Raw genomic sequence first — 56,195 nt, forward strand, 5'->3', positions numbered from 1 at the left:
CGTGCCCAAGGGCACCCTGGTCATCCGGGCCGCCGAGCAGCTCGGCATCGAGATCCCCCGCTTCTGCGACCACCCCCTCCTGGACCCGGCCGGTGCCTGCCGTCAGTGCATCGTCGAGGTCGAGGGCCAGCGCAAGCCGATGGCGTCCTGCACGATCACGTGCACGGACGGGATGGTGGTGAAGACCCACCTCACCTCCCCGGTCGCCGAGAAGGCCCAGCACGGGGTGATGGAGCTGCTGCTCATCAACCACCCTCTGGACTGCCCGGTCTGCGACAAGGGCGGCGAGTGCCCGCTGCAGAACCAGGCCATGTCGCACGGCAACGCGGAGTCCCGCTTCGAGGGCCGCAAGCGGACGTACGAGAAGCCCGTCCCGATCTCCACGCAAGTGCTGCTCGACCGCGAGCGGTGCGTGCTGTGCGCCCGCTGCACCCGCTTCTCCAACCAGATCGCCGGCGACCCGATGATCGAGCTGCTCGAACGCGGCGCGCTCCAGCAGGTCGGCACCGGCGAGGGCGACCCCTTCGAGTCGTACTTCTCCGGGAACACCATCCAGATCTGCCCGGTCGGCGCGCTCACCTCGGCGGCCTATCGTTTCCGCAGCCGCCCCTTCGACCTCGTCTCCTCGCCGTCGGTGTGCGAGCACTGCTCCGGCGGCTGCGCCACCCGTACCGACCACCGGCGCGGCAAGGTCATGCGGCGGCTCGCCGCCCACGACCCCGAGGTCAACGAGGAGTGGATCTGCGACAAGGGACGCTTCGCGTTCCGGTACGCGCAGCTCAGGGACCGCTTGGACACCCCGCTCGTGCGGGGCGCCGACGGCGTCCTGGAGCCCGCCTCCTGGCCGGAGGCGCTGGAGGCCGCCGCGCGCGGGCTCAGCGCGGCCCGCTCCCGGGCCGGCGTCCTCACCGGCGGCCGCCTGACCGTCGAGGACGCGTACGCGTACAGCAAGTTCGCGCGCGTGGCGCTCGACACGAACGACATCGACTTCCGCGCGCGCGTGCACAGCGGCGAGGAGGCCGACTTCCTGGCGGCCCGGGTGGCCGGCCGAGGCCGTGACCTCGACGGTACGGGCGTCACGTACACCTCGCTGGAGAAGGCGCCCGCCGTTCTGCTCGTCGGCTTCGAGTCGGAGGAGGAGGCGCCCGGCGTCTTCCTGCGGCTGCGCAAGGCCTGGCGGGGGCACAAGCAGCAGGTGTTCGCGCTGGCCACACACGCCACCCGCGGCCTGGAGAAGGCGGGCGGCACGCTGCTGCCGGCCGCTCCCGGCACCGAGACCGAGTGGCTGGACGCCCTCGCGAGCGGCTTCGGCCTGGAGGACCCCGGTGCCAAGGCCGCCGAGGCCCTGCGCACCGAGGGCGCGCTGATCGTCGTAGGAGAGCGGCTCGCCGCCGTGTCCGGCGGGCTCACGGCCGCCGTACGCGCGGCGGCCGCGACCGGCGCGCAGCTGGTGTGGATCCCGCGGCGGGCGGGGGAGCGCGGCGCCGTCGAGGCGGGCGCGCTGCCGTCGCTGCTGCCGGGCGGCCGCCCCGCGACCGACCCGCGGGCGCGGGAGGAGGTCGCCGCCGCCTGGGGGCTCGCCGAACTGCCGCTGCGCTACGGCCGCGACACCCACCAGATCATCGAGGCCGCCGCCACCGGCGAACTGTCCGCGCTCCTGATCGCCGGTGTGGAGGTCGCCGACCTGCCGGACCCGGCACGCGCGCGTGAGGCACTCGGCAGCGTCGGCTTCCTGGTGTCGCTGGAGCTGCGGCCCAGCGAGGTCACCGAGCACGCCGACGTCGTCCTGCCGGTCGCCGCGGTCGCCGAGAAGGCCGGCACCTTCCTCAACTGGGAGGGCCGCGTGCGCTTCTTCGAGGCCGCGCTCAAGCCCGACCAGATGACCCGCCCCCTCGCCCCGACCGACGGGCGCGTGCTGCAGATGCTGGCCGACGCCATGGACGTCCATCTGGGCCTGCCGGATCTGCGCACCGCACGCGCGGAGATCGACCGGCTCGGCGCCTGGGACGGCCTGCGGGCCACCGAGCCCAGGGAGTCCGCGGGTGTGCTGCCCCGCCCCGCCCTGGGGGAGGCCGTGCTCGCCGGGCACCGGCTGCTGCTGGACCAGGGCGTCCTGCAGAAGGGTGACGAGGCACTGGCCGGCACCCGGCACGCGGCACGCGCGCGCGTGTCGGCCGCGACGGCCGCCGAGGCGGGCGTCAAGGACGGCGACGTCCTCGCCGTCACCGGACCGGCCGGCACCACCGAACTCCCGCTCCAGATCACCGAGATGCCCGACCGGGTGGTCTGGCTCCCGCTGAACTCCGTCGGCGCGGGGGTCGCCTCCGACACCGGCGCACAGCCCGGCTCCCTCGTCCGCATCGGCCCGGCGGCACTCGCCGACAAGGCCCCCAAGGAGGTGGAGGCATGAGCCCGTACCTCGCCGCTGAAGACCTCTCGATGTTCGGCCGCGACCCCTGGTGGCTGGTCGTCGTCAAGGCGGTGTTCTGCTTCGCCTTCCTGATGGTGACCGTGCTGTTCTCCATCGTCTGGGAGCGCAAGGTCGTCGCCTGGATGCAGCTGCGCATCGGCCCCAACCGGCACGGCCCCTGGGGCATGCTCCAGTCGCTCGCCGACGGCGTGAAGCTGATGCTCAAGGAAGACCTCATCGTCAAGCGCGCGGACAAGGCGGTCTACGTCCTCGCGCCGATCGTCGCGGCCATCCCGGCCTTCATGGCGATCGCGGTGATCCCCTTCGGCCCGGCGGACAACGAGATCTCGATCTTCGGCCACCGCACCACGATGCAGCTCACCGACCTGCCGATCGCGATCCTCTACATCCTCGCGGTCGCCTCCGTCGGCATCTACGGCATCGTGCTGGCGGGTTGGAGTTCCGGATCCACCTACCCGCTGCTCGGCGGCCTCCGCTCCTGCGCGCAGATGATCTCCTACGAGATCGCGATGGGCGCCGCGTTCGCCTCCGTGTTCCTCTACTCGGGGTCGATGTCGACGTCCACGATCGTCGAGCAGCAGCACGACCGCTGGTACATCCTGCTGCTGCCGGTCTCCTTCATCCTCTACATCGCCACGATGGTCGGCGAGACCAACCGCGCCCCCTTCGACATGCCGGAGTCCGAGGGCGACCTGGTCGGCGGCTTCAACACCGAGTACTCCTCGATCAAGTTCGCGATGTTCATGCTCGCCGAGTACGTGAACATGGTGACGGTCTCGGCCGTGGCGACCACGCTGTTCCTGGGCGGCTGGCGCGCCCCGTGGCCGATCAGCGGCTTCTGGGAGGGCGCGAACCACGGCTGGTGGCCGCTGCTCTGGTTCGTCATCAAGGTCCAGCTGTTGCTGTTCTTCTTCATCTGGCTGCGCGGCACGCTCCCGCGGGTCCGCTACGACCAGCTGATGAAGCTCGGCTGGAAGGTCCTCATCCCGGTCTCCGTGACCTGGCTGATGCTCGTCGCGACCGTGCGAGCCCTGCGCAACGAGAACTACGACTTCGCCGACATCGCCCTCTACGTCGGCGGCGGTGTCCTCGCCCTGCTGCTGATCTCCTTCATCGCCGACATGTTCCGCGAGAAGGCGAAGGCGGTCGAGCAGCCCGCAGCCCGGCAATTCGACCCGATGGCGGGCGGATTCCCCGTACCGCCACTGCCCGGACAGGAGCCGTCGCCGGTGCCGAGGCGCCGACCGCGCCGCGATCGGGAGCTGATTGTCAGTGGCGGATCGGACACTGTCAGTGACGGATCTTCGGATGGAAAGGAGGCGTCCGATGGCTGAGGAACCCAAGGGGACCAAACCCGGTTTCCAGAATCCCGTGGCCGGCTTCGGCGTGACCTTCAAGGCCATGTTCAAGAAGCGGCTGACCGAGCAGTACCCGGAGCAGCAGAAGACCACGGCTCCGCGCTTCCACGGACGGCACCAGCTCAACCGCCATCCGGACGGCCTGGAGAAGTGCGTCGGCTGCGAGCTGTGCGCCTGGGCCTGCCCCGCCGACGCCATCTACGTGGAGGGCGCCGACAACACCGACGAGGAACGCTACTCCCCGGGCGAGCGCTACGGCCGCGTCTACCAGATCAACTACGCCCGCTGCATCCTGTGCGGGCTGTGCATCGAGGCGTGCCCCACGCGCGCGCTGACGATGACCAACGAGTTCGAACTGGCCGACTCCAGCCGCGCCAACCTCATCTACACCAAGGAACAGCTGCTCGCCGGCCTCGAAGAGGGCATGGTCGACACGCCCCACGCGATCTTCCCGGGGACGGACGAACAGGACTACTACCGGGGCCTGGTGACGGAGGCCGCGCCGGGGACCGTACAGCAGGTGGCCGTTTCCAAGGGCGAGAAGCCCCAGGAAGAGGAGGTGGACGCATGAGCGCGCAGCTCGCCGCCTACACCACCTCCACCGGCGAGGCCTTCCAGTTCTGGGTCCTCGGCACGATCGCGGTGATCGGCGCCCTGTGCACCGTCTTCATGAAGAAGGCCGTGCACAGCGCGCTCTGTCTCGCCGGGACCATGATCGTCCTGGCGATCTTCTACCTCGCCAACGGTGCCTACTTCCTCGGGATCGTGCAGATCGTCGTCTACACCGGCGCGATCATGATGCTGTTCCTCTTCGTGGTGATGCTCGTCGGCGTGACGGCCGCGGACTCGCTGAAGGAGACCATCAAGGGCCAGCGCTGGCTGGCCCTGCTGTGCGGGGTCGGCTTCGGCGTCCTGCTGTTCGCCGGCATCGGGAACGCCTCCCTGAAGGAGTTCGACGGCACGGGCCAGGCGAACGCGAACGGCAACGTGGAGGGCCTCGCGTCCCTCATCTTCACCAAGTACGTGTTCGCCTTCGAAATCACCGGCGCCCTGCTGATCACGGCCGCCGTCGGCGCCATGGTGCTCACCCACCGCGAGCGCACCGAGCGTGCCAAGACCCAGCGCGAGCTGTCCGAACAGCGCGTCCGCGAGGGCAAGCACCTGCCGCCGCTGCCCGCCCCCGGTGTCTACGCCCGGCACAACGCCGTGGACATCGCGGGCCTGCTGCCCGACGGCACGCCGTCCGAGCTGACCGTCAACAAGACGCTGCGCGAGCGCGGCCAGATCCGTGACGTGTCGGCGGAGGCACTCAACGACCTGCGGGCCCTGGAACAGCGTTCCGAGGAACGCCTGGAGCGGACCGCGATCGAGCCGACGACGTTCAAGCGGCCCGAGGAGGCGTCGAAGTGAACCCCGTCAACTACCTCTACCTCGCGGCCCTGTTGTTCACCATCGGCGCGACCGGAGTGCTGATCAGGCGCAACGCGATCGTCGTGTTCATGTGCATCGAGCTGATGCTCAACGCCTGCAACCTCGCGTTCGTCGTCTTCTCCCGGATGCACGGCAACCTCGACGGCCAGATCATCGCCTTCTTCACGATGGTCGTCGCCGCCGCGGAGGTCGTGGTGGGCCTCGCGATCATCGTGTCGCTGTTCCGCACCCGCCACTCGGCCTCGGTCGACGACGCCAGCCTGATGAAGCTGTAAGGGGTCGGAAGAATCGTGGAGAATCTGATCGCGCTGCTCATCGCGGCGCCCCTGCTCGGAGCGGCCGTCCTGCTGGTCGGCGGCCGGCGGCTGGACGCCGTCGGCCCCTGGATCGGCACGCTCCTGTCGGCCGTCTCCTTCGTGTTCGGCCTGATCCTCTTCGCCGACCTGCTCGGCCAGGACGCCGAGCACCGCACCCTGTTCCAGCACCTGTTCAGCTGGGTCCCGGTGGCCGGCTTCCAGGCGGACGTCACCTTCCGCCTGGACCAGCTGTCGATGACGTTCGTGCTGCTGATCACGGGCGTCGGCTCGGCGATCCACCTGTACTCGGTCGGGTACATGGAGCACGACGAGCGGCGCCGCCGCTTCTTCGGCTATCTGAACCTGTTCCTCGCGGCGATGCTGCTGCTCGTCCTCGCCGACAACTACCTGCTGCTGTACGTCGGCTGGGAGGGCGTCGGTCTCGCCTCCTACCTGCTGATCGGCTTCTGGCAGCACAAGCCCAGCGCGGCCACGGCGGCGAAGAAGGCCTTCCTCGTCAACCGTGTCGGCGACATGGGCCTGTCGATCGCGATCATGCTGATGTTCACGACCTTCGGGTCGTTCGCCTTCGGGCCGGTCTTCAGTCACGTCGGCGACGCCTCCGAGGGCAAGCTCACCGCCATCGCCCTGATGCTCCTGCTCGCGGCTTGCGGCAAGTCCGCCCAGGTTCCGCTGCAGTCCTGGCTCGGGGACGCGATGGAGGGCCCGACCCCGGTCTCGGCCCTCATCCACGCGGCGACGATGGTGACCGCGGGCGTGTACCTGATCGTCCGCTCGGGAGTGATCTTCAACGCGGCCCCGGACGCCCAGCTCGCCGTCACCGTGGTCGGCGCCGTCACGCTCCTCTTCGGTGCGATCGTCGGTTGCGCGAAGGACGACATCAAGAAGGCGCTGGCCGGCTCGACCATGTCGCAGATCGGCTACATGATCCTCGCCGCCGGCCTCGGCCCCATCGGCTACGTCTTCGCGATCATGCACCTGGTCACGCACGGCTTCTTCAAGGCCGGGCTGTTCCTCGGTGCGGGTTCCGTCATGCACGGCATGAACGACGAGGTCGACATGCGCAAGTACGGCGGCCTGCGCACGTACATGCCGGTCACGTTCATCACCTTCGGCCTCGGCTACCTCGCCATCATCGGCTTCCCGGGCCTGTCCGGCTTCTTCTCCAAGGACAAGATCATCGAGGCGGCCTTCGCCAAGGGCGGCACCGAGGGCTGGATCCTCGGCGGCGCGGCCCTCCTGGGCGCGGCCATCACCGCCTTCTACATGACGCGCGTGATGCTGATGACGTTCTTCGGCGAGAAGCGCTGGCAGCCCGACGAGAACGGCAACGAGCCGCACCCGCACGAGTCGCCCAGGGTCATGACGATCCCGATGATCGTGCTCGCGTTCGGGTCGGTCTTCGCCGGTGGCCTGTTCAGCATCGGCGACCGCTTCCTGAACTGGCTGGAGCCGATCACCGGCCACAGCGAGGGCAACTCGCCGCTCAGCGCGGCAGCGGTCACGGGCGCGACGATGGTGTGCCTGGCCATCGGCGTCGGCATCGCCTGGGCGCAGTACGGCCGCAGGCCCGTCCCGGTCGTCGCCCCGCGCGGTTCGCTGCTCACCCGGGCGGCCCGCCGCGACCTGCTCCAGGACGACTTCAACCACGTCGTGCTGGTACGTGGCGGAGAGCACCTCACACGCTCCCTGGTGTACGTCGACCACACCCTGGTCGACGGCGTCGTCAACGGCACGGCGGCCGGCTTCGGCGGCCTGTCCGGGCGGTTGCGCCGGATCCAGAACGGCTTCGCCCGCTCCTACGCGGTCTCGATGTTCGGCGGTGCGGCACTCCTGGTCGCCGCGACCCTGCTGATGAGGGCGGTCTGATACCGATGTCCTTTCCTCTGCTGACAGCGACGGCGGCGCTCCCGGCCCTCGGGGCGGTCGCCACGGCCGCCGTACCGGCCAAGCAGCGCACCGCCGCCAAGTGGCTGGCGCTGCTGGTCTCGCTCGCCACACTCGCCCTGGCGATCACCGTCCTGGTCCGCTTCGACCCGGACGGCGCCCGCTACCAGCTCACCGAATCCCACGCCTGGATCAAGAACTTCGGGGTCAGGTACGAGCTGGGCGTCGACGGCATCGCGGTCGCCCTCCTCGCGCTGACCGCCCTGCTGATCCCGTTCATCGTCCTCGCGGGCTGGCACGACGCCGACCCGCTGGAGACGGGCAGCAAGAGGTGGCGCCCGACCCAGGGCTTCTTCGGCCTGATCCTGGCCGTCGAGGCGATGGTGATCATCTCCTTCGAGGCCACCGACGTCTTCCTCTTCTACATCTTCTTCGAAGCCATGCTCATCCCGATGTACTTCCTCATCGGCGGCTTCGGGGACCGTGCCCACGAGCATGGCGAGAAGGCGGCCTCGACGCAGCGGTCGTACGCCGCGGTGAAGTTCCTGCTCTACAACCTCGTCGGCGGTCTGATCATGCTGGCCGCGGTGATCGGCCTCTACGTGGTCGCGGGGAACTTCTCGCTCACGGAGATCGCGCAGGCGCGCGTCAACGGCTCGCTGCACATGGCGACGAGCACCGAACGCTGGCTGTTCCTCGGCTTCTTCTTCGCCTTCGCGGTGAAGGCGCCGCTGTGGCCGCTGCACACCTGGCTGCCCAACGCCATGCAGGAGTCCACCGCTCCGGTCGCCGTCCTCATCACCGCGGTCGTCGACAAGGTGGGCACCTTCGCGATGCTCCGCTTCTGCCTCCAGCTGTTCCCGGAGGCCAGCAAGTGGGCGACGCCCGCCATCCTCGTACTGGCGCTCATCAGCATCGTCTACGGCGCGCTGCTCGCGGTCGGCCAGCGGGACATCAAGCGCCTGGTGGCCTACGCGTCGATCTCGCACTTCGGCTTCATCATCATGGGCATCTTCGCGATGACCAGCCAGGGGCAGTCCGGCGCCACGCTCTACATGGTCAACCACGGCATCTCCACGGCCGCGCTGATGCTGGTCGCCGGCTTCCTGATCTCCCGGCGCGGCTCGCGGCTCATCGCCGACTACGGCGGTGTGCAGAAGGTCGCGCCGGTGCTCGCCGGCACCTTCCTGATCGGCGGCCTGGCCACCCTCTCGCTGCCCGGACTCGCGCCGTTCGTGAGTGAGTTCCTGGTCCTGGTCGGCACGTTCGCGCGCTACCCGGCGATCGGCATCATCGCCACCTTCGGCATCGTCCTCGCCGCGCTCTACACCCTCGTGCTGTACCAGCGCACGATGACGGGCCCGGTGAAGCCCGAGGTCTCGGCGATGCCCGACCTCCGCGCGCGCGAGCTGGTGGTCGTCGCCCCGCTGATCGTGCTGCTGATCTTCCTGGGCGTCTACCCGAAGCCCGTCACGGACATCGTCAACCCGGCGGTCAAGCAGACCATGTCCGACGTACACAAGACCGACCCCAAGCCCTCGGTGGAGGCGGCCAAGTGAGTGCAACAGCCGTCCACAGCCTGTGGACAACCGCGGCCGAGCCGATCGCGAAGATCCCGGCACCGAAGATCGAATACGGGCAATTGTCGCCGACCTTGATCGTCGTCGGCGCGGCGGTGGTCGGGGTGCTGGTCGAGGCGTTCTTCCCGCGCCGGTCCCGCTACTACGCGCAGGTGTTCGTGTCCGGCGTAGCGCTGTGTGCCGCGTTCGCCGCGGTCGTCGCGCTGGCGGCGGACGGGTACGGCACCACGAAGGCGCACATCGCGGCCATGGGCGCGATCGCGGTCGACGGACCGTCCCTGTTCCTGCAGGGCACGATCCTGCTGGCCGGTCTGGTCGGCCTGTTCACCTTCGCCGAGCGGCGCCTGGACCCGGCGGCGCACGGCAACCGGGTCGACTCCTTCGCCGCGCAGGCCGCCTCCGTGCCGGGCAGCGACAGCGAAAAGGCCGCCGTGAAAGCCGGGTTCACCACCACCGAGGCCTTCCCGCTGCTGCTCTTCGCGATCGCCGGCATGCTGGTGTTCCCCTCGGCCAACGACCTGCTGACGCTGTTCGTGGCCCTGGAGGTCTTCTCCCTGCCGCTGTACCTGCTGTGCGCGCTGGCCCGCCGCAAGCGGCTGATGTCGCAGGAGGCCGCGGTCAAGTACTTCCTGCTCGGTGCGTTCGCCTCGGCGTTCACGCTGTTCGGCATCGCCCTGCTGTACGGCTACGCGGGCTCGGTGTCGTACGCGCGCATCGCGCAGGTCGTCGACGGCACGGTCACCAACGTCGACCCGGCGCTGGCCAACACCATGGGCAACGACGCACTGCTGCTGCTCGGCAGCGCCCTGATCGTGATGGGCCTGCTGTTCAAGGTGGGCGCGGTGCCGTTCCACATGTGGACGCCCGACGTCTACCAGGGCGCGCCCACCCCGGTGACCGGCTTCATGGCGGCGGCGACGAAGGTGGCGGCGTTCGGCGCGCTGCTGCGCCTGCTGTACGTCGTCCTGCCGGGCCTGCGCTGGGACTGGCGGCCGGTCATGTGGGCGGTTGCGATCATCACCATGCTGGGCGGTGCGATCATCGCGATCACGCAGACCGACATCAAGCGGCTGCTGGCGTACTCGTCCATCGCGCACGCCGGATTCATCCTCGCGGGTGTCATCGCGACGTCCCAGGACGGTGTGTCGTCCGTCCTGTTCTATCTGCTCGCGTACTCCTTCGTGACGATCGGCGCCTTCGCGGTGGTCACGCTGGTGCGCGACGCGGGCGGCGAGGCCACCCACCTGTCCCAGTGGGCCGGGCTCGGGCGCCGTTCACCGCTGGTGGCGGCCGTGTTCGCGGTGTTCCTGCTGGCCTTCGCCGGTATCCCGCTGACCTCCGGTTTCGCCGGGAAGTTCGCCGTCTTCAAGGCGGCGGCGGACGGTGGCGCGGCTCCGCTGGTCGTGGTCGGTGTGATCTCCTCGGCGATCGCCGCGTTCTTCTACATCCGCGTGATCGTGCTGATGTTCTTCAGCGAGCCGAATCCCGAGGGACCGACCGTGGCCGTGCCGTCGCCGCTGACCATGGCGGCGATCGGGATGGGCGTGGCGGTCACGCTGGTGCTCGGTGTGGCGCCGCAGTACTTCCTGGACCTGGCGAGCCAGGCGGGAGTATTTGTGCGCTGACGCACCGCCTTTGTACATGACGCTGCCCGGCACTCTCCTTCGTGAGGGTGCCGGGCAGCGGTGTGTTTCCGGGGTCACTGATTCTTGTCGCGGCGCGCCTTGATCTGCGTCAGGTCGAGATCCACCGGGAACGGCACGTCCACCTTCATGTGTTCGCGGAAGATGCCGGTGCTGGTGTAGGTGCCGGTCGTCGGTTCCAGCTCGAAGACGTGCACAGCGGCCCGGCCCTTCTCGTTCTCGACCCGCCAGTAGTGGGGGATCTTCGCGCGGGCGTACTTCAGGGGTTTGGTCTCGCGGTCACGGGAGACGGAGTCCTCGGAGACGACTTCGATGGCCAGGACGACGGATTCCACCGGGAAGCGGGTCTGGTAAGGGTCCTCCACCACGTCCGCCTGCACAACGACCACGTCTGGTTCGGGCCGGTTCTGGCGGTCGATGTCGATCGTGAACTCGCGGATGACCTCGAATTCCTCGGGCGCCAGCGACTGGAGCTGCCAGTTGAAGAAGTCGACAGCGCGTGCGTGAAAAAGAGTCTGCGGACTCACGAAGACCAGGCTCCCGTCGATCAATTCCGTGTGCGGAGGGAGATTCGGAAGCCGGTCCAGGTCGTCGGCGGTCCAGCCGCCCTTCGGCGGCGTCGGCCAGCTGGACGTGGACGCCTTCGGTGCGACGCTCATCAGTGCTCCCATGGGACGGAGTCTCGCCGGTGCATTCAGACTATCGGCCGGAAACGGGCGAGTCTCCCGCGAACGTGTGAACGAGGGTCGTGTCCTTGACGCGGACGCACGGCGGCCGGCCTGTGGATAACTCGGGGGGCTGTCGGCGGAGCCCCCTATCGTGGAAGCAGTGGTCGAGGGACGACGTAGGGGGGACACGACAATGCGCGGGACGGGCGTGATCAAGGAGATGCCAGAGGCGACCGCGAGCGAGGCGCTGGCCACACTGCACCGGGTCTTCGGGTACGAGGCCTTCCGCGGCGAGCAGGAAGAGATCATCGAGCATGTGGTGGCGGGCGGAGACGCCCTCGTCCTCATGCCGACCGGCGGCGGCAAGTCGCTGTGCTACCAGATCCCGGCCCTCGTCAGACCCGGTACCGGCGTGGTGATCTCGCCACTGATCGCGCTGATGCAGGACCAGGTGGACGCCCTGCGCGCCCTCGGCGTGCGGGCCGGCTTCATCAACTCCACGCAGGACTTCGACGAGCGGCGCGTGGTCGAGGCCGAGTTCCTCGCGGGCGAACTGGACCTGCTGTACCTCGCCCCGGAGCGGCTGCGGGTGGAGGCCACGCTCGACCTGCTCTCGCGCGGCAAGATCTCCGTCTTCGCGATCGACGAGGCGCACTGTGTGTCCCAGTGGGGCCACGACTTCCGCCCCGACTACCTGGCCCTCTCCCTGCTCGGCGAGCGCTGGCCGGACGTCCCGAGGATCGCCCTCACGGCCACGGCCACCCGCGCCACGCACCAGGAGATCACCCAGCGGCTGAACCTGCCGACGGCCCGCCACTTCGTCGCCAGCTTCGACCGGCCCAACATCCAGTACCGGATCGTGCCCAAGGCCGACCCCCGGAAGCAGCTGCTCGCCTTCCTGAGGGACGAGCACGCGGGTGATGCCGGCATCGTGTACTGCCTCTCCCGCAACTCGGTGGAGCGGACGGCCGAGTTCCTGACCGCCAACGGCATCGCGGCGGTGCCCTACCACGCGGGCCTGGACGCGGGCACGCGCGCGGCTCACCAGTCCCGGTTCCTGCGCGAGGACGGCCTGGTCGTGGTCGCGACCATCGCCTTCGGCATGGGCATCGACAAGCCGGACGTGCGGTTCGTCGCCCACCTGGACCTGCCCAAGTCGATCGAGGGCTACTACCAGGAGACGGGTCGCGCGGGCCGCGACGGCCTGCCCTCCACCGCCTGGATGGCCTACGGCCTCAACGACGTCATCCAGCAGCGCAAGCTGATCCAGTCCGGCGAGGGCGACGAGGCGTTCCGCCGCCGCACCGCCGCCCACCTGGACGCCATGCTCGCCCTGTGCGAGACCGCCCAGTGCCGGCGCGGCCAACTGCTCGCCTACTTCGGGCAGGATCCCTCCGCCGCGGGCTGCGGCAACTGCGACACCTGCCTCACCCCGCCGGAGACCTGGGACGGCACGATCGCCGCGCAGAAGGTCCTGTCGGCGGTGGTACGGCTGCAGCGGGAGCGCGGGCAGAAGTTCGGCGCCGTGCAGATCGTCGACATCCTGCTCGGCAAGCGCACCGGCAAGGTGATCCAGTTCGACCACGACCAGCTGTCCGTGTTCGGCATCGGCCAGGACCTCGCCGAGGGAGAGTGGCGGGGCGTCGTCCGGCAGCTGCTTGCCCAGGGTCTGCTCGCGGTCGAGGGCGAGTACGGCACGCTGGTGCTCACCGAGGCGAGCGGTGCGGTGCTGCGGAGCGAGCGTGAGGTGCCGCTGCGCAAGGAGCCGAGGAAGCCGGCCACCTCCCGGTCGGGTGCGAGCGGCTCAGGCCGAGGCGAGCGCAAGGCCAAGGCCGCCGTGGCCGAGCTGCCCGACGAGCTGCTCCCCGCCTTCGAGGCCCTGCGCGCCTGGCGCGCCGAACAGGCCCGCGAGCAGGGCGTCCCGGCGTACGTCATCTTCCACGACGCCACCCTGCGGGAGATCGTCACCCGTCGGCCCGGCTCGGTGCGGGAGCTGGGTACGGTGAGCGGGGTCGGCGAGAAGAAGCTGGCAACGTACGGGGAGGGCGTGCTCGAGGTACTCAACTCCCTGGACGGCCCTGGCGTGGCGGCCGGTGCCGCACCGGCGGGCGGGGCCGCCCCCGCCCCCGGCGAGTCCCCCGAGGATCTGTGGCCCGAGCCGGGGGAGGAGCCGGAGCCGGACGACTGGATGTAGCGAGCCGGAGCCTCAGGAACGTCGCCTGAGGCGAGGCGGAAGGGTGGGGTCGTCACAGTCCCCGTGCCGCATAGGCCCTGACGTCCGCGTCGGAGTCGGTCGTGGCCGTGGCCAGGGCCGCGCGGGCTTCCTCAGTGGCGTGGTGCCGGGTCAGGGCCAGGACCGCCGCCTTGCGCACATCGGCGTTCGGATCGGCGAGAGCCTTGGCGAGGGCGGGGACGGCCGTGCCGGGCGGTGCGACCGACAGCGCGGTGGCGGCACCGGAGCGAACCTGCCAGGCCGGGTCGGAAAGGGCGGCCACGGCACGGGCGGCGAGCGGCGCCGGGCAGCCGGCCGTTGCCAGCGCACCCAGTGCGGCCCCGCGCACCAGAGGGTCGATGTCCTCGGTGAGCCGGTCCAGGGTGTGGGTGAGCAGGTTGCGGGCCTGCGGCTGCAGAGGTGCCGGGCTGACGGTGGCCAGCGCCTTGGCCAGGGTGACGCGGACCTCCCGGGAGGGATCGTCCGCCGCGCCCGCCAGCAGCTGGGCCGCGTCGACCGAGACGAGGGCGCGTACCGCCTCGATGCGGACGGAGACATCGGGGTCGTCCAAGGCGGTGGCGAACACGGCGGCTTCGCCCAGTCCCAGGGCGCGCAGGACGTCGAGGGCGGCGGCGCGGACCACGGGGTCGGCCTCGGAGAGGGCGCCGGTGAGGGCGGTGCCCAGGGCGGGCTCGGGCGTCAGGGTCTCGACGAGTTCGCGCAGTGAGGCCGCGGCGGCCGCGCGGACCTCTGCGTCGGGGTCGGCGAGCGCACCGGCCAGGACCTGTCCGGTGCCGGGCGGCACGGTTTCGGTGAGGACCGAGACGGCGGTACGGCGGACCGCGGGATCGGGGTCCGACAAGTAGGGCCTCAGGGAGGCGAGTTCGGGCTCCTCCTCGGCCAGTTCCAGCAGTTCCAGAAGTCGGGGCGAGGCGGTACCGGCAGAGCCGCTCGGGTCCGGGGAACCGGTGGTCCGAGCGGACGTCGGTCCGGCCGCGTCCGGTGCCATGTCACGCGGGCCGGCTGTGGCGACGTCCTCGGGTCGGACCTCGCCCAGCCGCCGGGACGGACCGCCGGACGGGGCGAAGCCCTCGACCGGCACCAGATAGGGAGCCACGGGCCGGGCCGTGAACTCCATCGCACCAGAGGGGGACTTGTGCAGATCGAGGTGGTGGAACCAGGAGGCGTCGTCGCGCCGGGGGTGGTCGATGCGGTCGTGATAGAGCCCCCAGCGGGACTCGGTACGGGCGAGGGAGGCACGGGCGGCCATCTCCGCGCAGTCGCGGATGAAGGTGACCTCGGCGCAGCGCATCAGCTCGTGCGGGGTGCGGGCACCCATCGCGGCGATGTCGGCGCGCATCCGCTCGAAGGCCTCCAACGCGAGGGAGAGGCGGGCCCCGGACTTGGGGGGTGCCACGTAGTCGTTCACGAAGCGGCGCAGTTTGTACTCGACCTGGGTCTGCGGCGGGCCGTCCGGATTACGCAGCGGGCGGTAGATCAGTTCGTGCGCCTCGCGCACCTGGTCCGCGGGAAGCTCGCCCTCGTATGCCGTGTACTGGGCGGCGTCCGCGCCCGCGAGATCGCCGAAGACGAAGGCGCCGATCATGTAGTTGTGCGGAACGCAGGCCAGGTCGCCGGCGGCGTAGAGGCGGGGGACGGTCGTGCGGGCGCGCTCGTCGACGCGGACGCCGGAGGCGGAGTGGCCGCCGCACAGGCCGATCTCGGAGATGTGCATCTCGACGTCGTGGGTCCGGTAGTCGTGCCCGCGCCCGGCGTGGAAGGTGCCCCGGGTGGGCCGCTCGGTGGAGTGCAGGATGGACTCCAGGGCCGAGATCGACTCCTCGGGCAGGTGACTCAGCTTGAGGTAGACCGGGCCGCGGTCGCTGGCGACCTCCGCCGCGAACTCCGCCATCATCTGCCCGGACCAGTAGTCGGAGTCGACGAACCGCTCGCCGTGCCGGTTGACCTGGTAGCCGCCGAAGGGGTTGGCGACGTAGGCGCAGGCGGGGCCGTTGTAGTCCTTGATCAGCGGGTTGATCTGGAAGCACTCGATGCCGGTCAGCTCGGCGCCGGCATGGTAGGCCATGGCGTATCCGTCGCCGGCGTTGGTGGGGTTCTCGTAGGTGCCGTAGAGGTAGCCGGAGGCGGGCAGGCCGAGGCGGCCGCAGGCGCCGGTCGCGAGGATCACCGCGCCCGCCCGGACGGTGACGAAGGCGCCGGTGCGGGTGTGGAAGCCGACGGCGCCCACGGCCCGCCCGTCATCGGGCGCGGTCAGCACGCGGACCGGCATCACCCGGTTCTCGATGCGGATCCGCTCCCGCATCTCCCGCCGCCGCAACTGCCGGTACAGGACCTTCTTGACGTCCTTGCCCTCCGGCATCGGCAGCACGTACGAACCCGAGCGGTGCACCTGGCGGACCGCGTAGCCCCCGTGTTCGTCCTTCTCGAACTTGACGCCGTACGACTCCAGCCGCTGGACCATCGCGAAGCCGCGGGTGGCGGTCTGGCGGACGGTGGACTGGTCGACGATGCCGTCGTTGGCGCGGGTGATCTCGGCGACGTAGTCGTCGGGCTCGGCGCGGCCGGGGACGACCGCGTTGTTGACGCCGTCCATGCCCATGGCGAGCGCTCCGGAATGGCGGACGTGGGCTTTCTCCAGCAGCAGGACACGTGCGCCGCGTCCGGCGGCGGTCAGGGCGGCCATGGTGCCGGCGGTGCCGCCGCCGACGACGAGGACGTCGCAGGTCAGCTCCTCGGCATCGGTGACGGCGGGGAGCTCCAGGGGGGTCTGAGCGGGGGCGTTCGCGAGGGTGGTCACCAGGGTGCCTTTCAGGTGCCGAGCGAGGAGAGGACGGCGCGGCGCAGGGCCGCGCGGGCCGGAGCGTCGACGGCGCCGCGGTCACGCGGGCGCGGTACGTCGCGTACGGAGCCCACGCGGCCGGCGCCGAGGAGGGCGACACGGTCGCCGAGGAAGAGCGCCTCGTCCACGTCGTGCGTGACGAAGACGACGGTTGCGCCGGTGCCGCGCAACACCTCCACCAGTAGGTCCTGCATGCCGGAGCGCGTCTGGGCGTCGAGGGCGCCGAAGGGTTCGTCCATGAGGACCGCGCGGGGGCTGTCGGCCAACGCGCGGGCCAACTGGGCACGTTGGCGTTGCCCGCCGGACACGCCGTGCGGCAACTGCCCCGCCTGCGCGCTCAGGCCGACGCGGCCGAGCCAGGACTCGGCCCGGGCACGGCGTTCCGCGCGCGGTACGCCGCCGATGGCGAGGGGGAGTTCGACGTTTCCGCGCAGGGTGCGCCAGGGCAGCAGCGCGTCCTCCTGGAAGACCAGCGCGCGGTCAGCGGACGGTCCGGTCACCGGGCTGCCGTCCTGCTCCACCGCTCCGGCCAGCGTCGGCAGCAGCCCGGCGAGCGTGCGCAGCAGCGTCGACTTGCCGCAGCCGGAGGCGCCGACGACGGCGAGGATCTCACCGGGTGCGATGTCGAGGTCGACGTCGTGCAGGACCGGGGCGTCCGGACGGCCGAGGACGGCGGCCCGCAGGGTGAGCCGGGTGCCGTGTACGCCCGCCCGTGCCGGCGCGGCCGGAGCGGCGACGGTCCCGGCCGTCTCAGACGAGGTGCTCATCGCGCGCCTCCTGCTCGGTGTCGTCGTGGCCCTGGTGCTGGGCCTCGGACTGGTGCTCGGGGTCGTCGCCGGCCTGCACGCTGACCGGGACGGCGGCACGGGGCGCCGGGGTGCGGGGCCGGCCGTCGGGGACGTACGAGGTGCGGGGCAGCCAGCGGGTGAGGCGGCGGCCGAGGAGTTCCACGGCCGTGGAGGTGATCCAGCCGAGGACACCGATCGTGACCATGCCGACGAAGACACCCGGGTAGTTCACGATCGTGTAGTCCTGCCAGGTGCGGTAGCCGACGCCGTACTGACCGGAGATCATCTCGGCGGAGATCACGCAGATCCACGAGACGCCGATGCCGACGGACAGGCCGCCGAAGATGCCGGGCAGCGCACCCGGCAACACCACCGAGCCGAGGATCCGCAGCCGGCCGCCGCCCAGGGTGCGCACGGCCTCCTCCCAGACGGGGGTGAGCGCCCGGACCGCGTGCCGGGTGGAAACCAGCACGGGGAAGAAGGCGGCGGTGCAGGTGATGAAGACGATGCCCTGCTCGTTCGAGGGGAAGAGGAGGATCGCGACGGGGACGAGGGCGATGGCCGGGATCGGGCGGATGACCTCCAGGACCGGGCCGAGCAGGTCCTCGGCGAGGCGCGAGCGCGCCACGAGCACGCCGGTGGCCACGCCGAGGACGGCCGCGAGCGCGAAACCGGTGAGGATCCGGGTGAGGCTGTCGGTGAGGTCGGTCCAGTAGTCGGCTCCCGAGAGCCGGTCGGCGAAGGTCCGGGCCACATCGGTGACCGTGGGGAACTGCGAGAAGCGCAGCCACAGGTCGATGTCCAGGCTGGTCAGCAACTGCCAGAGCCCGAGGGCGGCGCCCAGCGACACCGTCCGCAGCGCATACCGGGCGAGCGGACGGCGGGTCATGAGGACCGTCCGAGCGCGTCGGCGTACGAGACCGTACGGGCGCCGCCGTGCGCGGCGATGTACGCCTGCGCGGTCGCCGGGGTCACGAAGGGCAGCAGCTGGTCGCTGTCGGCCACCCAGACCGCCTTGTCGGCGAACCAGAGGGTGCCGGTGGTGGCGTCGGGGACGTAGGCGGCGCGGATGCCGCGCCGGTGCCCGGACACGTAGGCCAGCAGCTCCTTCGGGGAATTGAAGGTGATGGTCTTATCGCTGCCCTGGGCCCACACCTCGCTCGCGGCCGGTGCGGGCATGGCGGCGAGCCTCTCGGCGTAGCCGGCGCCGAGTGCCTTCTTCACGTACTGGTCGTCGACGAAGGAGTCCACGTCGACGTCGCCGGTGAGCTTGGCGGCCTTGAGGACAGCGACGTCCTGCTTCAACGCGGAGACGAGCTGGGGTTTGACGGCCGGGTCGAAGGTCGCGATGCCGTGGGCACCGTTGTAGAGGTAGACGACCTCGGCGGGCAGGCCGGTGGCCTCGGCGACCTTCTCCGCGGCGGTCACCGGGTGGTCGTTGAGGTAGTCCGTGGCCTGCGCCTGTGCCTTGAGGAAGGCCTCCAGAACGGCTGGGTGCTGCTGGGCGAAGTCCTCGCGTGCGGTGACGCCGTGGAAGGTCGGGAGGTTCAGCTGGGCGCCGTCGTACAGGGCCTTCGCCTTGCCCTGGTAGGCGAGCAGGCCCGGCCAGGCGACGAACTGCGACAGTGCGTCCACGCTGCCCGCCGAGAGCGCGGAAGCCCCCACGGCGGGCTGCTGGTTGAGCTTCGCGATGCCGCTGCTCGGGTCGATGCCGGCGCGCTGCAGGGCCCGTACGAGAGTGCCGTCGGCGGCGGAGCCGACGCTCGTGGACACCTTCTTGCCCTTCAGGTCCTTCAGGGAGGAGAGCCCGGAGCCCGGGGCGGTGACGACGGTGTTGAGGCCGCCGCGCAGGTTGTAGCCGGTGACCGACACCAGGTGGGTGGGGCGGCCGAGTTGCTTGCCGCGGGCTGCGTTCAGCAGCAGCGGGAAGTCGCCCATCGAGCCGATGTCGATCTTCCCTGCGGTCATCTGCGCGGTGATCGGGGCGCCGGTGGCGTAGTCCTGCCAGTCGACCTTGTAGGTGTGGCCGTCGTGCAGTGCGTTCAGCCGCTTCTCGAAGTAGCCCAGTGAGCGGAGCAGGGTCCCCGCGGTGACCGTGTTGATGGTCTTGGACTGGTAGCCGACGGTCACGCTGACCGTGGAGCCGCTGCCCGCCTCGGCGCTGCCGCCGCAGGCGGTCAGGGGAAGGAGGAGCGCGGCGGCGGACAGGGTAACTGCCATGCGTTTCATGGTGGTTCGGCCTCTCGCCGGAGCAGTGGGACGGGTCAGCGGAGCAGGTAGGGCATGGTGACCGTGACCGCTCCGGTGGGGCAGCGAGCCGCGCACGGGCCGCAGTACCAGCACTCGTCGACGTGCATGTACGCCTTGCCGCTGCTCTCGTCGATGGCGAGTGAGTCCAGCGGGCACATGTCCACGCAGAGCGTGCAGCCGTCGATGCACTTCGACTCGTCGACGGTCACGGGCACGTCGGCCCGCTGGGGCGCCAAGGGCATGGCTGTCTCCAGGAAATGGGGCAGGGGCTACTGGCAGGGCGGGAGGGGGCTAAACCGCGCGGTGCAGGAGGCCGCTCATGCTGATGCGGTCGCCGCGGAAGCGGATGAACTCCAGGTCGACGGGGCGGCCGTCGGCGAGGTGGGTGAGGCGTTCCAGCATCAGTACGGCGGCGCCGCGCGGGGCCTGGAGAACGGCGGCGGAGTGAGTGTCCGCGTTCACCGCCTCCAGTGTGATCTCGGCATGGCCGAGACGCTGGCCGGTGATGGCTTCCAGCAGGCGGAAGACATCGGTGTTCTCCAGGTCGGCGCCGAGCAGGGCCGTGCCGATGTCGAGCGGGATGTAGGTGAGGTCGAGGGAGAGGGGAAGACCGTTCAGGCGGCGCAGGCGCTCGATGTAGAGGACGTCGGCGCCGGCCGGGACGCGGAGGCGTTCGGCCACCGGGGCGGGTGCGGGGGCGGGGCCCATGGTGCGGACCTCGTTGGTGACGCGGCCGTGTTCGCGGAGGGTTTCCGCGAGGCCCATCAGGCGGTCGAGCCCGTGCGGGTACTTCTGGGCGACGACGACGGTTCCGACTCCCGGCTGCCGCTCTACCAGCCCCTCTGCCCGGAGCAGGTCCAGGGCTTGGCGGACGGTGTTGCGAGAGGCGCGGTAGTCGCTGGCGAGGGTGGACTCGTGGGGGAGGGCGCCGTCCCCGAAGGCGCCGGTGAGGAGCTGGTGGCGCAGCAGGTCGGCGAGCTGCCTGGCCCGGTCCGCCCGCAGCCGGCGACGCGCACGGTGGGCGGCGACGGTGGTCGCGGCGCCCTGACCGGCGTGGTCGCGGGGGCGGTCGGCAGGTGGCATGGCTGGAACCATACCGAGCAGGTAGGGAATGGGGTGTTTCTGGAGTGTTGCGCCAGCTGGGGGAATGTGGAACAGGCCTCTGGGCTGGGCTCTTTCCGGCGGATCGAGTAGATCTGCCACTCGGCCGGCTTTTCCGTATGCGCGTCCGGAAGAGCCAGAAGTCGTCAGGACTGGGCCGTAGGTCTCAGGAACAGCAGGTCTCAGGGACCGCAGGCCTCACCCGAAGCGACGGGGCCCCGTGCTCGTCGTCACCTTGCGGCCCAGTCGTCGCTGGTGCCTCCGCGGTTTAAGCGGCGCCTGTCTTGTCGTCGATCTGGAAGGTGATTACGTCGACTTCGTCGGTTCCCGCCAGATCTGGGTAGTGGCCCTTGAGGCTTTCCCGGAGTTCGGTTGCGGTCGTCAGCCCCTCGGCTTGGGCGTCCTGGTTGGTGAGTTCGCTGACCAGGCAGTGCCTGATGCCGGTCACCTCTGCTGGCAGGACGACTTCGGGGTCGCTCTCGAACACCAGCCGTGCCGGCCCGAGCTGGGCCGGGTCCCGGAAGCGGGTGGTCTTGGTCTTGGCGCCGGAGCGGACGTCTTCGAGGTAGCGGGGGTTGAACCGGATGATCGGGGGACCGGCCGTCTCGGGGTCTTGGTAGAGCGATGGGTCGAGACCGCTCATGCCTTCCGGGGTCCATCGCTGAGTCAGCGGCATCAGGTCGGCGGCGAGAACGGACCTGGGCCCCGCGGGCGTGGGCACGATGACGCGCATGGTGGGGTAGTAGTCCACGAAGACCTGCCGATCGCGCCCGCACGGGCCGATGACCCCGCGCCCATGGTTTCCCACGGCAACGATGCAGCGCATCTGGCGGGCGCCCTGGGCTCGTGCGGCTCCCAGAGCCACGAGTTCGGCGCAGGGTCCGCCGGTGAAGTGGTAGAGGTTCACGCCGGCGAACATCCGGTAGTCGGCGGCCATGACCGCGGCGCCCATCGTGTGGATCCCGTCTTCGTCGGGCCCGGCGTCGGTATGCGCGTCTATGGTGCGGCGTGCCAGCTCCACGAGCTCACGCTCGTCATCATCGAGAGCTCGTGCAGATGACGGTACGTACACCTTTTCAGCCTTCCCTTCCCTCAGCAGTCGCCGAAGAGCATTCCACGCCACGCAGGTGGGCTCCACGGGATTTCGGCTTGCCTTGACTGGGCCCCATGGTGGTCCCGTGGGCAGGGATGGAGCGCCCTGGCTGAGGCTGGTGAAGGCGGCGGCGGTGTTCTGCACGCCGGTGTGCCGTTCGCGGCACTGGCGGCGGATGCGGCGGGCAGGCGCGAGGGCCCGGGCGGTGCAAGGTGCCAGGGCTGCCACCTGCCCGGAGTGTGGGGTGTCCTGGACCGTTGCCGTAGCGCCCAGTGGCGCCTCGGCCCGACTCCGGCCCGCCAGACCCCGAAGGGCGGTGCCCCGGAGAAGTGGCCCCGGCGCCGACCAGCTGCGCCGACGGCTGCGGCTGCGCTGCCGGCGCTGTGCCTGGCCAGTCCGAGTGATCGCGGACTCCCAGTCAGTCAAAGGCGCGGAGACCGTATCGAACGCGACGCGCGGATACGATGCGAACAAGCACATCAATGGCAGGAAGCGACATCTGCTGGTTGATCAGGACGGCCTGCTCGTCGACCTGCTGGTCATGCCCGCCGACGTTCAGGACCGCGACGCGGCCCGCATCCTGCTCACCCATCACGATCAAGGTTGTCCCTCGCCCCAAGGATGCCAGGGGCTTCATCCTGCTGCCCAAGAGGTGGGTGGTGGAACGAAGTAACTCGTGGACGATGCGGGCCCGGCGCAACGCAAGGGACTACGAACGCTTGATGACCCACGCGGAAGCCCACATCCAGTGGGCCTTCACCCTCATGTCCCGCCGACTGGCCCGCCCCCTCCGCCAGACCGAGGCCTTGCAGGCCACCCTCGCGGCGGCCTGAAGACCCACGGGCTGCCGTTGCCGTTCGGAACGGCGACCATGGACGCCCAACCGAACGGCAAGCGGGATCACCGCCCTTCTCTACGCCCCGTGACCTGCGAAAAGAGGATGTGACACGGCTTCTCAGGACAACGCCGACAGCCCCGGAGCGAATGTGATGAGCAGCGGGAGCAGGGGCACCAGTGCGGCCACCGTCGTCGTCAGGGCCCGGTGGCGGCGGAGCAGGCGCGGCGGGGGCTGCAGGAGGCGGTCCACGCGTTCGCCGAGGAGGCGGCGGCTGGAGGCGCAGGACAGGACCCCGCGGTGCTGGTTCAGCTCGATCAGGGCCAGGGCGGTGGTGAGGTGGCCGCAGCGGCGGGAGGCCGTGTCGTCGGCGGCCAGTTCGACCAGCCGGTGCGTCTGGTCGCAGAAGTGGGCGAAGAGCGGGACGCGCGGGAAGCCCGTGGCGAGCGCGGTGGACAGGTGGAGCAGCCAGTCGTGGTGGGCGCGGGCGTGGCCGCGCTCGTGGGTGAGGACGGCGTCCAGCTGATGGTCGGTCAGGCGGTGCAGGGCCCCCGTGGTCACGACCAGCTGGGGCGGGTGCCCCGGCATCCACCAGGCGTCCGGGTACTCGTCCTCCAGCACCAGCATCGGCCCACGCGCCGCCGGCAGCCCGGCGGGCAGGTCGGGCGCGCGTTCGCGCAGCTGTGCCCGGGTGTGGCCTCGGCGCCGGCGGGCCTCGACGAGTTCCCGGCCCAGCATCGCCGTCGTCCAGGCCGCCCCGCTCGCCAGCAGCACGGTGAGGACGGCGGCCCAGACCGGGGCGGTGGAGAGGTCGTACGCGGCGGTGACGGCGGGCGGCGCGGGGGCGAAGACATGGTCGCGGACGGTGTGGAAGACCGCCGCCGCGCCCAGGACCAGCGCGGTCAGACAGCACAGCAGGACCGTCGCGACCAGGCACTGCCACACCCACAGGGCGACCACGGGTTCCCGCTCGGGCCAGGCGGCACGGGTCAGCGCACGGGGCGCCGGTACGGCGGCCGTCAGGGCGACGACGCTCAGCAGGAGCAGGCAGACGGTCATGCCGGGGCTCCGGTTCCTGGTCGGAGAGGTGTACGGGTGCGGGTGGTGCGGGGCGATACGCCGGGGCGCATCGCGTACGTTTCCCCGCCAGTATGACGGCGAGACGCGGCATGAGGCAGGTGTCGACCGCGATCCGGCCGCCCTCCTTCGAGTCTTGCTCCGCTCGGCTCCGGGCTCGGCGGTCCTCCCTCTCCTTACGTCCGCAGTGCCCGCCGCACCGCCTCCAGCACCTCTTCCTCCCCGAACCCCAGGGCCCGCGTCCACGCCACGAAATCCCTGGTCACCTCGGCGAGTTCCGCCGTGTCGCGGGGGCGCGCCCCTGGCGGCAGCGGAGCCACCCGCGTCCCCGCGCCACGCCGGGTCAGGATCAGGGAAGCGGCCTCCAGCTCGCGGTAGGCGCGCGCAACCGTGCCGGCTGCCAGGCCCAGGTCGGCTGCCAGCTGCCGTACGGTCGGCAGGCGTTCGCCCTCTGGCAGGCGGCCGGTCGTGATCAGGGCGGCGAGTTGGGCGCGGATCTGTTCGTACGGCGGGACGGGGCTCGTCGTGTCGACCCGTACGGCCGCCCCGCTCATCCGCGCGCCCCCGGCGTCGTCCGGCCCGGCGCGGCTGCCCGAGCCGGGCGAGTCTCCCGGCCTGCCGGGCGCTGCCACGCCGCCCGGGGCGAGCAGATGGTGAAGAGCATCCACGGCCCGGTCACCAGCGAGACCAGGGCCAGTGGCAACAGCACCACGGCCCCCGCAGTCCCCACGGTGCCGTCGCACGACAAGCTCAGCAGCGAGGCCGACGCCGTGGTGGCCGCGCCCAGCAGGGAGAGGGCGACGACGAGCCCCCATGCCGCGACGATCGCCAGGGTGCGGTCGCGGCGGGACTGCTCGTCGCCGGGCCGGGTGGCGATCCGCCGTAGCGACCAGCCGCAGGCGCCCGTGGCGACAGCGAGGGCGGCCAGCATCGGCAGGCCGTAGTACAGCCCCGGCCAGGGGCTGTGTGACTGGGTCATGCCCCGGCAGCTCAGGGTGAGTGAACGGCCCGCCCGTCCCAGGTCGTCCGGTGAGGCCACCGCCCCCGCGACCGTCAGCAGCACCACCAGCGCGCCTGCGAGGACGACCAGCAGCCAGGTCGTCCGGGGCGGTACGTAGTCGCGCACCCGGCGCGGCGCGAGCCCGGCCGTGCGGACGGCACCCCGGGCCGGCGGGGTCAGCGCGTCGCCCACCAGTACGCCGGCCACCGCGCACAGGCCGAACGCCGGGATGGCGTACAGCACCCCTTCCCCGTGGTCGAGCGTGGAGAGCGGCCACGCCGCGAGTGCGCCCGCCGCCAGCCCCGTCCAGCGGGCACAGCGGTCGACCGGCGCCCGGGACGCGGTGGCTGGTGTGGTCGGGTCGAGATCAGTCATGGAAGTCCCCCGTGACAGCGTGACGTGCACTCACCGCTTGTATCAAGCGGTGAGTACAAGATGCTTGCCGCGAGGGGCTTGTGTCAACTCCTTGCTACAAGGGGTCGCTCAGCCCGACACAACGCGTCCGCTGACCTCCCCCAGCCCGACCCGGCTCCCGTCCGCCCCCGGTGCCCACGCCGACATCGTCACGACGTCCCCGTCCTCCAGGAACGTCCGCTTGCCGTCGGGGAGTTCGAGCGGGTCGCGGCCGCTCCAGGTCAGCTCCAGCAGCGAGCCGCGCTGGTTCTTCACCGGGCCGCTCACCGTGCCCGAGCCGTACAGGTCGCCGGTGCGCAGCGAAGCCCCGTTCACGGTCATGTGGGCCAGCTGCTGGGCCGCGGTCCAGTACATGGTGGAGAACGGCGGCTCGGACACCACATGGCCGTTGATGGCAATGGAGATCCGCAGGTCGTAGCCGCCGGGCTCGATCTCCGGCGCCGCGTCGTCCAGGTACGGCAGCAGCGGGTGCGTGCGCTCCGGTGGCGCCACGCGCGCGTGCTCCAGCGCCTCCAGCGGGGTGATCCACGCCGACACCGAGGTCGCGAAGGACTTGCCGAGGAACGGGCCGAGCGGGACGTACTCCCAGGCCTGGATGTCCCGTGCCGACCAGTCGTTCAGCAGGCACAGACCGAACACGTGCTCCCGGAAGTCGCCGAGCGCGACCGGCTTGCCCTGCTCGGAGGGCACGCCCACCACGAAGCCGACCTCGGCCTCGATGTCCAGCCGGATCGAGGGGCCGAAGACGGGCACCGGGTCGCCGGGGCCCTTGCGCTGCCCGGACGGCCGTACGACGTCCGTGTCCGACACCACCACCGTGCCGGCGCGGCCGTGGTAACCGACCGGCAGGTGCTTCCAGTTGGCGGGCAGCGAGTCCTCGGCGTCCGGGCGGAAGATCTGGCCGACGTTCCGGGTGTGGTTCTCGGAGGAGTAGAAGTCGACGTAGTCGGCGACCTCGAAGGGCAGGTGGAGGGTCACCGACGACAGGGGGTGGAACAGTGGTTCGATCGCCGAGCGGTGCGAGGGCACCGTCACCCAGGCCGTCAGTGCGCGCCGCACGTCGGACCAGGCCGTGCGCCCGGCCGCCAGCAGGGGGTTGAGGGTGGGCTGCGCGAGCAGGGAGACGTACGGCGAGCCCAGGGCGGCGGCCGCGGCGCCCGCGTCGAGGACGTGGTCGCCGAGCCGGACGCCGACCCTCCGCTCCGTGCTGCCGGAGGGCGAGAACACGCCATAGGGAAGGTTGTGCGGACCGAAGGGGTCGCCCTCGGGGACGTCGAAGGGGGGCATGGGGTACTGCCTCGCTCTCATCCGGGCCATGCATGGCGGTGCGTTCCATGTGGTCGCGCCACACGTTACGGGTGCGTTGCGCGTCTTGGGCAGTGCCCCGGGGCGTGCCGCACGGAGCGCTCGAATGGTTGCCCGAGTGGTGCCTAAAGAGTTCGCAATGTCCGAATAAGCCTTGTGGGAGGCGGCAATTCCGGCTTAGCGTCCTTTGGGGGACACGGACGGGGTGGGTCCGGTCCGTAGGGGGGACACGTGGGGGGACCCGTGGCCGGAAACACCTTTGGTGTGCCTTTCGAGGCGGACCGTGACGTGCCGGGGCTGATCGTCAAGTTCGGGGACTATCCGCTGCACCACGGTGGTGTGGGCGCGATCCGCAGCCTGGGCCGCCTGGGTGTGCCCATGTATGCCATCACCGAGGATCCCTACACACCCGCGGCCTCCTCCCGCTATCTCAAACGGGCGTTCGTCTGGCCGACGACAGGTGCGGAGGAGCCGGGCCGGCTGGTCGAGGGCCTGCTCCGCATCGGGCGCCGCATCGGCCGCCCGACCGTCCTGATCCCGACGGACGAAGAGGCCGCCGTCCTGATCGCCGAACACCAGGACGACCTGGCCGGTTCCTTTGTCTTCCCGCGCGTCGACCCCGCACTGCCGCGCCGGCTCGCCAGCAAGCAGAGCCTGCACGAGCTGTGCGTGGAGCACGGCATCGCGAGTCCGGCGGCCGCGTTCCCGGAGTCGTACGAGGAGATCGTCGCCTTCGCGGACGAGGCCCGCTTCCCGGTCGTGGCCAAGAACCGGGAGGCGTTCGTCCGGCGCAGTCGGCCCGCCGTCAACGGCACCACCAGGATCGCCACCCGGGAGGGCCTGCTCACCCTCGCCCGCGACTGGGGCGAGCGACCCGGTGTGATCCTCCAGGAGTATCTGCCGAGGGAGGAGGCCGAGGACTGGATCGTGCACGCCTGCTTCGGCGCCGACTCCAGCCCGCTCGCGCTCTTCACCGGCGTCAAGGTCCGCTCCTGGCCGCCGCACGCGGGCATGACGGCGAACGCGTACGTCGTCGACAACCCGGAACTCGCGGACCTCGCCGCACGTTTCGTCAAACAGATCGGCTTCAGCGGAATCATCGACCTCGACCTGCGCTTCGACCGGCGCGACGGACAGTACAAACTCCTCGACTTCAACCCGCGCATGGGCGCCCAGTTCCGGCTCTTCGAGAACGAGTCGGGTGTGGACGTCGTCCGCGCCATGCACCTGAACCTGACCGGCCGCCCTGTCCCGGAGGGGGAACAGCGGGCCGGACACCGCTTCATCGTGGAGAACATCGACCTGCCCGCCCTCCTTGCCTACCGAAGCAGTGGCTATACGACGCCGCACGCGCCGGCGAAGGCGAGCGGGACGGAGCTGGCCTGGCTCGCGGGTGACGACCCGATGCCGTTCCTCACGATGCTCGCCCGCTTCGTGCGCCCGGGCGCGAAGCACCTCTACCAGCTGTGGCGGACCAACCGCCGCGGCAGCACCACCACCGCCACGAAGTAGGCAAGGCCACCGAGGTGGCGCACCGTGTCTCTGGGGAGGGACTTCGTGATTCGACCGGTTGCAGTCATCGGGGCCGGGCCGTTCGGCCTGTCCACCGCCGCCCATCTGCGGGCGCGCGGCATCCCCGTCCGTGTCTTCGGCGACCCGATGGTCAGCTGGCGCGACCACATGCCCGAGGGCATGCTCCTGAAGTCGACCCCCGCCGCGTCCAACCTCGACTGCCCGCAGCCCGGCCACACCCTCGCCGACTACTGCGACGCGGCGGGCATCCGCCGGCTGGTGACGGACGAGGACATCATCCCGGTGGAGACGTTCGTCGCCTACGGCGAGTGGTTCCAGCACAAGCTGCTGCCCGACCTGGAGCAGGTCAGGGTCGTCTCCGTCGACCGCGACGAGAGCGGCGGGTTCGAACTCAAGCTGGACTCGGGGGAGCTGTTCACCGCTCGCGCGGTCGTGGTCGCCACCGGCCTGTCCGGGCTGGCCCACCTCCCCGCGGAGCTGGCGGCAGCGGCGGCCGACGGTCCGGCGCCCACGGGCCCGGTCTCCCACAGCTCCCAGCACCACGACCTCACCCGCTTCGCCGGCAGGGAGCTGATCGTCGTCGGCGCCGGCCAGTCCGCGCTGGAGACGGCGGCCCTCGCGGCCGAGGCCGGCGCCCGGGTGCGCGTGGTCTCGCGCGGCCGCGGCCGGGTCGCCTTCGGCGCCCCGCCCTGGAACCAGCCGAGGCTGCGCCCAGAGTCGCCCTTCGGCCGCGCCTGGTCCCTGTGGGCCCTCAGCTACTACCCCCATCCGTACCGCTTCCTGCCCGCCCGCACCCGCCACTACCTGGTCCGCCGGGTCCTCGGCCCGCTCGGCGCCTGGTGGCTGCGCGACCGCTTCGAGGGCATGGTCCAGGTCCAGGAGGTCGAGCGGGTGACGGGCGCCGAGGCGCCGGACGGCAGCCCGGTCCTCACCGTCCGCGGCCATGGCGGCCGCACCGAGCGGCTCGCCGCGGACCACGTCATCGCCGCCACCGGCTACCGCGTGAACATCGCGGCCATGGACTTCCTCGGCCACGAGCTGCGCACCCGGCTCGCGGTGAGCCGGGGCGCGCCCCGGCTCGGTGCCGGGTGCGTCTCCTCGGTCCCCGGCCTGTACTTCACCGGCCTCCCGGCGGCGTCCTCGTTCGGCCCGGTGATGCGTTTCGTCTGCGGCACGGAGTTCGCCTCGCCACGGCTGGCCAGGCACCTGGCGGCGGCCCACGGCTGAAAGATCGTCGCGCCGGTCTGTCACACCGTCCGCCTCCGCTCCGTCAGTGCGGTGAAAGCAACCCCGCGAGCAGCACTGACCCACAGGAGGCAGCACCATGCAGGCACGGACGGCCAATCCGGCGCAGGTCCTTCCGAGCGCGATGAAGGGGATCGGCAGCCTCTTCCAGGCAATCGGCGAGGGCGGTCTGCCGCCGGAGCTCTCGGAGATCGTCGGGCTGCGCGCCAGCCAGATCAACGGGTGCAGCGCGTGCGTGCACGCTCACACGGCGAACCTGCGCAAGGCCGGCGCGAGCGAGGAGCGGATCGCCACGGTCGCCGCCTGGCGCGAGGCGCCCTTCTTCACCGAGGCCGAGCGCGTGGCGCTGCGGCTGACCGAGCGCGTCACCCGGCTCGCGGACCGCTCCGAGGAGTCGGTGCCGGACGAGCTGTGGGACGAGGTGGCCGACCACTTCGACGACAAGCAGCTCTCCGCGCTGATCCTCACGATCTCGCTCACCAACCTGTTCAACCGCATCAACACCACCATCAAGGAGCCCGCGGGCACCACTTGGGGCTGAGGAGCACACAAGTCCGGGAAGATCAGGGCGAGTCGGCGGGGCGCGCGGTCCGTATTCTCTGATCATGGCCGCACCCCCCGCATATGCACTGATCGCCACCGACCTGGACGGGACGCTGCTGCGCGGCGACGACACCGTCTCCGACCGGTCGCTCGCCGCGCTCGAGCGGGTGGCGAGCGCCGGCGCACGGCACCTGGTGGTGACGGGCCGCCCGGCTCCCCGGGTGCGGCCCCTCCTGGACGGCCTCGGGTGTACGGGGCTCGCGGTGTGCGGGCAGGGCGCGCAGGTCTACGACGCCGGCGCCGACCGCCTGCTGTGGTCGGTGCGGCTGGACCGGGAACTGGCCGAGACCGCGCTCGGCAAGATCGAGGCCGAGGTGGGGCAGGTCTACGCGGCCGTGGACCAGGACGGCGTGGACGGGCTCACGCTGATCGAACCGGGATATCTGATGCCGCACCCCACCCTGCCCGCCGTGCGGGTCGGCCGGCGCGACGACCTGTGGTGCGCGCCCATCAGCAAGGTACTGCTGCGCCACCACACGCTGTCCGACGACGAGTTGGCGGCGATCGCCCGCTCGGCCGTGGGCTCGCTGGCGACGGTCACGATGTCCGGTCCGGGGACCGTGGAGCTCCAGCCGTGCGGCGTCACCAAGGCGACGGGGCTGGCGCTGGCGGCCGAGTACCTGGGGATCCCGGCCGAACGGGCCCTCGCCTTCGGGGACATGCCCAACGACATCCCCATGTTCGACTGGGCCGGACGCGGTGTGGCGATGGCCGGCGCCCACCCCGAACTCAAGGCCGTGGCCGATGAGATCACCCTGTCGAACGAGGACGACGGCATCGCCGTCGTCCTCGAAAGACTGTTCCCGACCGACTGACCGGGATATCAGTAGGGCCTGCCGTGGGCGCCGGTCAGTAGGCGCCGAAGACGTTGTCGATCGACCCGTAGCGCGCGGCCGCGTAGTTGCAGGCGGCCGTGATGTTCGCGACCGGGTCGTAGATGTCGAAGGACGTTCCGGCCACGTGGTAGGCGTTGAACGTCGGGTCGATGACCTGGAGGAGGCCCTTGGACGGGATGCCCTTGGCCGCGTTGGAGTCCCAGAGGTTGATGGCCTGCGGGTTGCCCGACGACTCGCGGATGATGTTGCGGTAGATGCCGTTGTACGACCCCGGGATCTTCTTCTCGGCCATGATCGCGAGCGACTCGCGGATCCAGCCGTCGAGGTTGTTCGGGTATCCGGCGAGCGTGGTGGACGGCGTGGTGGCCGTCGGGGTGGCCGCGGAGGCGCTCGTGGCGCCGACGAGCGGAAGGGCGAGTACGGCGGCGCCGGTGCCGATGACGGCGAGCTTGCGGACGAGGCGGGTGCGGCGGGGCTGAGCGGCAGCAGGCATGGGGACGTTCCTCTCCGTCGCCTGCGAGGTGAGCTGTCGGGTTCGGGCGGGGAGGTGCCCGGCCGTGCCTCCGGAAGGAGGCACGGCTTCACCCCTAGCCGTTCCGGTGCGACGCGTGCCGTCCGGTCCGGCGACTTACCTGGGTCCCCCGCTCCTGCCGTACGAATGAGTTCGTCGATGGGTTGGGTCAGGCGCGGCAGGATTCGGCGTTCGCCTGACTGGCCCGGAAGCTATGCGAGAGCACATGTCCGGAACAAGTATCTGATGCACATAAAGAGCCCGTTGACCTTGATCTGCGCCGAATGGGGTGCTTGATCCTTTGCGGTTGCCAACACTCAACTGGCCGATGCGGCAAGGGGAGACGGGTGGTGGCGCGATTGGCCGGATGCAGGGTGCGCGTGACCCAATTCACGAAATGTCAAAGCGTATCAAATCAGACATGAGGGATTAGGTGGATTCAGGGGGTTTTGCTGCTCGTGGCGCAAAAGGAGTACTCGACTCGCCCACCCAGTTCGCGACAAAACGGACGAGACCCTGTTAATGAATAGATGTCCGTCCTTATCAGATGATCAAAAACATACCGGCCGCGATCCGATACCGCCCGGGCTGGACCGGTGGGCGCTATCGGTGATCGAAACAGGACCGGATACGCTGACTTGAGTGATGGCAGCGACCTATCGACAAACCGTGTAATCGCCAACAGACACCAGCAGACAGGAGACCCCTCGTGACCGTCGTCGGGCCGTTCGGGCTGAGCGTGCGGGACCAGGCTCTGGAAGCCGATGTCCAGGCCGGATTGGCGGCTGTCGAGGAAGGCTTGCTCGAAGCCACCAAGAGCGAGGTCCCGTTCATCACGGAGGCCGCGCAGCACCTCGTACGGGCCGGCGGGAAGCGGTTCCGTCCGCTGCTCGTGATGCTCGCGGCGCAGTTCGGCGACCCGTACGCGCCGGGCGTCGTGCCGTCGGCCGTCGTCGTGGAGCTGACCCATCTGGCCACGTTGTACCACGACGACGTCATGGACGAGGCGTCCGTGCGGCGCGGCGTGGACAGCGCCAACACCCGCTGGGGCAACTCGGTCGCGGTCCTCACCGGCGACTTCCTCTTCGCCCGCGCCTCCCAGATCCTCGCCGACCTCGGCCCCGAGGCGGTCCGGGTGCAGGCCCTCGCGTTCGAGCGGCTGGTCACCGGGCAGATCCTGGAGACCGCGGGTCCCTCGGACGGCCGCGATCCGGTCGAGCACTACCTGGACGTGCTCGGCGGCAAGACGGGCTCCCTGGTGGCCGTCTCCTGCCGGTTCGGCGCGATGATGTCCGGCGCCGACGAGACGGTCGTCGACGTGCTCACCCAGTACGGCGAGCGGCTCGGGGTCGCCTTCCAGCTCGCGGACGACGTGCTGGACATCGCCTCCGACTCGCACGAGTCCGGCAAGACCCCGGGGACCGACCTGCGCGAGGGCATCCCGACGCTGCCCGTGCTCCGGCTGCGCGAGCGGGCCGCCCGCCTCGGCCTGGCGGAGGACCTCGCGCTGTGCGAGCTGCTGGACTCCGACCTCAGCGACGACACGCGGCACGCCGAGGCGCTGACCGCGCTGCGCGCGCACCCCGCGCTGGAGCAGGCCCGCCGGGACACCGTCCGGTACGCGGAGGAGGCACGGTCCGCGCTGGCCCCGCTGCCGGAGTGCGACGCCAAGGCGGCGCTGCTCGAACTGTGTGACGCAGTGGTGCACCGGGCCGGCTAGGACCGGCCCCGGTCATCTGTGCACCTGCCTTGAGGGCGGTGTCTCCCGCCCGACCCCTACGGGTCGGGGGAGGTACCGCCCTCTCGTGTCATACCCCAGGCGTACACGGAGTTGGCTCCGTGGGCTGACGCTTCCTCACGGCCGATTTGGTCAGATGGAGACCACGGAAATCACCACTCCTCACCGATTCGGGTGAGAATGGCGGCTCAGGTGGACCAGTGTGGGGGACAGCCGCCGCCGACGACGGAGGTAAGGCACAGATGGCACCGTACGAATCCGACGACGCAGCGGGCGCGGCACAGGGCGAGGACCTGCCCACCGGACGCCGCAAGGCCGCCCGGTACGTGGTCCCGGTTGCGGTGGTGGGGGTGGCGGCGGCCACGATCGGGCTGGTCCCGGCGCTCGCAAACTCCGGTGACCCCGACCTGCCGAAGATCACCGCACAGCAGCTCATCGAGAAGATCGCCAAGTCGGACGTGCAGCAGCTGTCCGGCACCGTGAAGGTCAGCACCGACCTCGGCCTGCCGGACCTCGGCGGCCTGGAGAGCAGCCTGGTGTCCGGGGCGGCCCAGGGCGGCGACGGCTCCTCCGCGGACCCGACGTCCAAGCTCACCGAGCTGGTCTCCGGCACGCACACCCTGCGCATGGCGACCGACGGCCCGGACCGGCAGAAGCTGTCGCTGCTGGAGAGCGGCGCCGAGTACAGCCTCATCCACAACGGCAAGGACGTCTGGGGCTACGACAGCAAGAGCAACGAGGTCTTCCACGGCACCGCCGCCGACTCCGGCAAGGAGCACCGGGCCGAGCCGCCGGCCACGCCGAAGGACTTCGCCGACGAGGCCCTGAAGTCGGTCGACGACACCACGTCCGTGACCGTCGACGGCACCGCGCAGGTCGCCGGCCGCGACGCCTACAAGCTGCTGATCAAGCCCAGGCAGTCCGGCACCACGGTCGGCGCGATCAGCATCGCCGTGGATGCCAGGACGGGCATGCCCCTCAAGTTCACGCTGACCCCGAAGAGCGGCGGCGCCGCCGTCCTCGACGCGGGCTTCACCCAGGTCTCCTTCGCCAAGCCGGCCGCCTCCACCTTCGACTTCACCCCGCCCAAGGGCGCGAAGGTCACCGAGGAGAACGAGGAGAAGGGGGCGAGGTGGGAGAAGCGGGAGCAGTGGGAGAAGCGGGAGTCCAAGGCGCCCGAGCACGCCCCGACGGCCGGCAAGGACTTCGCCCAGGGCATGGACGGGGCCACCGTCCTCGGCAAGGGCTGGACGTCCATCGCCACCTTCGACACCGGCGCCAAGGGCGGCCTGCCGTCCGGCTCCCAGGGCGGTGACCTCGGCGGCTTCCTCGGCTCGCTGGGCGACCAGGTCTCCGGGAAGTTCGGCAAGGGCACGGTCTTCTCCACCCGCCTGGTCAACGCCCTGATCACCGACGACGGCAAGGTGTACGCGGGAGCGGTCACCAAGGACGCGCTGGTGAAGGCGGCGAACGAAGGGAAGTGACCCCTCCGGGGCATCGACGAATCGAGGGAGCCGATGGACGAACCGTCCGCCACGGAGCGGGACTCGGGGGACGCGCCGGCGCACGTCATCGCCACGCGCGGTCTGACCAAGCGCTACCGCGGCGGACAGCTCGCCGTCGACGGTCTCGACCTGACCGTCCCGGCGGGCAGCGTCTTCGGCTTCCTCGGCCCGAACGGCTCCGGCAAGACCACGACCATCCGCATGCTGATGGGCCTGATCGAGCCGACCTCGGGCACGGCCCGCGTCCTGGGCCGCCCCATGCCCCGGGCCACCCGCGCCGTCCTCCCGCAGGTCGGCGCACTGATCGAGGGCCCCGCTCTGTACGGCTTCCTCTCCGGCCGGGACAACCTGCTGCGCTACGACGCCGCCGACCCGACCGCCGATCCGCGCACCCGGCGCGCCCGCGTCGCCGCCGCCCTGGACCGGGTGGGCCTCGCGGCCGCCGCGGGCAAGAAGGCGCGGGCGTACTCACTCGGCATGAAGCAGCGCCTGGGCCTGGCCGCGGCCCTGCTCCAGCCGCGCAGACTGCTCGTCCTGGACGAGCCGACCAACGGCCTCGACCCACAGGGCATGCGGGAAATCCGCGCCCTGATCCGGGAGTTGGCCTCCGACGGTACGACCGTGTTCCTCTCCTCCCACCTCCTCGACGAGATCGAGCAGGTGTGCACACACGCGGCGGTGATGGCCCAGGGCCGCCTGGTCACGCAGGGGGCGGTCGCCGACCTGGCGGCCGGGGCGCGCGGCCGGCTGGTGGTGACCACACCGGATGCGGGCGAGGCGGCCCGGGTGCTGAAGGAACAGGGCGTCGGGGACGTCACGGTGGACGGCGACCGTGTGACCGGCGAGCCGCCCGCGCAGGACCTCGCCGAGGTGAACGCGGCCCTGGTCACGGCCGGCGTCCGGGTCCGCGGCTTCGCGCTCGAACGGGCCTCCCTGGAGGACGCGTTCGTGGCACTGACGGGAGAGGGATTCGATGTCGCGGGCTGAGGCTGAGGCTGAGGCACTCCGGGCACCGGCCGTACCCGGCCCCGGCCGCCCGAACCCCCTGTGGACCTTCGGACTGCTGCGCAGCGAACTGGTCACCACCCTCCGCCGCTGGCGCACGCTCGCGCTGCTCGGGGTGCTGGCGGCGGTTCCGGTGCTGGTCGGGATCGCCGTGAAGATCGAGACGCGGGACGGCTCGACGGCGGGCCCGGGCGGCGGCGAGGGGCCGGCGTTCATCTCGCAGATCACCAACAACGGCCTGTTCCTGGTGTTCACGGCGCTGGCCGCGACCCTGCCGTTCTTCCTGCCGATGGCGGTCGGCGTCGTCGCGGGCGACGCGATCGCGGGCGAGGCGGGTGGCGGCACCCTGCGCTATCTGCTGGTCGCCCCGGCCGGCCGCACCCGCCTGCTGCTCACCAAGTACACGACGGTCATGGCCTTCTGTGTGCTGGCCACTCTGGTCGTGGCCGTCTCCGCGATGATCGTCGGTGCGCTGCTTTTCCCGCTCGGCGAGCTCACCACCATCTCCGGCACCCGGATCAGCTTCGCCGAAGGCCTCGGCCGGGCGCTGCTGATCGCCCTGGTCGTCGCCGCCTCACTCGTCGGCCTCGCGGCCCTCGGCCTGTTCGTGTCGACGCTGACCAACAGCGGCATCGCGGCGATGGCGACGACGGTGGGCCTGCTCATCACCGTCCAGATCCTCGACCAGATACCCCAACTGCACGCGCTGCAGCCGTACTTCTTCTCCCACTACTGGCTGTCCTTCGCCGACCTGATGCGGGACCCCGTCTACTGGGACGACTTGGTGAAGAACCTCGGCCTCCAGGCGCTGTACGCGGCCGTGTTCGGCTCGGCGGCATGGGCGCGGTTCACGACGAAGGACATCAGCGCGTAGGACGAGCGTCAGGACGTCTCAGGCGTCCTGGTACGGGAAGCGCGCGAGCGGCGCCTCCTGGGCGAAGAACGTCTTGGCGCGGGCCAGCGCGTCGGTGTCCTTCCGTACGTCCCCGGGTGCGCTGCCGTTGCCCAGCAGGACGCCGCCGAAGCGCATCCCCATGTAGGCGGCCGAGTTGTTGAGCGCGGCGACGAGGGGGTCGGCGACCGACTGCTCCCGGTCCGCGAGGGCGGCGATGCCCCACAGCGTGCGCCCGGCGAGGGTGGCCCTGAAGTCGAGGCCCGGGGTGCGCAGCCAGCCCGACCAGTAGTCCAGGTAGCGCTTGGTGAGGCCGGAGACCGAGTACCAGTACAGCGGCGAGGCGATCACGATGTCCGTGGCCGCGAGCGTGGCGTCCAGCAGCAGGCCGGTCTCGGTGTCCGAGGGCGGCCGTACGTAGTCGCTGTCGTGCCGCAGGTCCACGAAGTCGGGCAGCGGGTGCTCGGCGAGGCGGATCCACTGCTGCTCGACGTCACCGGGCAGCTGCTCGGCGGCCGCGCGGGCCAGCAGTTCGGTGTTGCCGTCGAGGCGGGCGCTGCCCAGCACGAAAAGGAAACGGCGGCTCATGGGTCTCCCAGGCGATCATTGTCGTACGCCGACTATCTGCATCTGCATCTTATGCACATGCAATCATCCCGTTCAAGGGGTGCGGCTGGTGCGAGGCTGTGACGTCGCGGTGACGCGGGAGCAGGGCTGAGCCGACAGACTGGTCGGCAGGGCGCGTACGACCGGATCGCGACGGCCGGGGGAGTGAGGGAACCGATGTCTCGACTCAGCTTCGAGAAGAAGCGGGCGCAGCAGCCTGCCGTACATCCGGCGGTGGTGCACGTCCGGGTGTCCGGCGCGGGCAGTGCGTCGGTGGGCGGGACGGCGGTCGTCGCGGCGCCGGGCGAGGAGATCCAGCACGCCGTACTGGACCACCTGCAGCGCCTGGCCATCAGCCTGGGTACCCCGATACGCGCCACGATCCACGACGACCGCGCCGGCTGCGTGGTCCCCCTCGAGGTCTCGGCGGACGGCTCCAGCAGGGTGGCCGGGGCCCCGATGCGGATCGCTCCGCGAGCTGCTGCAAGTGGGCCGGCCGTGCCGGCCGTCCCGGGCATGGTGCAGGCACCCACGGGCCGGTTCGGACCACCACCGGTCATGGACGCGCCCCCGCCTCGGCTCGTCGTACCGGACGCCATGAAGGCGCACCCCGCCGCCGTCTCCGCGGCCGCCCCTTCGCCCGCTCCCGTCCCCGCTGCACCCGTCCGGGAAGCCGGCCTCCCCTCAGCCCCGGAGCCTGTCCTGGCCCCTGGCCCCGTGGCGCCCGTCCGGGAAGCCGGCCTCCCCTCAGCCCCGGAGCCTGTCCTGGCCCCCGGCCCCGTGGCGCCCGTCCGGGACGCGGCCCTCCCGCCGGCCCCCAAGCCCGGCTCCGTCCCTGCGGCGCCCGCCCCCGCGCCCGTCCGGGACGCGGCCCCCGCCTCGGTCCCGGAGCCTGGACCGACCCCCGTCCCCGCCGCGCCGGCCCCCGCGCCCATCCCGGACGCGACCCCCTTGCCCGCCCCCGCCCCCGCCCTCGCCCCCGCCCCCATCCCCGACGCCGCCCTCCGCCCCGTGTCCGCGTCGGCGACGTCCTCCACCCCCACCCCCGCCCGTGGCTTCGATGCCGTGGCCGAAGAGGTGTTGGGCGATGAGCCCGTGACCGAGACCGCGGAGGGGGCCGAGTTGCTCACCGGGCCGATGGCGCGGATCAACGAAGCCGTTCGGGACGGACGGATCGATGACGCGGCGGAACTGGCCGAGCGCACGGTCGTCGAGGCCTCCGGTGTGCTGGGTCCCCGGCACCCCGAGGTCCTGCACCTGCGCGAACTGAGCGCCTACATCGCCTACTTGGCGGGCGACCCGATCCGTTCCTTCCGCCTCTCCCTGGACCTCGCCCGGCTGCGCCGGCAGGCCCGGGACGCGGAGGCGGCCTACGGCAACGTGCAGAGCGCGGCCACCGCCTGGCGGGCGGTGCGCGACCCGGAGGAGGGTCTGCGGATGGGGCGCGATCTCATCGATCTGTGGACGGACCTCACGGCGGAGCCGGGGCCCGCGGCCGACGACCCGCAGCCCCTGGAGTCCGCCCGCGCCCGCATGGTCCGCCTCACCGACCGCGCGGCCAGGGCGGCGCAGGCCTGACCGGCGCCCGCACCGCCGTCCCCGGTCACTGGACGCAGAACTCGTTGCCTTCCGGGTCCGCCATCACCACCCACTCGCCGCCGGCCTCCTTCACCTCGCGCAGGACCCGCGCGCCGAGGGCCTCCAGCCGGGCCACCTCGTCCGCGCGCCGCTCGGCGCCGGAGTGCAGGTCGAGGTGGAGCCGGTTCTTGACGGTCTTCGCTTCGGGGACGCGCTGGAACAGCAGCCGTCGGCCCAACCCGGTGCCGGTGTCCGGGTCGTAGGGGTCGTCGGGGTGCCGTACGGCGATCAGGTCACGGAAGGCGGGGCGGCCGCGGTGTTCGACGGTGGCCTCGCCGGGCAGCGCGCCGAGCGACAGCAGCCGTTCGACGAGCGCGCTGTTGTCCTCGGTCTCGTAGTGCAGCGCGGCGGCCCAGAAGTCGGCCTGCGCGTGCGGGTCGGCGGCGTCGATGACGAGCTTCCAGTGCAGTGGTGCGGGCGTCTGTGGCGACATGGGCACCACTTATAGCGCCCGCCACTGACACTCGGGCCCGTCAGACGTCCACCGGAGCGGAGTCGGGCGCCTCCACGCGGGGCGGCACGACCATCGCCCCCGCCCTCCTCGCGGTGCGCAGCGCGTCCGAGGTGAGCAGGACCAGCGCCAGCCAGACCAGCGAGAAGCCGGCCCAGCGCTCCGGCGGCATCGCCTCGTGGAAGTAGAGGGTGCCGAGCAGGAACTGGAACACCGGGGTCAGGTACTGCAGCAGGCCCAGCGTGGACAGGGGCACGCGGATCGCCGCCGCGCCGAAGCAGACCAGCGGCAGCGCGGTGACGACGCCGGTCGAGGCGAGCAGGGCCGCGTGCCCCGCCCCCTCACTCACGAAGCTGGAGCCGCCGTGCGCGGTCAGCCACAGCAGGAAGCCGAGCGCGGGCAGGAACTGGATCGCGGTCTCGGCGGCCAGCGACTCGATGCCGCCGAGCGCGACCTTCTTCTTGATCAGCCCGTAGGTGGCGAACGAGAAGGCGAGCGCGAGAGAGATCCACGGCGGACGCCCGGAGCCGACGGCCAGGACGACCACGGCGACGACGCCGACCCCGACCGCCGCCCACTGCACGGGCCGCAGCCGCTCCTTCAGAAGCAGCACACCCATCGCGATGGTCACCAGCGGGTTGATGAAGTACCCGAGGGAGGCCTCCACCACATGGCCGGAGTTCACGGCCCAGATGTAGATGCCCCAGTTCACGGTGATGACGGCGGCGGCCGTCGCGATGAGCGCCAGCCGCCGCGGCTGCCGCAGCAACTCCCCGACCCAGGCCCAGCGCCGTACGACGAGCAGGGTGGCGGCGACGAAGACGAGGGACCACACCATGCGGTGGGCCAGGATCTCCACGGCCCCGGCGGGCTCGAGCAGCGGCCAGTACAGGGGGACCAGTCCCCACATGCCGTAGGCGGCGAAGCCGTTGAGCATGCCTGTCCGGTGTTCACCCTTGGACGTCCCGGCCATGGGTCCCTCCCTCTCGCCTCGCCCACGCACGCGAGAACGAAGGTAGCGCCCAGTACCCCCACCTGTCATGTCCGTATCGCCATACGGTCATGACAGGTGGGGGTGGAGGTGCCGAAGCGTTCGGAGCGGGGGAGTCTCAGCCCTTGAGTGCGGCGGTGACCGCCTCGGCGAGCGGGGTGGTCGGACGGCCGGTCAGGCGGGACAGGTCGCCGGTGGAGACGACCAGCTCGCCCTTCTCGATCGACGCGTCCACGCCGGCGAAGATCTCCACGAAGTGCGCGGGCAGCCCGGCGCCGGCCAGGATGCCCCGGAGGGCCTCGCCGTCGACGGCGTTGTAGGCGATCTCCCTGCCGGTCTGCCGGCTCAGCTCGGCCGCGTACTCGGCGAAGCTCCACGCCACGTCGCCGCCCAGCTCGTACGTCGTGTTCTCGTGCCCCTCGCCGGTCAGCACGGCGACCGCGGCAGCCGCGTAGTCGGCGCGGGAGGCGGAGGAGACCCGGCCCTCTCCGGCCGCGGCGACGACCGCGTCGTGCTCCAGCACCGGGGTCAGGTTCTCGGTGTAGTTCTCGTGGTACCAGCCGTTGCGCAGCAGGCTGTAGGGCAGGCCGGAGGCGAGCAGCGCCTCCTCGGTGGCCCGGTGGTCGTCGGCGAGCGCGGCCGTGAGGCTGCCCGGGGCGCTGGTGTACGCGAGCAGTGCCACGCCCGCGGCCTTGGCGGCGTCGATGACGACCTTGTGCTGCTGCACCCGGCCCTTGTCGAATTCGTTGCCGGAGATCAGCAGGACCTTGTCGCCGGCCGCGAACAGGCCGTCGAAGGTCTCGGGCGCGTTGTAGTCGGCGACCGCGAGCTGCACCCCGCGGGCGGCGAAGTCGGCGGCCTTCGCCTCGTCGCGCACGACGGCGGTGATCTGCTCCGCCGGAACCTTCTCCAGCAGCTGCTCCACGACGTGGCGGCCGAGGTGGCCGGTGGCTCCGGTGACGACGATGCTCATGGTTCAGAACTCCTTCTGGGGTGGCTATGCCACTCACCCTAGGAGGTGCACTAACCATGCGAAAGTACCCACTTTGAAGTAAGGTACTGGCATGGCAGTAAGTAACGCGCGGGTGCGCAGCGGAGCCGACGCCGAGGCCTTGTGCCCCTACCGGCTCGTTCTGGAGCACGTCACCAGCCGCTGGGGCGTGCTCGTCCTGATCGAGCTGTTGGAGGGCTCCCTGCGGTTCAGCGAACTGCGGCGGGCGATCGACAAGGTGGGCCGCATCAGCGAGAAGATGCTCACCCAGACCCTCCAGACCCTGGAGCGCGACGGCCTGATCCACCGGGACGCCAAGCCGGTCATCCCGCCCCGCGTCGACTACTCGCTCACCGACCTCGGCCGCGAGGCGGCGGAGCAGGTGCGGGCCCTGGCCCAGTGGACGCACGACCGCATGGGCCAGGTGGAGAAGGCTCGCCAGGCATACGACGAGGCCCGGGAAATCCAGTCCCGGGCCTCGTGATCGGAAGGCGGCTCAGCCGGCGACCGTCCAGGCGTCAGCCGACGACCGTCCAGGTGTCGCCGCCGGCCAGCAGTGCGGCCAGGTCGCCCTTGCCGTGCTGCTCGATGGCCGTGTCCAGCTGGTCGGACATCTGGACGTCGTAGACCGGCCGTTCGACGGAGCGGAACACGCCGATCGGGGTGTGGTGCAGCGTGTCGGGGTCGGCCAGCCGGGAGAGGGCGAAGGCGGTGGTGGGAGACGCGGACTTCGCGTCGTGCACCAGGATCTCCGCCTCGTTCTCCGGGGTCACCGTCACCACCTTCAGGTCGCCGGTCTGCCGGTCCCGTACGACACCGCGCGCGCTGTCGGCGCCGAAGCGGATCGGCTGCCCGTGCTCCAGCCGGATCAGCGCCTCCTCGGCCTGCTGCCTGTCCTTCAGGTGGTCGAAGGCGCCGTCGTTGAAGATGTTGCAGTTCTGGTAGATCTCGATCAGGGCCGTGCCCGGGTGGTCGGCGGCCGCGCGCAGCACCTCGGTCAGATGCTTGCGGTCGGAGTCGATCGTGCGCGCGACGAAGGACGCCTCCGCGCCGATCGCCAGCGACACCGGGTTGAACGGCGCGTCCAGCGAGCCCATCGGCGTCGACTTGGTGATCTTGCCGACCTCGGAGGTCGGGCTGTACTGGCCCTTCGTCAGGCCGTAGATCCGGTTGTTGAACAGCAGGATCTTCAGGTTGACGTTGCGGCGCAGGGCGTGGATCAGGTGGTTGCCGCCGATGGACAGGGCGTCGCCGTCACCGGTGACCACCCATACGCTCAGGTCCCGGCGGGAGGACGCCAGGCCCGTCGCGATGGCGGGGGCGCGGCCGTGGATGGAGTGCATCCCGTAGGTGTTCATGTAGTACGGGAAGCGGGAGGAGCAGCCGATGCCCGAGACGAAGACGATGTTCTCCTTCGCCAGGCCCAGCTCCGGCATGAACCCCTGGACGGCGGCCAGGATCGCGTAGTCACCGCAGCCCGGGCACCAGCGCACCTCCTGGTCGGTCTTGAAGTCCTTCATCGACTGCTTGGCCTCCGCCTTGGGGACCAGCTGCAGCAGCCCGTTGGTGGCGTCAGTCATCGATGGCCTCCTTCAGCGCGGCGGCGAGCTGTTCCGCCTTGAACGGCATGCCGTTGACCTGGTTGTACGAGTGGGCGTCGACCAGGTACTTCGCCCGGATCAGAGTGGCGAGCTGCCCGAGGTTCATCTCGGGGATCACCACCTTGTCGTACGACGTGACCACCGCCCCGAGATTGCGCGGGAGCGGGTTGAGGTGGCGCAGATGGGCCTGTGCGATCGACACACCGGCCTTGCGCAGCCGCCGTACCGCGGCCGTGATCGGCCCGTACGTCGAGCCCCAGCCGAGGACCAGCGTCTTCGCGCCGTGCGGGTCGTCGACCTCGATGTCCGGGACCTCGATGCCGTCGATCTTGGCCTGCCGGGTGCGGACCATGAAGTCGTGGTTGGCCGGGTCGTAGGAGATGTTGCCCGTGCCGTCCTGCTTCTCGATGCCGCCGATGCGGTGCTCCAGGCCCGGAGTGCCCGGGATCGCCCACGGCCGGGCCAGGGTCTGCGGGTCGCGCTTGTACGGCCAGAAGACCTCGGTGCCGTCCTCGAGCGTGTGGTTCGGGCCGGAGGCGAACTGCACGCGCAGGTCGGGCAGCTCGTCCAGGTCCGGGATCCGCCACGGCTCGGAGCCGTTGGCCAGGTAGCCGTCGGAGAGGAGGAACACCGGGGTGCGGTAGGTCAGCGCGATCCGGGCGGCCTCCAGGGCCGCGTCGAAGCAGTCGCCCGGGGTCTTCGGGGCGATGATCGGGACCGGCGCCTCGCCGTTGCGGCCGTACATCGCCTGCAGCAGGTCCGCCTGCTCGGTCTTGGTCGGCAGACCGGTCGACGGGCCGCCCCGCTGGATGTCCACGACCAGCAGCGGCAGCTCCAGGGAGACCGCCAGGCCGATCGTCTCGCTCTTGAGCGACACACCGGGCCCGCTCGTCGTGGTCACCGCGAGCGAGCCGCCGAAGGCCGCCCCCAGCGCCGCGCCGATGCCGGCGATCTCGTCCTCCGCCTGGAAGGTCCGCACGCCGAAGTTCTTGTGCTTGCTCAGCTCGTGCAGGATGTCCGAGGCCGGCGTGATCGGGTACGAGCCCAGGAACAGCGGCAGGTCCGCCTGCTGCGACGCGGTGATCAGGCCGTAGGCCAGGGCGAGGTTGCCGGAGATGTTGCGGTAGGTGCCGACCGGGAAGGCCTCGGTGGCCGGGGCGACCTCGTAGGAGACCGCGAAGTCCTCGGTCGTCTCGCCGAAGTTCACGCCCGCCCGGAACGCGGCGATGTTGGCGGCCGCGATGTCCGGCTTCTTCGCGAACTTCGTCCGCAGGAACCTCTCCGTGCCCTCGGTGGGCCGGTGGTACATCCAGCTCAGCAGGCCGAGGGCGAACATGTTCTTGCTGCGCTCGGCCTCCTTGCGGGAGAGGTCGAACTCCTTCAGCGCCTCGACGGTGAGGGTGGTCAGTGGCACGGGGTGCAGGCTGTAACCGTCCAGCGAGCCGTCCTCCAGCGGGGAGGCGGCATAGCCGACCTTCTGCAGGGCGCGCTTGGTGAACTCGTCCGTGTTGACGATGATCTCGGCGCCGCGCGGCAGGTCGCCGATGTTGGCCTTCAGGGCGGCCGGGTTCATCGCCACCAGCACGTTCGGCGCGTCGCCGGGGGTGAGGATGTCGTGGTCGGCGAAGTGGAGCTGGAACGAGGAGACGCCCGGCAGGGTGCCGGCGGGCGCACGGATCTCGGCCGGGAAGTTCGGCAGGGTGGAGAGGTCGTTGCCGAAGGACGCGGTCTCCGAGGTGAACCGGTCACCGGTGAGCTGCATGCCGTCACCCGAGTCCCCCGCGAACCGGATGATCACCCGATCCAGGCGCCGCACGTCCTTGGCTCCGCCCGGTTTGCGCTGCTCTCCCACGACTGCTGCGTCGGCCTGCTCCGCTGGGCTGCTGACCTGACTGGTCACTGAACTGGACCTCCTTCGAGGCGGCTGTCCGGGAATGGTCTTCCCACGGACCATCCCAATATCAACCCTACGTCCGTTAGGGTCGCCTTCCCGTGGCCATCCGCATGATGGACGACATTTTGAGACGGCGGTCGCGCTGACTTCTCATGATGTCCCGTACCTCTGGAGCATCGTTCGAGACGCTCCCCGCGCGTTCCTCGGTTCTCTCCTGCGGCCTCCCACCCGGCTGTCCGGCCTCCACGGAAGCCGGACGGACTGACCTGCTGCTGACACAGTGTCAGCCCGTCATGAGTTCAGGTAGGTCAGAACGGCCAGAACACGCCGGTGATCGCCGTCACTCTGGGAGAGCCCGAGCTTCAGGAAGATGTTGCTGACGTGCTTCTCCACGGCTCCGTCGCTGACCACCAGCTGCCGGGCGATGGCCGAGTTCGTCCGCCCCTCCGCCATCAGCCCCAGCACCTCGCGCTCCCGCGGGGTGAGCCCCGTCAGCACGTCCTGCTTGCGGCTGCGCCCGAGCAGCTGCGCGACCACCTCCGGGTCCAGCGCCGTACCGCCCTCGGCCACCCGCACCACCGCGTCGACGAACTCCCGCACCTCGGCGACCCGGTCCTTGAGCAGATAGCCCACGCCCCGGCTGGAACCGGCCAGCAGTTCGGTGGCGTAGCGTTCCTCCACGTACTGCGACAGCACCAGTACCCCGAGCCCCGGATGCGCCTTGCGCAGCCGTACGGCGGCCCGCACCCCCTCGTCGGTGTGCGTCGGCGGCATCCGTACGTCCGCCACCACCACGTCGGGCAGCGCGCCCTGGGCGTCGAGGTCGGCGATGGTCTTGATCAGCGCCTCCGCGTCGCCGACGCCCGCCACGACGTCGTGCCCGCGGTCGGTCAGCAACCGGGTCAGGCCCTCCCGAAGCAGCACCGAGTCCTCGGCGATGACCACACGCACCCTGTCCTCCACGATCTCCCGGCCCCCCACAGCCCGACCTTCCGACGGCGTCTCGTTCGAAGGTCCAGCATTCCAGCATTCGGGCCGTCGTGCGCAGGAGCTGGGGAATCAGGCGGGTGGCGCAGGGCCGGTGCGCCGTCGAGGCGCGTCCTCAGGCCCGCCAGGGCAACTCGGCGATCACGCGGGTGGGGCCGCCCGGCGGGGAGTCCACCACCAGGACCCCGTCCACCGCGTCCAGACGGCCGGCCAGGCCCGCCAGGCCCGAGCCGCGGGACGCGTCCGCGCCGCCCGCCCCGTCGTCCATCACCTGGACCATCAGCCGGTCCTCCGAGCGCCACACGTCCACCGAGGCGGACCGCGCCCGGCTGTGCTTGCTGATGTTCTGCAGCAGCTCGGAGACGGTGAAGTAGGCGATGCCCTCGATCGCCGGGGCCGGCCGGGACGGCAGGTCGACCTCCACCCGCACCGGCACCGTGCAGCGGGAGGCGACCGAGGACAGGGCCGCGTCCAGGCCCCGGTCGGTCAGCACGGCCGGATGGATCCCGCGCGCCAGATCGCGCAGCTCCTGCAGGGCCGTCTTCACCTCGCCGTGGGCGTCCTGCACCATCCGGGCCGCAGCCTGCGGGTCCTCCCGCAGCTTCTCCTTGGCCAGACCCAGATCCATGGCCAGGCTCACCAGCCGGGCTTGCGCCCCGTCGTGCAGGTCCCGCTCGATGCGGCGCAGATCGGCGGCCGCCGTGTCGACCACGACCCCGCGGTCCGACTCCAGCTCCACGACCCGCGCCGACAGCCGCGACGGCCCGAGCAGCCCGCGCACCAGCAGCCCGTCCACCGTCGTCAGCGCCCGTACGATCCACGGCGTGGCCAGCGTGAACAGCAGGCCGACCAGCGCGGTCACGGTGATCTCGAACGGGTTGTCGAGATACACGCTGTGGTGCTCGTCGCCGTACAGCTGGAGCCCGCCCTGGCCGCCGTACATCGGGAACAGCCAGAACCACAGCGGATACGTCAGCAGGGCCCAGCCGTACACCCAGAAGTTCACCGCCACGACGAAGGAGAACACCGCCCAGGGGAAGTGCAGCAGCCCGTACAGCAGATGCCGCCACGACGTGCCGCTCTTGAGCACCGCGCCCATCCGGGCGAACGCGCCCGGCCCGGGCGACCGCAGCGGCTCCGGGTCGGCCACGTCCAGGCGCAGCAGTGCGCGCGCCCGTGTGCGCTCCAGTGCGCCGAAGCCGCGGCAGCCGGCGAGCGCCACCGCCAGCACCGGGATCCCGAGGAAGGTCACCAGCAGGCCTGCGCCGAGCGCCGCCATCGTGATCGTCCAGCTGAACAGCACGACCGCGATCGGCAGGCTCAGCAGCACATAGCCGAACTCGCGCCAGCTGCGCGCCTCGATCGGCGCCCGCAGCACGGCGGGCAGCACATGCCGCCGTTCCCCGTCGGGGGCGGGGAAGCCGGATCCGGCCCGGTGCCCGTGTCCGTGCCCGTACCCCTGTCCGTACTCCGTGGCCATCGGTGTCGTCCGTTCTCCTCGTCCTGGCGGCGGTGCTCGCCGTATCTCCAGCCTGGTGTGCGGCGGCCTTCCGGGCCATGGAGGCCGTCGGTCTCTTGGACCGGGGGTTTTCCCCACCCCCCGAGGGCGCGCCGGGGCGGCTACTCCTTGCGGTCCCGCCAGGGCAGCTCCGCCGTGACCAGCGTCGGGCCGCCGACCGGCGAGTCCACCACGAACAGGCCGTCCACCGCGCCCAGCCGCTCCGCCAGGCCCCGCATCCCGCTGCCGCCCTCCAGACCGGCGCCCCCGCGGCCGTCGTCCCGGACCTGGATGAGCAGCCGGTCGTGCGCGCGCCACACGTCCACCGAGGCGGACCGCGCCCCGCTGTGCTTGCTGATGTTCTGCAGCAGCTCGGAGACGGTGAAGTAGGCGATGCCCTCGATGGCGGCCGCCGGCCGCTCCGGCAGGTCCGCCGTCACCGTCACCGGCACGGTGCAGCGGGAGGCGACCGAGGACAGGGCCGCGTCCAGGCCCCGGTCGGTCAGCACGGCCGGATGGATGCCCCGGGCGAGGTCCCGCAGCTCCTGCAGCGCGAGCTTCACCTCGCCGTGCGCCTCTTCGACCATCGCCGCGACGTGGTCGTCGGCCTGCCCCTCCAGCAGCTTCTCTTTCGCCAGGCCGAGACCCATCGCCAGGTTCACCAGCCGGGCCTGGGCCCCGTCGTGCAGGTCCCGCTCGATGCGGCGCAGATCGGCGGCCGCCGTGTCGACCACGACCCCGCGGTCCGACTCCAGTTCGGCGATACGGCGTTCCAGCTCGTCGGAGGGGGACAGCAGCGCGCGCACCATCGCCCGGTCGACGTTCGCCAGCCCCCGCGCGATGAACGGCAGCACCGGCCACAGCACGAACAGCGAGGGCAGCACGATGCTGAAGGTGAGGATGCCCCACGGCAACCGGATGAAGTCGTACAGCAGCGTCCGCCAGCCCACCGGGTCCTTCAGCGCCAGCCACAGCCGCTGCAGCGGCCCCCCGCCCCTGGCGATCGGCAGCGGCGTCGGCTCCTCGACATGCACCCCCAGCAGCGCCCGGGCCCGGCCCCGCTCCAGCTTGCCCAGCTGCCGGGCGCCCAGCAGACAGAGGGCCAGCAGCGGGAGCCCGATCACCGTGAGGGTCAGGATTCCGCTGACGAGCACCACGCTGAACACATAGGTGAAGCCGAGCAGCGCCACCGGCAGGTTCAGCAGGAGATGCGTGATCTCCTTCCAGGTGTGCACGGTCAGGGCGAACCGGACCGGAGGCAGACGGTCGGGGCCGTCGGCCCGGTCGGCGGCAGAGGCGGATGCGGTCATACCGGCCAGCCTGCCGTGCCCGGCCCCCGTCGCGCCATGCGGTCCGCCGCCGCCCTGCCCTGGGGAAAACCCCACCCCCCACAGGTCACTCACGTCTCACGGTGTGACGGGCTGCTTACCGTGTCTTTATCAGGGCCTAGACTCCCGTGCGTACAGATCCTCGAATCACGGTGCAACACAGGATTCGTCAAGTCACGAGGTCAGGGAGCGAGGGCGGACGGTGCGGGAGACGTTGGGGCACTCGACGGTCGCCGCGGCGGACGTCGCGGGCGGCTACTTCACGTCCTACTCGGTCGTGGGACTGCTCGCCCTCATCGGCGTGCTCTTCGTCGCGGTCGCGTTCGGCGCCGGCCGCCTGCTGCGGCCCGTCGTGCCCACCCCCGAGAAACTCCTGACCTACGAATGCGGCGTCGACCCCGTCGGCGAGGGCTGGGCCCACACCCAGGTCCGCTACTACGTCTACGCCTTCCTCTACGTGATCTTCGCGGTCGACTCGATCTTCCTGTTCCCCTGGGCGACGGTCTTCGCCGCCCCCGGCTACGGCGCGACGACCCTGGTGGAGATGTTCATCTTCCTCGGCTTCCTCGCCGTCGGCCTGCTGTACGCCTACAAGAAGGGGGTCCTGGCATGGACGTGAACGCCTCGACTCCGTCGGTTTCCGAGCCTGCGCCCGTCTCCGAGCCCGTGCTGCTTCCCGAGCCGAAGCGGCTGGGCGCGCTGGCCCGGCTCGCCCCCGAGCCGATGAAGGTGGTCCTGAACTGGGGCCGTCGCTACTCGCTGTGGGTGTTCAACTTCGGCCTCGCCTGCTGCGCGATCGAGTTCATCGCCGCGTCGATGGCCCGCCACGACTTCATCCGCCTCGGCGTGATCCCGTTCGCGCCCGGGCCCCGACAGGCCGACCTGATGGTGGTGTCGGGCACGGTCACGGACAAGATGGCCCCGGCCGTGAAGCGGCTGTACGAGCAGATGCCGGAACCCAAGTACGTCATCTCCTTCGGCGCCTGCTCCAACTGCGGCGGCCCGTACTGGGACTCCTACTCCGTCACCAAGGGCGTCGACCAGATCATCCCGGTCGACGTGTACGTCCCCGGCTGCCCGCCGCGCCCCGAGGCGCTGCTCCAGGGCATCCTCAAGCTCCAGGAGAAGATCGCCCGCGAGTCGCTGGAGGAGCGGTACGGCGGCACTGCCAGGCCGTCCGCGGCCGCCCTGCAGAGCGGCCTGGTGAAGCCTCCGGCCCCGGCCGCCGCCTCGGGCTCTGCCGAGGGGGGTGCGCGATGAGCACGCCCGGCTGGCTGCCCGCCCCCGCCGAGGAACTCTTCGGACCGGAGGCCACGGCCGAGGAGTCGTACGAGGTCCTGACGGTGGACGTCCCGCCGTCCGCCTGGCTCACCGCCCTGGAGACGGCCCGTACGACCCTGTCCTGCACCTACTTCGACTGGCTGAGCGCGGTCGACGAACCCGGCACCGGCTTCCGCGTCTCCGCGCACGTCGTCGCTCTCTGGCCGGTCCGCCGTCTGCTCGTGCGGACGACCGTCCCGCACGAGGCGCCGACCCTGCCCTCGGCCGTGGGCGTCTACGCGGGCGCCGCCTGGCACGAGCGCGAGACCCACGAGATGTTCGGGGTCGACTTCGAGGGCCACCCGCACCTGGAACACCTCCTGCTCCCGGAGACCTTCGAGGGCCACCCCCTGCGCAAGGACTTCGTCCTCGCCGCCCGGGTCGCCAAGGCCTGGCCGGGAGCCAAGGAGCCGGGCGAGTCCGAGCACGGCGGGCCCAAGCGGCGCCAGATGCTGCCGCCGGGCGTCCCGGACCCGAACGAGTGGGGCCCCCTCAAGGGCCAGCTGCCTCCCGCCCCGGCGCGCCCGGCCCGAGCCGCGGGACGCGCGGCGGGCGAACGCCCGGTGCGTGCGGCCGGGGAGGGCCCGGCGGGCGCCGAGCGTCCGGTACGACGGACCCGCACGGCGGCGGAGGGCTCGGCGAGCCAGGCCGCAGCGGCCGTGGCCGGAGCTGCCGACGCCGCTGCGCGGCCGCGTCGGATGCGGAGCGCGAGCCAGGGCTCGGCGAGCCAGACGGCTGCGGAAACGCCGGCCGAAACGCCGGCCGAAGCACCGGCGGCACCCGAGCCCGGCTCGGCACCGGCAGGGCCGCGCCGCGCACGCAGCGCCTCGGAGGGCTCGGCCTCGCAGCGCGCCCCGCGCAGCTCGGACGCCCCGTGGCACCACGCGCGCCCGGCGTTCGACGAACAGCAGCCGACGGAGCAAGCACCGGAGCAGGAGCGGGCACCGGAGTCGGAGCGGGCACCGGAGTCGGAGCCGGAGCAGGCACCGGAGGAGACCCGGGCTCCCGAGCCGCAGCCGGAAGCCCCCGAGGCACCCGAAGACCACACCACCCCCGACGACCCCACAGGAGGCCCGCAGTGAACGGCGCGCTGGACGTCGCCCTGCGACTCCTGGTCGTGTTCGTCGTCTTCCTCACCTTCCCGCTGATCGTCGGCCAGACCGAGCACAAGGTGATGGCCCACATGCAGGGCCGCCTCGGCCCGATGTACGCGGGCGGCTTCCACGGCTGGGCCCAGCTCATCGCCGACGGCGTGAAGTTCGCGCAGAAGGAGGACGTGGTCCCGGCAGGAGCCGACCGCCGCATCTTCCAGCTGGCCCCCGCCGTGGCCCTGCTGCCGTACCTGCTCGTGCTGCTCGCGATCCCGATCGGGCCGAGCGAGGGCGCGGTCGGCCAGGTCCTGGACGCGGGCGTCTTCTTCGTGCTCGCGGTGATGGGCGTCGGCGTCCTCGGTTCGCTCATGGCCGGCTGGGCCAGCGCGAACAAGTTCTCCCTGCTCGGCGGCCTGCGCACGGCCGCCCAGCTGCTCGCCTACGAGCTTCCGATGCTGCTCGCCGCCGCCTCCGTGGCCATGGCGGCCGGAACCGTCTCCCTGCCGGGCATCCTGCACGCCTTCCACTGGTGGTGGGTGCCCTGGCAGATCGTGGGCGCGGTCGTGTTCTTCGTGGCCGGCCTCGCCGAGCTGCAGCGCCCGCCCTTCGACATGCCCGTCGCCGACTCGGAGATCATCTTCGGCGCGTACACCGAGTACACCGGCCTCAGGTTCGCGCTGTTCCTGCTCGCCGAGTACGCCGGAATCATCGTCCTGTGCGGTCTGACCACCGTCCTCTTCCTGGGCGGCTGGCACGGCCCCTGGGGCGCCGACGGCCTGGGCTGGCTGTGGACCCTGCTGAAGACCGCGATCCTCGCCTTCGTCGTCATCTGGCTCCGCGTGACCTACCCCCGGCTGCGCGAGGACCAGCTCCAGAAGCTCTCCTGGACCCTGCTCGTCCCCCTCTCCCTCGCCCAGATCGCCCTCACCGGCATCGTCAAGGTGGTGATCTTGTAGTGGCTCCCATTCCCGGCTCCGGCCTGGCCAAGGGCCTGGCCGTCACCCTCCGCACGATGACGAGGAAGCACGTCACCGCGCAGTACCCGGACGCCCAGCCCGAGCTGCCGCCCCGCACCCGCGGAGTGATCGGGCTGTTCGAGGAGAACTGCACGGTCTGCATGCTGTGCGCCCGCGAGTGCCCGGACTGGTGCATCTACATCGACTCCCACAAGGAGACGGTCCCGCCCGCCGCCCCCGGCGGACGCGAGCGCAGCCGCAACGTCCTCGACCGGTTCGCCATCGACTTCTCCCTGTGCATGTACTGCGGTATCTGCATCGAGGTCTGTCCTTTCGACGCGCTGTTCTGGTCCCCCGAGTTCGAGTACGCCGAGACCGACATCCGCGAGCTCACCCACGAGCGCGACAAGCTCCGCGAGTGGATGTGGACCGTCCCGGCCCCGCCCGCCCTGGACGCCGGCGCGGAGGAGCCGAAGGAGATCGCCGCCGCCCGCAAGACCGCCGAGAAGTTGGCCGCCGCGCAGGCCGAACCACAGGAGGGGGAGTCGTGAGCCTCGCCCCGTCCCTGAGCCTCGCCGCAGCCCAGCACGGCTTCCTGTCCCCGACCGGTGTCGAGATCGCCTTCCTCCTCGTCGGCCTGGTCACCTTCGGGGCGGCCCTGGTCACCGTCACCACCCGGCAGCTGGTGCACGCCGCCCTGTGGCTGGTGGTCACCCTCGGCGGCCTCGCCGTCGAGTACCTCCTGCTCACCGCAGAGTTCATCGCCTGGGTGCAGGTCCTCATCTACGTCGGTTCCGTCGTCGTCCTCCTCCTGTTCGGTCTGATGCTCACCAAGGCCCCCATCGGCCGCTCCCCGGACGCCGACTCCGGCAACCGCTGGATCGCCCTCGCCGTCGCCCTGGCCGCCGCCGGCGCCCTGGTGTGGGTGGTCGTCGACGCGTTCCGCACGACCTGGATCGACCTGACCGGCCCGGCCTCCGGGTCGACGAAGGCCACCGGCGAGAGCCTCTTCCAGAACTGGGTCCTGCCCTTCGAGGCCCTCTCGGTCCTCCTCCTCGCGGCCCTGGTCGGCGCGATCGTCCTGTCCCGCAAGGCGAAGGTGGAGGCCCCCTCGGGCCCGGCGGCGGCCTCCGGCGCACCGGCCACCGTGGACACCCCCGCGACCACTCCCGGCGAGAAGGAAGGCGCCCGCTGATGCACCTCGCCTATCCCGCCGTCCTCTCCGCCCTCCTCTTCTGCACGGGCCTGTACGGCGTCCTCGCCCGCCGCAACGCGATCCTGGTCCTGATGTCGGTCGAGCTGATGCTCAACGCCGTCAACCTCAACCTGGTCGCCTTCGACGTCTGGCTCAGCCGGGCCGCCGAGGAGACCCTGCACTCCGGCCAGGCGCTGACCCTGTTCACCATCGCCATCGCCGCAGCCGAGATCGGCATCGGCCTCGCGATCGTGCTCGCCGTCTACCGCAACCGCGGCACCTCGGACATCGACAAGCTCCGCGACACCGCCGAGGGCCACGGCGACGACACCGGCGGCCCCGACACCGACGCCCCCGCGGCCGAGAAGGCTGAGGCCACCGCGTGACCACGACCACCCTCGCCGTCCTCGTCCCCCTCCTGCCGTTCCTGGGCGCCGCGGCCGGCCTGCTCCTGGGCCGCACCGCCCCCGGTTTCGTCCGCCCGCTCGCCGTGCTGCCGGCCCTGGCCGCGCTGGTGCTGGCCGCGCTGGTCGCCGTACGACAGGGCGGCGGCCAGGCCGTCGACGCCCACACCGAGCTGACGCCCACCGGCTCCGTGCCGATCGAGCTGGCCCTGCACATCGACGGCTTCGCCGCGCTCGTCGCCGTCCTGGTCGCCTTCGTCGCGACCTGCGTGCAGATCTACTCGACGGGCTACCTGCGCGACGACCCGCGCTACCCCTCCTACGCGGCCCTCGTCTCCCTGTTCACCTCCGCGATGCTCCTGGTCGTCTACTCGGGCGACCTGATCGTGCTGCTGGTCGGCTGGGAAGTCATGGGCATCTGCTCCTACTTCCTCGTCGGCCACTACTGGGAGACCCCCGAGGCCCGCGCCGCCTCCCTGAAGGCCTTCCTGGTCACCAAGCTCGGCGACGTGCCGTTCCTCATCGGTCTGTTCGCCCTGGCCACCGACGCCGGATCGTTCCGCATCACCCGCGTCCTGGGGGCCGTGGCGAGCGGCGGCATCGACCACCCGACCCTGATCGCCCTGCTGCTGCTCGCGGGCGTGGCCGGCAAGTCGGCGCAGTTCCCGCTGCACACCTGGCTCCCCGACGCGATGGCGGGCCCGACGCCCGTCTCGGCGCTGATCCACGCCGCGACGATGGTCGCCGCCGGTGTCTACTTCATCGCCCGTCTCCTTCCGGTGTTCGAGGCCTCCCAGGCCGCGATGGTCGTCCTCGCCGTCATGGCCGCCGTCACGATGACCGGTTCCGGCCTCGCCGCGCTCGCCCAGGACGACATCAAGCGCGTCCTCGCCTACTCGACGATCGGCCAGCTCGGCTACATGACCGGTGCCCTCGCCGTCGGCGACCGCGGTGCCGCCGTCTTCCACCTCCTGTCGCACGGCGCCTTCAAGGCGCTGCTGTTCCTCGCCGCCGGCGTGATCATCCACGCCGCCGGCACCAACTCGCTGGCCGCCATGTCCCGCATGAGCCACCTGCGCGACCGCGTCCCGGACGCCTACTGTACGATGACCGTGGCGCTCCTCGCGCTCGCCGCGATCCCGCCCTTCAGCGGCTTCTTCTCCAAGGAGTCCGTCCTCGGCGCCGCCGAGCACGTGGCCACCGGCCACACCGACCACGCCCCCGGCGCGGCCGGCTGGATCGTCCTCGTCGCCGGTCTGCTCACGGCCCTGCTCACCGCCGCCTACGCCGCGCGCCTGTGGCTGCTGGCCTTCCGCGGCGAGGGCGCCGAAGCCCCCGACCACGGCCGCCAGCCGCTCACGATGACCGTGGTGCTGTGGGTCCTCGCCGTGCCGTCCCTGGCCTTCGGCGGGCTCGCCTACCGCTCGCTGCCCGGCTGGTTCGACGGGCGTGACCTGACCCCGACGCTCCTCACCTCCATCCTCGGCACCGGCTTCGCCCTGGTCGGCGGGCTCCTCACCTACGGCGCCTGGCAGCGCACCCGCGCGCTCGCCGCCCGCGTCCCGGCCGTGCCCGCACCCTCCTTCGAGTGGGAACACCTCGAAGGCGAGGCCGCCGCGCACCCGGAGGGCGACGCCAGCCTGGTCGAGGCCCACGCTCTCGCCGACCGCGAACCGGCCTACCGCGACCTCGCCCACGCGCCCGACCCCGGACGGCTGCTGCTAGGCCCGCTGTACCGGCACGCGGCCGTCGGCTTCCACCTGGACGCCGTGTACGCGGCGCTGTTCGTCCGTCCGGTCCAGGACGGAGCGAGTCTCGTCCGGTTCCTCGACCGCGAGGTCGTCGAGACCTACGTAGGCGGCGCGGCCGCGCTGCCCCGGCTGCTCGGGGCCGCCGTGCGGCGCGCGCAGACCGGCAATGTGCAGACCTATGTGAGCGCGCTGCTCGCCGGTGCCGTCGTCCTGACGGTGACCGTCCTCCTCGTCGCCACGGGAGCGTGAGCAGGCGTGATCGATATCAACGAGTCCGTGATGCAGTTCCTTCTGGCATTCGTCGTCGTCGGCCCGCTCCTCGGCGCCGTCGCCGCTCTCCTGCCGGCCCCGCCCGGGCTGAAGGGGAAGTCGCCCGAGCAGGCCGTGCTGCGCCACGGCGTGACCGTGACCGGTGCGATCCTCATCGCCGCGATCGTCCTCACGCTCGGCTTCGACCACGACCATCCGTCGAAGATGCAGGCCACGACCGACATCAGCTGGATCCCGGCACTCGACGTGCGGATCCACCTCGGCATCGACGGCATCTCCCTCCCCCTTCTGGTCCTGACCGCGCTGCTGACCTTCCTCTGCGCGCTCTACTCCTACTTCAAGATGCCTACGGGCCCGTCCCCGAAGGCGTTCGTCGCGCTGGTGCTCCTCCTGGAGTCCGGCACCCTCGCGACCTTCGCCGTCCTCGATCTGCTGCTGTTCTTCCTCGCGTTCGAGGTCGTGCTCATCCCGATGTACTTCCTCATCGCCCGCTGGGGCGGCGAGGGCCGGACCCGGGCCGCGTGGAAGTTCATCCTGTTCACGGTGCTCGGTTCCGTCGTCATGCTGCTCGGCCTGCTCCTGATCGGAATCAAGGCGGGCACGTTCGACATGGTGGCACTCGCCACTGACAACGGCCGGTCGCTGACCACATCCGTGCAGGTCATCGCGGTTCTGGCGATCGGGATCGGGCTCGCGGTCAAGACGCCGATGTGGCCGCTGCACAGCTGGCTGCCCGACGCCCACACCGCCGCCCCGACCGTCGGCTCGGTCCTGCTGGCCGGCGTCCTGCTGAAGATGGGTACGTACGGTTTCGTCCGGATTCTGCTGCCGATCGCGCCGGACGGCTTCCACACCTTTGCGCCCTACCTCGCCGCGTTCGCCGTGGTCGGGATCATCTACGGGTCCCTGGCCTGTCTGGCCCTCGCCAAGCAGGGCGCGAAGGGCGACCTGAAGCGCCTGATCGCCTACTCCTCCGTCGGCCACATGGGCTTCGTCCTGCTCGGCATCGCCACCATGACCCCGACCGGCGTGAACGGCGCCCTCTTCGCCAACATCGCCCACGGCCTCATCACCGGCCTGCTGTTCTTCCTGGTCGGCGCGCTCA

General features: G+C 71.1%; 51 protein-coding genes and 1 riboswitch (2 of these 52 only partly in view). Of the genes, 29 read left to right on the top strand and 22 right to left on the bottom strand.

Annotated features, from left to right (window positions below; translation table 11 throughout):
* The 8 genes in view from ACZ5DS_RS35770 to nuoN are tightly spaced (at most 15 nt apart) and all read left to right on the top strand, a layout consistent with a single transcriptional unit that may run on beyond the window.
* On the top strand, nt 1–2,410 hold the 3' portion of the coding sequence (locus ACZ5DS_RS35770; protein WP_468246990.1) for an NADH-quinone oxidoreductase subunit G. 95 nt of this gene lie to the left of the window's left edge; the window shows 2,410 of its 2,505 coding nt (coding positions 96–2,505); its start codon lies off the left edge, out of view; its stop codon occupies nt 2,408–2,410.
* A complete protein-coding gene (gene nuoH / locus ACZ5DS_RS35775) occupies nt 2,407–3,765 on the top strand; it encodes an NADH-quinone oxidoreductase subunit NuoH (protein ID WP_468246992.1) in 1,359 nt (452 codons plus the stop codon). Before ACZ5DS_RS35770 ends, nuoH begins: the two co-directional genes overlap by 4 nt.
* Nucleotides 3,758–4,360, top strand: coding sequence for an NADH-quinone oxidoreductase subunit NuoI (gene nuoI / locus ACZ5DS_RS35780; protein WP_468246994.1), 603 nt, complete (start codon nt 3,758–3,760; stop codon nt 4,358–4,360). The genes nuoH and nuoI overlap by 8 nt, the downstream gene beginning before the upstream one ends.
* Nucleotides 4,357–5,199, top strand: coding sequence for an NADH-quinone oxidoreductase subunit J (locus ACZ5DS_RS35785; protein ID WP_468246995.1), 843 nt, complete (start codon nt 4,357–4,359; stop codon nt 5,197–5,199). Before nuoI ends, ACZ5DS_RS35785 begins: the two co-directional genes overlap by 4 nt.
* Entirely contained in the window at nt 5,196–5,495 is a 300-nt protein-coding gene (gene nuoK, locus ACZ5DS_RS35790; protein ID WP_073901863.1) for an NADH-quinone oxidoreductase subunit NuoK, read from the top strand. The genes ACZ5DS_RS35785 and nuoK (ACZ5DS_RS35790) overlap by 4 nt, the downstream gene beginning before the upstream one ends.
* Nucleotides 5,496–5,510: 15 nt before the next feature.
* Nucleotides 5,511–7,406, top strand: a complete 1,896-nt coding sequence (nuoL, locus tag ACZ5DS_RS35795) for an NADH-quinone oxidoreductase subunit L (protein ID WP_468246998.1) — start codon at nt 5,511–5,513, stop codon at nt 7,404–7,406.
* Between the two features lie 5 nt (nt 7,407–7,411).
* Nucleotides 7,412–8,983 (top strand): NADH-quinone oxidoreductase subunit M, encoded by a 1,572-nt coding sequence (locus ACZ5DS_RS35800; RefSeq protein WP_468246999.1) that lies wholly within the window; start codon nt 7,412–7,414, stop codon nt 8,981–8,983.
* The gene (nuoN, locus tag ACZ5DS_RS35805; protein ID WP_468247000.1) at nt 8,980–10,629 is read left to right on the top strand and encodes an NADH-quinone oxidoreductase subunit NuoN; all 1,650 of its coding nucleotides are present in this window, start codon (nt 8,980–8,982) and stop codon (nt 10,627–10,629) included. Before ACZ5DS_RS35800 ends, nuoN begins: the two co-directional genes overlap by 4 nt.
* Nucleotides 10,630–10,703: 74 nt before the next feature.
* Here the strand turns inward: nuoN and ACZ5DS_RS35810 are convergent, their stop codons facing one another.
* A complete protein-coding gene (locus ACZ5DS_RS35810) occupies nt 10,704–11,306 on the bottom strand; it encodes a Uma2 family endonuclease (RefSeq protein WP_468247002.1) in 603 nt (200 codons plus the stop codon).
* A 202-nt stretch (nt 11,307–11,508) separates the two neighbouring features.
* Between ACZ5DS_RS35810 and recQ the strand changes: the two genes are divergently transcribed.
* A complete protein-coding gene (gene recQ, locus ACZ5DS_RS35815; RefSeq protein WP_468247003.1) occupies nt 11,509–13,509 on the top strand; it encodes a DNA helicase RecQ in 2,001 nt (666 codons plus the stop codon).
* 52 nt (nt 13,510–13,561) lie between these two features.
* Here the strand turns inward: recQ and ACZ5DS_RS35820 are convergent, their stop codons facing one another.
* The 7 genes from ACZ5DS_RS35820 to ACZ5DS_RS35850 all read right to left on the bottom strand — a co-directional run bounded on the left by ACZ5DS_RS35820 (nt 13,562) and on the right by ACZ5DS_RS35850 (nt 21,547).
* Nucleotides 13,562–16,345 carry a fumarate reductase/succinate dehydrogenase flavoprotein subunit gene (locus tag ACZ5DS_RS35820; protein ID WP_468247004.1) on the bottom strand — a complete coding sequence of 928 codons (2,784 nt, stop codon included), beginning with the start codon at nt 16,343–16,345 and terminating at the stop codon, nt 13,562–13,564.
* Between the two features lie 11 nt (nt 16,346–16,356).
* The gene (locus tag ACZ5DS_RS35825; RefSeq protein ID WP_468247006.1) at nt 16,357–17,154 is read right to left on the bottom strand and encodes an ABC transporter ATP-binding protein; all 798 of its coding nucleotides are present in this window, start codon (nt 17,152–17,154) and stop codon (nt 16,357–16,359) included.
* On the bottom strand, nt 17,138–18,064 hold the full coding sequence (locus ACZ5DS_RS35830; protein ID WP_468247007.1) for an ABC transporter permease: 927 nt from the start codon (nt 18,062–18,064) through the stop codon (nt 17,138–17,140). Before ACZ5DS_RS35830 ends, ACZ5DS_RS35825 begins: the two co-directional genes overlap by 17 nt.
* Entirely contained in the window at nt 18,061–19,404 is a 1,344-nt protein-coding gene (locus tag ACZ5DS_RS35835; RefSeq protein WP_468247008.1) for an ABC transporter substrate-binding protein, read from the bottom strand. The genes ACZ5DS_RS35830 and ACZ5DS_RS35835 overlap by 4 nt, the downstream gene beginning before the upstream one ends.
* 35 nt (nt 19,405–19,439) lie before the next feature.
* Entirely contained in the window at nt 19,440–19,667 is a 228-nt protein-coding gene (locus tag ACZ5DS_RS35840) for a 4Fe-4S dicluster domain-containing protein (RefSeq protein WP_468247009.1), read from the bottom strand.
* Between the two features lie 49 nt (nt 19,668–19,716).
* Complete coding sequence (locus tag ACZ5DS_RS35845) at nt 19,717–20,508, bottom strand: GntR family transcriptional regulator (RefSeq protein ID WP_468247011.1); 792 nt, start codon at nt 20,506–20,508, stop codon at nt 19,717–19,719.
* A 286-nt stretch (nt 20,509–20,794) separates the two neighbouring features.
* Entirely contained in the window at nt 20,795–21,547 is a 753-nt protein-coding gene (locus ACZ5DS_RS35850) for an ASCH domain-containing protein (RefSeq protein WP_468247012.1), read from the bottom strand.
* Nucleotides 21,548–21,794: 247 nt separating this feature from the next.
* Between ACZ5DS_RS35850 and ACZ5DS_RS35855 the strand changes: the two genes are divergently transcribed.
* Nucleotides 21,795–22,292, top strand: coding sequence for a transposase (locus ACZ5DS_RS35855; RefSeq protein WP_468247172.1), 498 nt, complete (start codon nt 21,795–21,797; stop codon nt 22,290–22,292).
* A gap of 282 nt (nt 22,293–22,574) precedes the next feature.
* Here ACZ5DS_RS35855 and ACZ5DS_RS35860 read toward each other — a convergent pair whose 3' ends face one another.
* From ACZ5DS_RS35860 to fahA, 4 genes are all read right to left on the bottom strand, one after another.
* Nucleotides 22,575–23,513, bottom strand: a complete 939-nt coding sequence (locus ACZ5DS_RS35860; RefSeq protein WP_468247014.1) for a M56 family metallopeptidase — start codon at nt 23,511–23,513, stop codon at nt 22,575–22,577.
* A 194-nt stretch (nt 23,514–23,707) separates the two neighbouring features.
* Nucleotides 23,708–24,085 (bottom strand): GntR family transcriptional regulator, encoded by a 378-nt coding sequence (locus tag ACZ5DS_RS35865; RefSeq protein ID WP_468247017.1) that lies wholly within the window; start codon nt 24,083–24,085, stop codon nt 23,708–23,710.
* On the bottom strand, nt 24,082–24,906 hold the full coding sequence (locus tag ACZ5DS_RS35870) for a hypothetical protein (protein WP_468247019.1): 825 nt from the start codon (nt 24,904–24,906) through the stop codon (nt 24,082–24,084). Before ACZ5DS_RS35870 ends, ACZ5DS_RS35865 begins: the two co-directional genes overlap by 4 nt.
* A gap of 108 nt (nt 24,907–25,014) precedes the next feature.
* Complete coding sequence (fahA, locus tag ACZ5DS_RS35875) at nt 25,015–26,232, bottom strand: fumarylacetoacetase (protein ID WP_468247021.1); 1,218 nt, start codon at nt 26,230–26,232, stop codon at nt 25,015–25,017.
* A gap of 282 nt (nt 26,233–26,514) precedes the next feature.
* Here fahA and ACZ5DS_RS35880 point away from each other — a divergent pair, with 282 nt between their 5' ends.
* From ACZ5DS_RS35880 to ACZ5DS_RS35895, 4 genes are all read left to right on the top strand, one after another.
* On the top strand, nt 26,515–27,762 hold the full coding sequence (locus ACZ5DS_RS35880) for a carboxylate--amine ligase (RefSeq protein WP_468247022.1): 1,248 nt from the start codon (nt 26,515–26,517) through the stop codon (nt 27,760–27,762).
* Between the two features lie 45 nt (nt 27,763–27,807).
* Nucleotides 27,808–29,010: an FAD-dependent oxidoreductase gene (locus ACZ5DS_RS35885; protein WP_468247024.1), complete on the top strand. Its 1,203-nt coding sequence runs from the start codon at nt 27,808–27,810 to the stop codon at nt 29,008–29,010.
* 97 nt (nt 29,011–29,107) lie between these two features.
* A complete protein-coding gene (locus ACZ5DS_RS35890; protein ID WP_468247026.1) occupies nt 29,108–29,569 on the top strand; it encodes a carboxymuconolactone decarboxylase family protein in 462 nt (153 codons plus the stop codon).
* Nucleotides 29,570–29,633: 64 nt separating this feature from the next.
* Nucleotides 29,634–30,446 (top strand): HAD family hydrolase, encoded by an 813-nt coding sequence (locus tag ACZ5DS_RS35895; RefSeq protein ID WP_468247028.1) that lies wholly within the window; start codon nt 29,634–29,636, stop codon nt 30,444–30,446.
* Between the two features lie 34 nt (nt 30,447–30,480).
* On the opposite strand, the gene ACZ5DS_RS35900 is transcribed toward ACZ5DS_RS35895, so the two are convergent.
* Nucleotides 30,481–30,960 carry a transglycosylase SLT domain-containing protein gene (locus ACZ5DS_RS35900; protein ID WP_468247029.1) on the bottom strand — a complete coding sequence of 160 codons (480 nt, stop codon included), beginning with the start codon at nt 30,958–30,960 and terminating at the stop codon, nt 30,481–30,483.
* A 3-nt stretch (nt 30,961–30,963) separates the two neighbouring features.
* Nucleotides 30,964–31,147: riboswitch (cyclic di-AMP (ydaO/yuaA leader) on the bottom strand.
* Nucleotides 31,148–31,687: 540 nt separating this feature from the next.
* On the opposite strand from ACZ5DS_RS35900, the gene ACZ5DS_RS35905 reads away from it, so the two are divergent.
* The 4 genes from ACZ5DS_RS35905 (at nt 31,688) to ACZ5DS_RS35920 (ending at nt 36,100) form a co-directional block, all read left to right on the top strand.
* The gene (locus ACZ5DS_RS35905) at nt 31,688–32,698 is read left to right on the top strand and encodes a polyprenyl synthetase family protein (protein WP_468247031.1); all 1,011 of its coding nucleotides are present in this window, start codon (nt 31,688–31,690) and stop codon (nt 32,696–32,698) included.
* 260 nt (nt 32,699–32,958) lie between these two features.
* Entirely contained in the window at nt 32,959–34,200 is a 1,242-nt protein-coding gene (locus ACZ5DS_RS35910; protein ID WP_468247032.1) for a LolA family protein, read from the top strand.
* 33 nt (nt 34,201–34,233) lie between these two features.
* Nucleotides 34,234–35,208: an ABC transporter ATP-binding protein gene (locus tag ACZ5DS_RS35915; RefSeq protein WP_468247034.1), complete on the top strand. Its 975-nt coding sequence runs from the start codon at nt 34,234–34,236 to the stop codon at nt 35,206–35,208.
* Nucleotides 35,195–36,100, top strand: a complete 906-nt coding sequence (locus tag ACZ5DS_RS35920; RefSeq protein WP_468247037.1) for an ABC transporter permease — start codon at nt 35,195–35,197, stop codon at nt 36,098–36,100. The genes ACZ5DS_RS35915 and ACZ5DS_RS35920 overlap by 14 nt, the downstream gene beginning before the upstream one ends.
* Nucleotides 36,101–36,118: 18 nt before the next feature.
* On the opposite strand, the gene ACZ5DS_RS35925 is transcribed toward ACZ5DS_RS35920, so the two are convergent.
* Nucleotides 36,119–36,706 carry a flavodoxin family protein gene (locus ACZ5DS_RS35925; RefSeq protein WP_468247039.1) on the bottom strand — a complete coding sequence of 196 codons (588 nt, stop codon included), beginning with the start codon at nt 36,704–36,706 and terminating at the stop codon, nt 36,119–36,121.
* A gap of 195 nt (nt 36,707–36,901) precedes the next feature.
* Between ACZ5DS_RS35925 and ACZ5DS_RS35930 the strand changes: the two genes are divergently transcribed.
* On the top strand, nt 36,902–38,302 hold the full coding sequence (locus ACZ5DS_RS35930; RefSeq protein WP_468247040.1) for a tetratricopeptide repeat protein: 1,401 nt from the start codon (nt 36,902–36,904) through the stop codon (nt 38,300–38,302).
* A 25-nt stretch (nt 38,303–38,327) separates the two neighbouring features.
* Here ACZ5DS_RS35930 and ACZ5DS_RS35935 read toward each other — a convergent pair whose 3' ends face one another.
* The 3 genes from ACZ5DS_RS35935 to ACZ5DS_RS35945 all read right to left on the bottom strand — a co-directional run bounded on the left by ACZ5DS_RS35935 (nt 38,328) and on the right by ACZ5DS_RS35945 (nt 40,777).
* Complete coding sequence (locus ACZ5DS_RS35935) at nt 38,328–38,795, bottom strand: VOC family protein (protein ID WP_468247043.1); 468 nt, start codon at nt 38,793–38,795, stop codon at nt 38,328–38,330.
* Nucleotides 38,796–38,835: 40 nt separating this feature from the next.
* Entirely contained in the window at nt 38,836–39,786 is a 951-nt protein-coding gene (gene rarD / locus ACZ5DS_RS35940) for an EamA family transporter RarD (RefSeq protein WP_468247045.1), read from the bottom strand.
* Nucleotides 39,787–39,922: 136 nt separating this feature from the next.
* A complete protein-coding gene (locus ACZ5DS_RS35945) occupies nt 39,923–40,777 on the bottom strand; it encodes an SDR family oxidoreductase (protein WP_468247047.1) in 855 nt (284 codons plus the stop codon).
* 91 nt (nt 40,778–40,868) lie between these two features.
* On the opposite strand from ACZ5DS_RS35945, the gene ACZ5DS_RS35950 reads away from it, so the two are divergent.
* A complete protein-coding gene (locus ACZ5DS_RS35950; protein WP_468247049.1) occupies nt 40,869–41,279 on the top strand; it encodes a winged helix-turn-helix transcriptional regulator in 411 nt (136 codons plus the stop codon).
* Between the two features lie 34 nt (nt 41,280–41,313).
* Here ACZ5DS_RS35950 and ACZ5DS_RS35955 read toward each other — a convergent pair whose 3' ends face one another.
* From ACZ5DS_RS35955 to ACZ5DS_RS35975, 5 genes are all read right to left on the bottom strand, one after another.
* Nucleotides 41,314–42,375, bottom strand: coding sequence for a 2-oxoacid:ferredoxin oxidoreductase subunit beta (locus ACZ5DS_RS35955; protein WP_468247051.1), 1,062 nt, complete (start codon nt 42,373–42,375; stop codon nt 41,314–41,316).
* The gene (locus ACZ5DS_RS35960; protein WP_468247053.1) at nt 42,368–44,296 is read right to left on the bottom strand and encodes a 2-oxoacid:acceptor oxidoreductase subunit alpha; all 1,929 of its coding nucleotides are present in this window, start codon (nt 44,294–44,296) and stop codon (nt 42,368–42,370) included. The genes ACZ5DS_RS35955 and ACZ5DS_RS35960 overlap by 8 nt, the downstream gene beginning before the upstream one ends.
* Nucleotides 44,297–44,581: 285 nt before the next feature.
* A complete protein-coding gene (locus ACZ5DS_RS35965) occupies nt 44,582–45,241 on the bottom strand; it encodes a LuxR C-terminal-related transcriptional regulator (RefSeq protein WP_468247054.1) in 660 nt (219 codons plus the stop codon).
* Between the two features lie 151 nt (nt 45,242–45,392).
* Nucleotides 45,393–46,757 (bottom strand): sensor histidine kinase, encoded by a 1,365-nt coding sequence (locus tag ACZ5DS_RS35970; RefSeq protein WP_468247057.1) that lies wholly within the window; start codon nt 46,755–46,757, stop codon nt 45,393–45,395.
* 140 nt (nt 46,758–46,897) lie between these two features.
* A complete protein-coding gene (locus ACZ5DS_RS35975; protein WP_468247059.1) occupies nt 46,898–48,085 on the bottom strand; it encodes a sensor histidine kinase in 1,188 nt (395 codons plus the stop codon).
* 220 nt (nt 48,086–48,305) lie between these two features.
* Here ACZ5DS_RS35975 and ACZ5DS_RS35980 point away from each other — a divergent pair, with 220 nt between their 5' ends.
* The 9 genes in view from ACZ5DS_RS35980 to ACZ5DS_RS36020 are tightly spaced (at most 6 nt apart) and all read left to right on the top strand, a layout consistent with a single transcriptional unit that may run on beyond the window.
* Nucleotides 48,306–48,722 carry an NADH-quinone oxidoreductase subunit A gene (locus ACZ5DS_RS35980; protein WP_468247061.1) on the top strand — a complete coding sequence of 139 codons (417 nt, stop codon included), beginning with the start codon at nt 48,306–48,308 and terminating at the stop codon, nt 48,720–48,722.
* A complete protein-coding gene (locus ACZ5DS_RS35985) occupies nt 48,713–49,363 on the top strand; it encodes an NADH-quinone oxidoreductase subunit B (protein WP_468247064.1) in 651 nt (216 codons plus the stop codon). The genes ACZ5DS_RS35980 and ACZ5DS_RS35985 overlap by 10 nt, the downstream gene beginning before the upstream one ends.
* Complete coding sequence (locus ACZ5DS_RS35990; RefSeq protein ID WP_468247066.1) at nt 49,360–50,505, top strand: NADH-quinone oxidoreductase subunit C; 1,146 nt, start codon at nt 49,360–49,362, stop codon at nt 50,503–50,505. Before ACZ5DS_RS35985 ends, ACZ5DS_RS35990 begins: the two co-directional genes overlap by 4 nt.
* Complete coding sequence (locus ACZ5DS_RS35995) at nt 50,502–51,470, top strand: complex I subunit 1/NuoH family protein (protein ID WP_468247068.1); 969 nt, start codon at nt 50,502–50,504, stop codon at nt 51,468–51,470. Before ACZ5DS_RS35990 ends, ACZ5DS_RS35995 begins: the two co-directional genes overlap by 4 nt.
* Entirely contained in the window at nt 51,470–52,021 is a 552-nt protein-coding gene (locus tag ACZ5DS_RS36000) for a NuoI/complex I 23 kDa subunit family protein (protein ID WP_468247069.1), read from the top strand. The genes ACZ5DS_RS35995 and ACZ5DS_RS36000 overlap by 1 nt, the downstream gene beginning before the upstream one ends.
* The gene (locus tag ACZ5DS_RS36005; protein ID WP_468247072.1) at nt 52,018–52,665 is read left to right on the top strand and encodes an NADH-quinone oxidoreductase subunit J family protein; all 648 of its coding nucleotides are present in this window, start codon (nt 52,018–52,020) and stop codon (nt 52,663–52,665) included. Before ACZ5DS_RS36000 ends, ACZ5DS_RS36005 begins: the two co-directional genes overlap by 4 nt.
* Complete coding sequence (nuoK, locus tag ACZ5DS_RS36010; RefSeq protein ID WP_468247074.1) at nt 52,665–53,051, top strand: NADH-quinone oxidoreductase subunit NuoK; 387 nt, start codon at nt 52,665–52,667, stop codon at nt 53,049–53,051. The genes ACZ5DS_RS36005 and nuoK (ACZ5DS_RS36010) overlap by 1 nt, the downstream gene beginning before the upstream one ends.
* Nucleotides 53,048–55,069: an NADH-quinone oxidoreductase subunit 5 family protein gene (locus ACZ5DS_RS36015; RefSeq protein ID WP_468247075.1), complete on the top strand. Its 2,022-nt coding sequence runs from the start codon at nt 53,048–53,050 to the stop codon at nt 55,067–55,069. Before nuoK (ACZ5DS_RS36010) ends, ACZ5DS_RS36015 begins: the two co-directional genes overlap by 4 nt.
* Before the next feature lie 6 nt (nt 55,070–55,075).
* A protein-coding gene (locus ACZ5DS_RS36020) for an NADH-quinone oxidoreductase subunit M (protein ID WP_468247078.1) crosses the window boundary here: on the top strand, nt 55,076–56,195 show its 5' portion. 455 nt of this gene lie beyond the right edge of the window; the window shows 1,120 of its 1,575 coding nt (coding positions 1–1,120); it begins with the start codon at nt 55,076–55,078; its stop codon lies off the right edge, out of view.

This window comes from Streptomyces sp. NPDC031100, assembly GCF_055570785.1.

Excerpts from the sequence above, each read along its gene's own strand:
- nuoH (WP_468246992.1), top strand. The coding sequence starts at position 2,407 with ATGAGCCCGTACCTCGCCGCTGAAGACCTCTCGATGTTCGGCCGCGAC.
- nuoI (WP_468246994.1), top strand. The coding sequence starts at position 3,758 with ATGGCTGAGGAACCCAAGGGGACCAAACCCGGTTTCCAGAATCCCGTG.
- ACZ5DS_RS35785 (WP_468246995.1), top strand. The coding sequence starts at position 4,357 with ATGAGCGCGCAGCTCGCCGCCTACACCACCTCCACCGGCGAGGCCTTC.
- ACZ5DS_RS35800 (WP_468246999.1), top strand. The coding sequence starts at position 7,412 with ATGTCCTTTCCTCTGCTGACAGCGACGGCGGCGCTCCCGGCCCTCGGG.
- ACZ5DS_RS35810 (WP_468247002.1), bottom strand. The coding sequence starts at position 11,306 with ATGAGCGTCGCACCGAAGGCGTCCACGTCCAGCTGGCCGACGCCGCCG.
- recQ (WP_468247003.1), top strand. The coding sequence starts at position 11,509 with ATGCGCGGGACGGGCGTGATCAAGGAGATGCCAGAGGCGACCGCGAGC.
- ACZ5DS_RS35825 (WP_468247006.1), bottom strand. The coding sequence starts at position 17,154 with ATGAGCACCTCGTCTGAGACGGCCGGGACCGTCGCCGCTCCGGCCGCG.
- ACZ5DS_RS35830 (WP_468247007.1), bottom strand. The coding sequence starts at position 18,064 with ATGACCCGCCGTCCGCTCGCCCGGTATGCGCTGCGGACGGTGTCGCTG.
- ACZ5DS_RS35835 (WP_468247008.1), bottom strand. The coding sequence starts at position 19,404 with ATGAAACGCATGGCAGTTACCCTGTCCGCCGCCGCGCTCCTCCTTCCC.
- ACZ5DS_RS35840 (WP_468247009.1), bottom strand. The coding sequence starts at position 19,667 with ATGCCCTTGGCGCCCCAGCGGGCCGACGTGCCCGTGACCGTCGACGAG.
- ACZ5DS_RS35845 (WP_468247011.1), bottom strand. The coding sequence starts at position 20,508 with ATGCCACCTGCCGACCGCCCCCGCGACCACGCCGGTCAGGGCGCCGCG.
- ACZ5DS_RS35855 (WP_468247172.1), top strand. The coding sequence starts at position 21,795 with ATGCGGCGGGCAGGCGCGAGGGCCCGGGCGGTGCAAGGTGCCAGGGCT.
- ACZ5DS_RS35860 (WP_468247014.1), bottom strand. The coding sequence starts at position 23,513 with ATGACCGTCTGCCTGCTCCTGCTGAGCGTCGTCGCCCTGACGGCCGCC.
- ACZ5DS_RS35865 (WP_468247017.1), bottom strand. The coding sequence starts at position 24,085 with ATGAGCGGGGCGGCCGTACGGGTCGACACGACGAGCCCCGTCCCGCCG.
- ACZ5DS_RS35870 (WP_468247019.1), bottom strand. The coding sequence starts at position 24,906 with ATGACTGATCTCGACCCGACCACACCAGCCACCGCGTCCCGGGCGCCG.
- fahA (WP_468247021.1), bottom strand. The coding sequence starts at position 26,232 with ATGCCCCCCTTCGACGTCCCCGAGGGCGACCCCTTCGGTCCGCACAAC.
- ACZ5DS_RS35890 (WP_468247026.1), top strand. The coding sequence starts at position 29,108 with ATGCAGGCACGGACGGCCAATCCGGCGCAGGTCCTTCCGAGCGCGATG.
- ACZ5DS_RS35895 (WP_468247028.1), top strand. The coding sequence starts at position 29,634 with ATGGCCGCACCCCCCGCATATGCACTGATCGCCACCGACCTGGACGGG.
- ACZ5DS_RS35900 (WP_468247029.1), bottom strand. The coding sequence starts at position 30,960 with ATGCCTGCTGCCGCTCAGCCCCGCCGCACCCGCCTCGTCCGCAAGCTC.
- ACZ5DS_RS35910 (WP_468247032.1), top strand. The coding sequence starts at position 32,959 with ATGGCACCGTACGAATCCGACGACGCAGCGGGCGCGGCACAGGGCGAG.
- ACZ5DS_RS35915 (WP_468247034.1), top strand. The coding sequence starts at position 34,234 with ATGGACGAACCGTCCGCCACGGAGCGGGACTCGGGGGACGCGCCGGCG.
- ACZ5DS_RS35920 (WP_468247037.1), top strand. The coding sequence starts at position 35,195 with ATGTCGCGGGCTGAGGCTGAGGCTGAGGCACTCCGGGCACCGGCCGTA.
- ACZ5DS_RS35925 (WP_468247039.1), bottom strand. The coding sequence starts at position 36,706 with ATGAGCCGCCGTTTCCTTTTCGTGCTGGGCAGCGCCCGCCTCGACGGC.
- ACZ5DS_RS35930 (WP_468247040.1), top strand. The coding sequence starts at position 36,902 with ATGTCTCGACTCAGCTTCGAGAAGAAGCGGGCGCAGCAGCCTGCCGTA.
- ACZ5DS_RS35935 (WP_468247043.1), bottom strand. The coding sequence starts at position 38,795 with ATGTCGCCACAGACGCCCGCACCACTGCACTGGAAGCTCGTCATCGAC.
- rarD (WP_468247045.1), bottom strand. The coding sequence starts at position 39,786 with ATGGCCGGGACGTCCAAGGGTGAACACCGGACAGGCATGCTCAACGGC.
- ACZ5DS_RS35945 (WP_468247047.1), bottom strand. The coding sequence starts at position 40,777 with ATGAGCATCGTCGTCACCGGAGCCACCGGCCACCTCGGCCGCCACGTC.
- ACZ5DS_RS35950 (WP_468247049.1), top strand. The coding sequence starts at position 40,869 with ATGGCAGTAAGTAACGCGCGGGTGCGCAGCGGAGCCGACGCCGAGGCC.
- ACZ5DS_RS35955 (WP_468247051.1), bottom strand. The coding sequence starts at position 42,375 with ATGACTGACGCCACCAACGGGCTGCTGCAGCTGGTCCCCAAGGCGGAG.
- ACZ5DS_RS35970 (WP_468247057.1), bottom strand. The coding sequence starts at position 46,757 with ATGGCCACGGAGTACGGACAGGGGTACGGGCACGGACACGGGCACCGG.
- ACZ5DS_RS35975 (WP_468247059.1), bottom strand. The coding sequence starts at position 48,085 with ATGACCGCATCCGCCTCTGCCGCCGACCGGGCCGACGGCCCCGACCGT.
- ACZ5DS_RS35985 (WP_468247064.1), top strand. The coding sequence starts at position 48,713 with ATGGACGTGAACGCCTCGACTCCGTCGGTTTCCGAGCCTGCGCCCGTC.
- ACZ5DS_RS35990 (WP_468247066.1), top strand. The coding sequence starts at position 49,360 with ATGAGCACGCCCGGCTGGCTGCCCGCCCCCGCCGAGGAACTCTTCGGA.
- nuoK (WP_468247074.1), top strand. The coding sequence starts at position 52,665 with ATGCACCTCGCCTATCCCGCCGTCCTCTCCGCCCTCCTCTTCTGCACG.